The organism is Neisseria chenwenguii, assembly GCF_002216145.1.
Lineage (GTDB): Bacteria > Pseudomonadota > Gammaproteobacteria > Burkholderiales > Neisseriaceae > Neisseria > Neisseria chenwenguii.
Genome location: NZ_CP022278.1, coordinates 1,241,188 through 1,298,858, shown reverse-complemented (window position 1 = coordinate 1,298,858; position 57,671 = coordinate 1,241,188). Strand labels below are relative to the sequence as shown.

Sequence of the window (57,671 nt, the reverse complement as noted above, 5' to 3'; positions counted from 1 at the left end):
TGCACGGTAAATTCCACATCGACCACGCCGCCGCGGGCGTATTTGACGTTGCTGTCGGCAGGGGGATGGGAGGGGAACATTTTTTCGCGCATTTCGATGATTTCGCGCTTGAGGCCGTCTGAATCGCGTTCGGCGGTGAGGATGGCGGTGCGGATGCGGTCGAAGGCCGTCCGAATTTCGGGCTTGCCGCAGACGAAACGGGCGCGGGTCAGGGCTTGGTGTTCCCAAGTCCAGGCTTTTTCGCGCTGGTATTTTTCAAACGCGGCGAGGCTGTATGCCATGAATCCGCTGTCGCCTTCGGGGCGCAGGCGCAGATCGACCTCGTAGAGCGAGCCCGCGCCGGTGGGAGCGGAAAGCCAGTTGGTCAGGCGGCAGGCAAGGCGGGTGTAGGCGTCTTGCGCGTCGGGGTCGGCGTCGTCGTAGAGGTAAACGAGGTCGAGGTCGGAGGTGTAGCCCAATTCTTTGCCGCCGAGTTTGCCGTAGCTGATAACGGCGAACTCGGGCGTGTCGCGGTGTTTTTTCGGCATATCGGCCCACACGCGCGGCAGGACGGCGGCGATGACAGTGTCTGCGAGCAGGGAAAGCTGGTCGGATAGGGCTTCGACCGTCCACAAGCCCGCCAAATCCTGTACGGCGAGACGGAACACTTGCGCGTGTTGGAAGCGGCGCAGGGTATCCATCTGCGCTTCGGTGTCGCCGCCGCAGTTGTCGAGGCCGTCTGAAAGTTCGGCGGCGAGTTTGGACCAGTCAAACGCGGTGTCTAAAAGCTGGGCGCTGATGAGTTCGTCGAGCAGAATCGGGTATTGGGTAAGGTAGCCGGCGACCCACGCGCTCTGGCTCATGATTTGCGCGAGGTGGGCGAGGGTTTGCGGATGCTCGTTGAGAAAGGCGAGATAAGCCGAACGGCGGCTGATGTTTTCCAGAAAATCCAAGAGGCGCAGCAGCGTTTCGGTTGGATTGGACTGCGAGGCGGCGGCTTGGGCAAACAGCGGCACAACGGCGTCGAAGCGCGGCTGCGCGTGGGCGGATAGGTGGCGGTATTTGTTGCCGTTGCGGATGTTTTCCAAACGCGCGGCGACGGTTTCGGCATCAAAACCCGCGTTTTTCAGACGGCCCTGAAGCTCGGTTTCATCCGCACCGCGCTGCCACACCCACGCCCATTCACCCGCCGCGCCGTCGGCCTGCTCTTCGGGTTCGCTCAAAATTTCGTTGAAGAGCGCGTTCACTTTTTCACGATGTGCATTGAGGCCGTCTGAAAACGCCGCGTAATCGGTAAAACCCATACTTTCGGCCAGAAGCTGCTGCTGTTCGGCATTTTCAGGCAGCGTCTGCGTCTGCTGGTCATCCCAATATTGCAGGCGGTGTTCGACGTCGCGCAAAAAGCGGTAGGCCGCAAGCAGCGTTTCCACCGTTTCGGCGGGCAAAACGCCCAGCCCGCCCAATTTCAACAGCGTTTCCTGCGTGCCTTTCAGTTGCAGCGCGCGCATCTGCCCGCCGCGTATCATCTGGAAAATCTGCGCGATAAATTCCACTTCGCGAATGCCGCCCGCGCCGAGTTTCACATTGTTTTCCATGCCTTTTTTGCTGACTTCGCTGCGGATTTGGCGGTGCAGGCTGCGCATCGCCTCGTAAGCGTTGTAGTCCAAATACTTGCGGAACACAAAAGGCCGCACCAAGCCCTTAATATCATTGGGAAAAGGCGTAACCACACGCCCTTTGCACCACGCATAGCGTTCCCACTCGCGCCCCTGCTGGATCAAATACTGCTCGAGCGCCGTCTCGCTCAAAACCAGCGCGCCCGAATCCCCGTCCGGCCGAAGCCGCATATCCACGCGGAACACCCGTCCGTCGGCGGTAATGTCGTTCAACAGCGCAATCAGCTTCTGCCCGACTTTGGTAAAAAATTCCTGATTTTCCCGTTCGCGCCGCCCGTCGGTCACGCCCGACTCGCCATAGACGAAAATCAAATCAATATCGGACGATACGTTCAGCTCATAACCGCCCGCCTTGCCCATCGCTACCACGCTCAAATGCTGCGGCGACTGCGTATAACGCCCCATCGGCGTGCCGTAGAGATCCCGATAATACGCATAAGCAAAATCCAGCGCCGTATTGACCGCAAAATCGGCAAACAGCGTAATCGTGCGGGTAACTTCGTTTAAATCGCTGATACGGTTCAGATCGCGCACAATAATCTGCGACACCACATAACGGCGCAACCTGCGCAACTGTTTCGCCAGTTCCGCCTCGTCTTCATCGGCGCGGATTTTCGCCCAATCCGCAAAAGTCTGAAAATCCTCAAGATTCAAAACCTTGCCCAACATCGGCAGTAAAATCTCATCTTCCAGACGGCCTGAATCCAGATTGCGGGCAAGAAACAGCGAATAAGGGCGTGCGGCGGCGGTGAGGTCGGTAGTCATGGCGGGAATGTTTTGAAGATGGAAAACGGGGTAATCATAGCAAGGGTTCAGGCCGTCTGAAAGCAATCATGCGGTTTCAGACGGCCTCACGCAAAAAAGCCCGGCGTTTCCGTCGGGCTTTTCTTCGCTTTGCCTTACTGCTTTTCAGTTTCCACCAAAACCATTTCCACTTCGGTCAGGTCTTCGGCTTCGGCTTTCGGCACGTCGGCACGGCGCAGGACGGCGGGCTGCTCGGGCTGGAGCTGACCGGCAAACGCGGCTGCGGCGGCGGGGTCGGTTTCAACGAAGGTCAGTCCGCCCAAATCGGTCGGAGCGGCAATGGCGGGCCTGTCTGTTTCGACTGCGGCGGGTGCGGGGATTTCAGACGGCATTCCCTCTGCCACGACTTCGGCGGCGGCTTCGGCCTCTTTGGCGGCGTTCATCGCCAAGAGTTCTTCCTCCATCACTTCCACCGCGTGCACCTCTTCTTCGCCGGGAACGGCGGTCATCGGCAGAAAATCGCGCTCTTCTGTCGCCAACACCGAGGTAACGGCGGCGGAAACGCTGCCGACGGCGGAATCAATCAGCGCGTTGTCGTCGGCGGTGCTTTCTTCCACGCGGATGGTTTCGGGCACGTTTTCGGCGGCGCGGACGGCGTTTTCGGTATATAAAACCGGCTCGCTGACAAACACCGGCGGTGCTTCGGCGGCCTGCGCGGCTTCTTCTACGCCCGGAATCACGATGACCAGCGGTTCGCTGCTTTCGTTTTCAGACGGCAGGTTGCTCAGGGCAACGGTGGCTGCGGGCGCGGCGACGGCGATTTCCAGCGGCGGCTGTTCGACGGTTTCGCCGTAAACGTGGGCAACGGCGAAGCGCACTTTGTCGGCGGCGTCGCCGATATTCAGATACTGCTCGATTTTGGCGGCAGACGGAATATTGCGTTTTTTGCCGTTGCTACGACGGTTGTTGCGGTTACCGTTGCGGTCGCTCCGCTCTTCGCATCCGATGCGCTCGTTGCGGTTACGCTCGTTGCGGCGGTTGCGCGTTTCGCCGCTGTTGCTTTCAGACGGCATCACAGCGCTTTCGCCGGCTTCGGCGCCGGCCAATGCGGCAACGGGCGCGGCGTTTCGGTTATCGCGGTTATCGCGATCCCTACCCCGTCCGCGGTCGCGGCGGTTGCGGTTGTCACGGTTATCGGATTTGCCGTTTTCGCCGTTCGGCGCGTCATCGGCGTTCACTTCGACCACTTCGACGCGGCTGCTGTCGCGTTTGCCGCTGCGGCGCGGGTTTTGGCGGCGGTTACGGTCGCGGTTGCCGCCGCGTTCCGACGGGCTGCGTTTTTCAGCCGTTTCAGACGCGGGTTTGACTTCTTCGGCAGCGTTCGAACCGCCGAAAATCCTGCCCAACCAGGCTTTGAAGTTGTCCCACCACGAAGCCTGTTTGGTTTCGGCAAACGTCGGCGCAGGCTGGGTGTGGCGCACGCCTTTGACCGCGGGCTCGGGGCGGGCGGCTTTGGCTTTTTCGCTGCCGAACGGCTTGCTGCGTTCATCTTCTTCAGGCTCGGCCACGCGTTTGTAGCTCGGCTCGCCGTCTTCTTCCACGTCGTCGATGCGCACGCGGGTGATTTCGTAGTGAGGATTTTCCAGATGGATGTTCGGAATCAGTAAAACGGAAACGTCCAACCGTTCTTCCAAACCGAACAGCTCGGCGCGTTTTTCGTTCAACAGGAAAGTCGCCACATCGACGGGCACTTGCGCGTGCACTTCGCCGGTGTTGTCTTTCATCGCTTCGTCCTGAATCAGGCGCAGAACGTGCAGCGCAGTCGATTCGATGCCGCGGATAACGCCGGTACCGGCGCAGCGCGGACAGGCGACGTGGCTGCTTTCGCCCAAGGCCGGTTTCAGGCGTTGGCGGGAAAGTTCGAGCAGGCCGAAACGGGAAAGTTTGCCCATCTGCACGCGCGCGCGATCTTTTTTCAGCGCGTCGCGCAAGACGTTTTCCACGTCGCGCTGGTGTTTCGGGTTTTCCATGTCGATGAAGTCGATGACGACCAAACCGCCCAAATCGCGCAGGCGCATCTGGCGGGCGACTTCTTCCGCCGCTTCCATATTGGTTTTGAACGCGGTGTCTTCGATATCGGCGCCGCGCGTGGCACGGGCAGAGTTCACGTCAATCGACACCAGCGCTTCGGTGTGGTCGATGACAATCGCGCCGCCCGAGGGCAGGCTGACGCTGCGGGAAAACGCGCTTTCGATTTGGTGCTCGATTTGGAAACGGGAAAACAGCGGCGTATGGTCGGTATAGAGTTTCAGACGGCCTACGTTGCCCGGCATCACATAGCTCATAAATTCCGACACTTGGTCGTAAACCTCTTGGTTATCGACCAGAATTTCGCCGATGTCGTTGCGGAAATAATCACGGATGGCGCGAATCAGCAACGAGCTTTCCATAAACAGCAGATACGGGTCGTGATGCGCCGCGCCCGCTTCTTCAATTGCGCGCCAAAGTTGCAGCAAATAATTGAAATCCCATTGCAATTCTTCAACGCTGCGGCCGATGCCGGCGGTGCGGGCAATCAGGCTCATGCCGCGCGGCACGTCAAGCTGCGCCATCGCTTCTTTCAACTCCTGACGCTCTTCGCCCTCGATACGGCGCGAAACGCCGCCGCCGCGCGGGTTGTTCGGCATCAAAACCAGATAGCGGCCGGCCAGCGAAATAAAGGTGGTCAGCGCCGCGCCTTTGTTGCCGCGCTCGTCTTTTTCCACCTGAACGATGACTTCCATGCCCTCTTTGAGCACGTCTTGGATGCGCACGCGGCCGCCGTCGTAGTCTTGGAAATAACTGCGCGACACTTCTTTAAACGGCAAAAAGCCGTGCCGGTCGGTTCCGTAATCCACGAAACACGCTTCCAGCGACGGCTCGATACGGGTGATCACACCCTTGTAGATATTACCTTTGCGCTGTTCTTTGCCCAGCGTTTCGATGTCCAAATCCAGAAGGTTCTGTCCATCGACAATCGCAACGCGCAGCTCTTCGGCCTGCGTTGCGTTAAACAACATACGTTTCATGATAAATGACCTCGCAGGCATCAGCCCGTTTTTCAGACGGCCGACGCCCTGATTTGGCACCCGCGAGGCTGGAGCGGAAGCTCCGATAACCAGTATTCGAATTTTGGAAACCGCAGTGTTGCATGCCGCCTGAAAACGGCCATGTGCGGCCCGGGAATCTGCATTCCGCATCAAAAGGCCGCGCAAAAGCTGCGCCAAACCGCCCGATGCGGGCAAATCCCGATTCAGATAAAGAAGGTCATTAAAGAACATTCCACCGCTGCGGTTCCCCCGCACCGGCGCCGCCTGCGTGCCATCTTTCCAGCACCGTCAGGCCTAAACAAAATCCGTTTCCTGCAAAACCAATCAGGAAACCGGAACAACAACAGCCGTCATCTTCTTATTATCAGTCTGCCTCGCTTATCGTCGGAATATGCGCCGAGCCGGTGCTCTGATCCGTCTTAGTATTCGGAACGACAGGACAGAAAAATTCAAACTTAGTTAAATGCTCCCGCCCGCGGCCGGCAAGGGAACAACCCTTGGCGGACGGAAGGAAATGCTTTGCGGAGTGCGTTTTTAATATAAAATCTCGCTTTAACAGTAAATCCGTTTCAGACGGCCTTATCAACAAGCCGGCAACACGAAACGGACGCTTCGGATTATAGAGAAAATGCGTGCAATAAGCAAAGATTCGGCGGGCTTCCTCACCATCGGCGAACACGAAGCCGGCCAACGCCTCGACAACTATCTGATCAAAACCCTCAAAGGCGTACCGAAAAGCCATATCCACCGCATTATCCGCGCAGGCGAAGTGCGGCTCGACAAGAGACGCTGCAAGCCCGATACGCGTATCGAAGCCGGCCAAATCCTGCGCATTCCGCCCGTGCGAACCGCCGAAAAACAAAGGCCGTCTGAAAAAAATCCCCCCCCTGCCCGCGAATTCGACATCATCTACGAAGACGACGCCCTGCTCGTCATCAACAAACCTGCCGGCGTCGCCGTACACGGCGGTAGCGGCATCAGCTTCGGCGTCATTGAACAGCTCCGCCAAGCCCGTCCGCAAGCCAAATACCTCGAACTCGTCCACCGCCTCGACAAAGACACCAGCGGCCTCTTGATGATTGCCAAAAAACGCAGCGCACTGGTCAAACTTCACGAAGCCATCCGCAACGACCGCCCGAAAAAAACCTACCTCGCCCTCGGCGTCGGCAAACTGCCCAACGACCGTTTCCACGTCAAACTGCCGCTGTTCAAATACACCGGCGCACAAGGCGAAAAAATGGTGCGCGTCGCCGAAAACGGCCAGTCCGCCCACACGATTTTCCGCGTGCTCAACCGCTTTTCAGACGGCATCTTGCACCAAGTCGGCCTCTCCGCGCTGACCTACGTCGAAGCCACGTTGAAAACCGGCCGCACCCACCAAATCCGCGTGCACCTGCAGGCACAGGGTTGCCCCATCGCGGGTGACGAACGCTACGGAGATTATCAGGCCAACAGGCGTTTGCAGAAACTGGGCTTGAAACGGATGTTCCTACACGCCACCGAGCTGCATCTCAACCATCCGCTCACAGACGAAAAGCTGGTTTTACACGCCCCGCTGCCGCAGGATTTACAGCAGTTTTTACTGATGTTGGAACATCAAAAACCCGCATCACAGGCCGTCTGAAAGCGTTTTTTTCATATGTTAGGATTTACTGAGCAATCTGCTTACTAGTTTTCCGTAAACCTGTATAATACAAAAAACCAATTACAGAATATGGAGTAACTACTTATGACTATCGAAACTTTAAATTAAACGCCAAGAATCCATTGCCAATGGAAACGAACCGCCCTTAGATTTACCCAAACTCGATACTTATACTATTTAGTAATCTTAGAGGAGGAATAGGAAAAACTTCTTTAGCATTCAATCTATCTTTTTTAGCTAATAATGCATTAATCGTCGATACTTGCCCTCAAGGAAATCTTTCTTACTTCTTTAATAAAGATTATCAATTAAGTCCCAGCCTCTCTGTTAACGATATTCTTCGCCCTTACTTTTTACCGGGATTTGGATTTGCAACAAACACTTCCCAGTATATTGCAGAAACAAATAAATTTTTTGAGGGGAAAAATAATTACTTTATCAAATCTTCTAACGAACTTTATATTCTACCATCACAAATGGCTAACGCATTAGTACAAGCCCGTACTATCATGGGTTCGGCACAAGAGGAAATGATAGATAAAATGTTATACTCACTTAAAAGTGAAATTCAAAAAGAAAAACAAATCATTAATGCCGATAAATGCTTAATTGACACATCGCCATTCTTCTCCGGAGCAACACATTTAGCATGGCATGCAACCGATGCCTTAATTATTCCTGTTCGCACAGACCAGCAATCTATAAATTCTTTAAGACTGCTACTTGACATACTGACCAATCCAAATAGTGAGTTTCGCAGAACTCCTACTTCTGATAATCACACTCCAAAAATTCAGATGATTGTTTTGACGCACTGTGGCTGGTCAACAGTTGCGGGGGCACGAAACATCCCAAATCAGCAAACTAAGATGTTTTTAAAAGAAATTTATAATCTTATTGCAAGACAGATTAGCCTATTTACTACATCCAACCCTGCAAACCACATTGTTATGCTTGATGATTTTTTAGGTAGCGGAAGAATGTCAACTGCGCAGTCCAAACCTATTTTGTGTATGAACTCAGGAGAAACCATGTATATCAACAGAGTCAAAACTTCTGTCAATGAGTCTGTATACAAAATTCAAAATGAACTAAAATTCATCCATAACTCAATCTGGTAAGAAAATCGGTACTGCCTTTACCATCTTTTGGCAGTACCGGTTCTTTATTTGAAAATTCACATTAAATCAACTCCATGAAACCCAAACTCATCATCTTCGACTGGGACGGCACGCTCGCCGACACCACCAACCCCATTATCGCCACCTTCCGGCAAAGTTTCCGCGACTGCGGCTTGGAAGCGCCCGACGCCGAAAAAATCCGCTCCCTCATCGGCTACAACCTGCCGACCATCGTCCGCCACCTGATTCCCGACGCGGGCGAACACGTTCAGGAAGAAATCATCGAAGCCTATTCGGCGCACTACCTCAACCCGAACAACCGCAACATGAGACTGTTCGGCGACGCCGTTCCCTGCTTGGAAACCCTGAAATCGCAAGGTTACTGGCTCGCCGTTGCCACCGGAAAAGGCCGCACGGGTTTGGACAATGCTATCACCCAAACCGATACCGCCCGTTTCTGGACTGCCACTGCCTGCGCAAGCGAGCAGCCCTCCAAACCCGCGCCGGATATGGTTTTGAAGCTCTGCGACGAAACCGGCCTGATGCCGTCTGAAACCCTCGTCGTCGGCGACACAACCTATGATTTGGAAATGGCTGCCAATGCCGGTGCCCCCGCCGTCGCCGTGACCACCGGCGCCCACACCGCCGAACGCCTGCAAACCGCCCCGCAACTGGCGGTATTAAACAGCTTGAGCGAACTGCCGGATTTTCTGGCGGGGCTGTGATTAGTTTTTTTTCAGACGGCCTGAACGCTTGCAGACCGTCTGAAAACCCGTCCGCCGTTGCAATCACCCGACAGATAATTACATACGCTGCCGTATGTCCGCCACCCGCTTTGTTTGCACGCCTTAACACGCCGAATCAGCCCGAAAGGCCGTCTGAAAACCGCCCTACGGCAGAAATTTGCGACAAACGCATCTTTTCCTGCCCAAACATCATTTCCTTATCATCACAAAAACCGCCAAACCTTTCTCTTTTCACGCATTTTTACACTCAATCCACCGTTTGTGCCGTCTGAAAAATTGCCCACAATCCCGATAGGCTTTACAATCCGAGTAATTTAAATACAGTTTGCATCAAGCGCATCGCCCATGAACGCCGCCCCCTTTATCGAAATGAAAGACGTCGCCTTTGCCTACGGCGAACGCCCGATTCTGAACAACATCAATTTCAGCATCGCACAAGGCCATTTCGCCGCCGTTATGGGCGGTTCGGGCAGCGGCAAAACCACGCTGATGCGGCTGATTACCGGCCAGTTGCACCCCAACAGCGGCAAAGTCCTCATCGAAGGCCGTGATTTGACCGAATTTTCCGCTGCCGAACTCTACGAACACCGCCGCCGCATGGGCGTTTTGTTCCAACACGGCGCGCTGTTTACCGATTTGTCCGTGTTCGACAACCTCGCCTTCCCGATGCGCGAGCTGACCCGCCTGCCCGAAGCCGTCATCCGCGACTTGGTGCTGCTCAAGCTCAACGCCGTCGGCCTGCGCGGCGTCGAAAACCTGATGCCGTCCGAACTTTCAGGCGGCATGGCACGCCGCGTCGCCTTAGCGCGCACCATCGCGCTCGACCCCGAGCTGATGATTTACGACGAGCCGTTCACCGGCCTCGACCCGATCTCGCTGGGTGTCATCGCCCACCTCATCAGCCGCGTCAACAAAGCCCTGCGCTCGACCAGTATTATGGTGACGCACGACATCGAAAAATCGCTGCAAATCGTTGACCAAGTGATTTTTCTGGCACACGGCGAAATCATGTTCAGCGGCTCGCCCGAAGAAATGCGCCGCCTCGACTCGCCGTGGGTCAAACAGTTTGTACAGGGCGAAGCCGACGGACCCGTGGCGTTCCGCTATCCGTCGGAAACAACGTTGAAACAGGATTTGCTGGGGTAAATGCTGTTGACGGATCCTCATTCAGAGACAGTTTCTTCCATAGAAGAACAGGCCGTCTGAAAAACGGCAGCATAAAGAAAAACTTAAACTTTCAGACGGCCTCCGCCCGCACCGCCTGAAAATGCGGAGACAGGAGAACAATTATGTATGACCGAGGCGTACAACACCGAAGGCATACAAACCTTCAAACCCGTTGTCGGGGTATACGGACGGCGGCAGGCCGATCCGATCGAGCGTTGCTCGCCCTGCTGCTGGATGCGGCGCTTCTCGGAGTCGCCGTCTGGGGATTCCTGGAATAGGGAAAAGACAAAAACACAATATTCGGCATCATCGGCTTATGTATGCCGCCACTGGCTCTGCTCATCCAATGTTTCTTTATCATCAGATACAGACACAGTCGGTCGGCAAAGAAACCGTCGGCATACAGCCTGTCAACATACGCACAGGGCAGCCGGTATCCGCCGTCCGCTATTTTATGCGCATAGGATTGCCGTTCTTGGCCGGCTGGGCTTTCGGCTTCGGTTCCTATCTTTTTTTAAACTGCGTCCTGATACTGGCCGAAAGCAACAACCACCGGACACTGGATGACTTGCTGGCTGGTTCCGTCGTCGTCCGTGTAAAATAACCGTTACCAATATTGGATTTTCAAACGGCCGCAACGGTACAGGAAACCTTTCAAAATACACAGGCCGTCTGAAAACTAGAAAACCTTTTATTTATCGAACCGCATGAACTTTATCCGAACCGTCGGGGCGAACACCCTGAACTTCATCCAAGCCCTCGGCAGCGTGTTTCTGTTTTTATTGCAGATTCTCGCCAAGTCGGGCACGGCGTTCGGGCGTATCCGCCTGAGCATACGCCAAATATATTTTTCCGGCGTGATGTCGGTCTTGATTATCGCCGTATCCGGCCTGTTTGTCGGCATGGTATTGGGTTTGCAGGGTTATACCCAGTTGGCCAAGTTTAAATCGGCGGATATTTTGGGCTATATGGTGGCGGCGTCGCTGCTGCGCGAATTGGGGCCGGTGTTGGCGGCGATTCTGTTTGCCTCCAGCGCGGGCGGGGCGGTGACCAGCGAAATCGGTTTGATGAAAACCACCGAACAGCTTGAGGCGATGAACGTGATGGCGGTCGATCCGGTTGCCCGCGTGGTTGCGCCGCGCTTTTGGGCGGGTGTGTTTTCTATGCCGCTTTTGGCCTCGATTTTCAATGTGGCGGGCATTTACGGCGGCTATCTGGTCGGTGTGCAGTGGCTGGGTTTGGATTCGGGCATTTATTGGTCGCAGATGCAGAACAACATCACTTTAAGCTACGACATCATCAACGGCCTGATTAAATCAGCCTGTTTCGGGGTGGCGGTTACGCTGATTGCGGTGCATCAGGGTTTCCACTGCGTCCCGACTTCCGAGGGAATTTTACGCGCCAGCACGCGCACGGTGGTGTCTTCCGCCCTGACCATTCTGGCAATCGATTTTGTTTTAACCGCATGGATGTTTACCGAGTAAGAATCATGAAAAGAAGCGTTTTGGAACTTTGGGTCGGCCTGTTTGTCTTATTGGGTGCAGTCGCAATCGGCTTTCTGGCCTTCCGCGTAGCGGGCGGCAGCAGCTCGCTGAGTGCCGACAAAACCTACACCGTCTATGCCGATTTCAGCGACATCGGCGGTTTGAAAACCAATGCGCCGGTAAAATCGGCAGGCGTTTTGGTCGGGCGCGTGGCCTCTATCCAGCTTGACCCGAAAAGTTATCAGGCCAAAGTAGCCATCAACCTCGACAGCCGTTACCAGTTCAGCAGCGACGTTTCCGCGCAAATCCTGACTTCCGGCCTGTTGGGCGAACAATACATCGGCCTGATGCAGGGCGGCGATACGGAAAATCTGGCCGCCGGCGACACCATTTCCGTCACCAGCTCTGCAATGGTGCTGGAAAACCTGATCGGCAAATTCATGACCAGTTTTGCCGAGAAAAACGCAGGCAGCAGCAAATCGGAAGACAACCCTGCAGCTGCCTCCGCTACCGAATAATTTCCCTCAACCCCTTGTTTTGATACAGAAAGAAAATAATGAAAAAATCCCCTGTCCTCAGCGCATTGTGCATCGGCCTGCTCAGCATCAACCTGGCAGTTGCTTCGCCTGCGGATGCTGTCAGCCAAATCCGTCAAAACTCCGTCCAAGTATTGAACATCCTGAAAAGCGGTGATGCCGACTCTGCCCGCCGCAAAGCAGAAGCCTACGCGCTGCCTTACTTCGACTTCCAACGCATGACCGCGCTGGCCGTCGGCAATCCGTGGCGCACCGCCTCCGCCGCGCAAAAACAGGCGTTGACCAAAGAATTCCAATCCATGCTGATCCGCACCTACTCCGGCACCATGATGAAATTCCGTAATGCCAAAGTGAATATCAAAGACAACCCCGTGGTCAACCGCGGCGGCAAAGAAATCATCGTCCGCGCCGAAGTGAGCAATTCGGGCGAAAAACCGGTCAACATGGATTTCACCACCTATAAAAGCGGCAACAAATACCGCGTTTACAACGTCGCCGTCGAAGGCGCGAGCCTGGTAACCGTGTACCGCAACCAATTCGGCGAAACCGTCCGGGCCAAAGGCATCGACGGCCTCATCGCCGAGCTGAAAACCAAAAACGGCGGCACCGGCAAATAACATGAATTCAGAAATACGCAACGGCGTACTGCACATCGGCGGCGAGGTAACGGTTAAAACCGTGACCAACGCCGCTTTCGGGCAGTTTGAACAGCAATGCCGTCTGAAAGACATTTCCGCGCTTGATTTCAGCGCTGTCAGCCGCGCCGATTCTGCCTGCGTTTCGCTGCTCTTGAGCGCGCTGCGTCTGAAAAACGCCGCTGTCGAGCTGCGCCATGTGCCTGAATCCGTGCGCGCGCTGGCAGAACTTTACGAAATCAAAGACTGGGTTACGCCATGAAAAAAACCGCCGCTCCCCTGCTCTTCATCATGCTCGCCGCCGCCCACCCCGCATTGGCCGAGCGCAATCCCGCCGACCCGCTTGAAGGCTACAACCGCGCTGCCTTCAAATTCAACGACACTGCCGACCGCTACGTCATGGCGCCCGTCGCCCGCGGTTACCGCAAAATCACGCCCAAACCCGTCCGTACCGGCGTGAGCAATTTTTTCAATAATCTGCGCGACGTCGTCAGCTTCGGCAGCAATGTTTTGCGTCTGGACGCCAAGCGCGCCAGCGAAGATTTGGTGCGCGTCGGCATCAACACCACCTTCGGCCTTGGCGGCCTGATTGACGTTGCCGGCGCCGGCGGCGTGCCTAACAATAAAAACAGCCTCGGTGACACTTTCGCTTCATGGGGTTGGAAAAACAGCAGCTACTTCGTCGTTCCCCTGCTCGGCCCCTCCACCGTCCGCGACTCGCTCGGCAACGCCGTTACCACCGTGTATCCCGTCAAAAGCGCGGTTTTCAAAACACCTGCGGGCCGCTGGAGCACCACCGGACTGAATGCCGTCAACACCCGTGAAGGAATGCTCGACCTGACCGACAGCCTCGACGCTGCCGCCATCGACAAATACAGCTACACCCGCGACCTGTTTATGCGTGTGCGCAGCAAACAAACCGGCGGCAACCTGCCGCAAAGTCCTGACGAAAACATCGACATTGACGAATTGGTCGAAAGCGGCGGCAGCGCAGCCGACAGCCAAACCGCCGCCCCCGCAACAGCGGACACTGCCCGGCCTTACGACACAGGCCGTCCGTCTGATTGGGTTGCAGTTCACTAACCCGTCAGGCCGTCTGAAAACCGGCGTCGGTGAAACAGGTCAAATCCACTGTTTCACCGGCGTGTTTTTTCAGACGGCCTGAGACTTTTGCAAAAAACAAATCAAACCTGAAAATGCGTGGATGTCATTCCCGCGCAGGCGGGAATCCGGAAGACAAAACCAACGCGACTGTTTGTTTTAAAAATATTACCCAACCCCAGCTACTGGATTCCCGCCTGCGCGGGAATGACGTATTTAGTGTTTCAAACGGCCTTCAAGTGCTATTTGGGGTTTTGGCCCCCTCCCTTTTAAGGAACACTGTCATGACCTTAAACGGCCTCCTGCACCGCCGCCGTTCCGTGCGCCATTTCGACGAAAACGCCGGCATCTCTGCCGATACCGTGCGCGAATGTCTGCAACTGGCGCCATCGAGCTCGAATATGCAGCTTTACGAGTTTTACCACATCACCGACACCGCGCTGCTGGCGCGGCTGTCCGAAGCCTGCCTCAGCCAAAATTCCGCCAAAACCGCGCGGCAGATGGTAGTGTTCGTTACCCGTCAGGATTTGCACAAACAGCGTGCCGCCGCGCTGTTGGAATTGGAACGCGAAAACACCCGCCGCAACTCACCGTCGGAAAAACAGGCCAAGTATCTGAAAAACTGGGAAAATTATTACGGCAAACTCCTGCCCTTCCTTTATGCCCGCTACTGCGGTCTGTTCACGCCGCTGCGCAAACTGGTTGCCTACGCGTTGCGGCTGAAACGGCCCATGATGACGTATGTGGGCGAGGGCGATATGCGCGTGGCGGTGCACAAGAGCTGTGCGCTGGCGGCGCAGACGTTTATGCTGGCAATGGCGGAAAAGGGTTACGACACCTGCCCGCTGGAAGGGCTGGATCCCGGCTTGGTGAAAAAAATCCTTAACCTGCCGCGCGGTGCGGAAATTAACATGATTGCGGCCTGCGGCATCCGCCGCGCAGACGGCAAAGGGATTTGGGGCGAACGCGTGCGCCTGCCGTTTGAAAACGTTTACCGCAGACTTTAAAACAGCTTGGAAAAATCAAACGGCCGTCTGAAAATTCAGACGGCCTTTTGATTTTTTACAGATTTCAATCCCTAATCATTTATCAAAAGCGGATACGGATTAACCGCGCCTTTGGGCGTATAAATCCCGTAATGCAGATGCGGCGGCGTGCCTTTGGCGTTGCCGCTGTCGCCGACATAGCCGATGACCTCGCCGCGTTTGACCCATTGGAAACGGCGGACATCGGCGTATTTTTCCAAATGCGCGTAGTAATGCACGACGCGGCCGGCACTCCAGATGCTGACGGTTTTGCCGCCCAACCGGTTTTCGCCGACTTTGAGGACGACGCCCGAAGTGGTGCTGCGCACGGGCGTGCCGCGTTTGGCGAAAATATCCACGCCCTGATGCCTGCGCCCGCCGATGCGCACGCCGTTCCATGTATCGGCAAAACGCTGGCCGGGCACGGGATTGGGCAGGCTGTGCGGCTCAGGCATGGGGTAAAAACAGAAAATGCCCGTGGCGGCGGTAATAAGTGCGGCGAGGGTCAGGAAAATGGTGGGCAGCGGTTTGGGCATAATGGGTTTGTCGAAGCCGTCTGAAAGGGTTTTGGGTTTTCAGACGGCCTGATGCGTTAAAAGAAATGAAGACCGGATGTAAGGCCGTCTGAAATGCTGAATCCGCATTCCGGCAAACCGGCCAAGCAAAAGCGGGCAGGGTGCCCGCTTGGTTTCAAACCGTTTACTGAACGCGCTGCGCTTCTTCCCGCACGGCGTTGACAACATCTGCACCGAAGAGCGCGTTGACGTCGGTTTCGTCGAAAACGTATTTGGCGTGGCAGAAGTCGCAGTCCACGGCGATGCTGCCCTGTTCGGCCACGACGCCGCCGACTTCTTCGCCGCCGAGCATCAGAAGCATATCGCTGACTTTGCCGCGCGAGCAGGTGCAGGCGAATTCGATGGTTTCGGGTTCGAACACGCGCGGCGGGGTTTCGTGGAACAGACGGTAGAGGATGTGTTGGGCGTCAAGGGCGGTCAGCTCGCCGGCGGTAACGGTTTGCGCGAGCGTGCTGACGTGTTCCCATGCGTCGGCGTCCAGCGTTTCTTCGGGCAGTCGCTGCACCAAGAGGCCGCCGCAGGCTTGGTCGTCGGCGGAGAGGACGATGTGGGTATCGAGCTGTTCAGAGCGTTTCATGTAATTTATCAGCATCTGCGCGATGCTGCCGCCTTCCAGCGGAACGACGCCCTGCCACGGGTCGGCGTCTTTGGGCTGGAGGGTGAGCACGAAAACGCTGTTGTCGCCCAAAAGCGCAGCGAGGCTTTCGTCGTCGCCGAGGGCGGCGTCTTCGTTCCAGCGGGCGGTGGCGCGGACGGTCTGTTCGGACGTGGCTTCGACCACGAGCATTTTCAGACGGCCTTGACCTTGCACCTGCACGATTAGGGTGCCGTCGATTTTGAGGTTGCTCGACAGCAATGCACCGGCGGCCAGAAGTTCGCCCAATGCGCGGCGGATGGCGGCGGGGTAGTGTTTTTGGCCGACGATGTGCTGCCAGACGTTTTCCAAACGGACATGCAGCCCGCGCACGGGCATGTTGTCGAAAATAAAACGGGTGCGGCAGTCGGCCGGCGCGACGGCGGGTTGGAGCGGGGTCATATTGTTCTCTGATAGAAATTGGATTGCCTGCTATATGGTTGCGGGGCGGGATATATCAAGGCCGTCTGAAACCCCGCTTCTGCCGTTTATATAACGAATGCCGTCTGAAAATTTTTTCAGACGGCATCCATCCCATCAAACCGGTCATTCTTTAATTTTTATTTTTGCGTTTCTTTTCCAGATAGGCAGCGGTTATCGAAATGATCAGGACAGCGATACCGTCCAAAACATATTGGTTATACGGCAATTTCAATAAAGGATAAACAAACCAGTGCAGAAAACAGAAAATGACACTGGAGATAAAAAACATTTTAAAAAAAATTTTCGTTTCTTCCTTCATCTGTTTCTCCGATACGGGCAGGGCAGGCAGCCCTGCCCGATCTCATTTAAAAATCACCGTTAAAAGAAAACCGGTTCTCCAACGTTGACGGGGATTTTTTAAAATCACTGACCATTTTCGCGTTAGTACTGGTGTAATGGTCAATCACAGCCTGCTTGAAAGGATTATAGAATACATCTGTGATAGCTGCACCGACCATCGTACCTCCTACGAATGTTCCAAAGCCACCGCCACCACTAACCGTTTGCAGTTCTTTTACTGTTAAATTTTTCATAATAATCTCCTGAAATTAGGGTTTCAAAAATAAAAAGAATGCGCTATGAACCGAATCATGATTCTTAGCGATTCTGTCTTTATGACCCCCGTTAAAGTTTGTTTGTTTTGTTTAATATATTAAAACCATTGTCACTATGAATATTCCATAACTCTAAGATATGGAAGCTAAAAGTTAATTTTCTAAGGCCAACACTAGAAGAGGCCGTCTGAAACATTCAGACGGCCTCTTCTTATTTCTTCACCCCGCTGACCATTTTCCGAATCTGCCAATCCAGAAAATCTCCGTACACCTCGGCGCGGCTGATGACGGATTTTGAGGCTTCGTCGGGCGCGGCGGCTTCGGCGGAAAGCGTTTCGGCGTTGGTCCAGCGGTAGAATTTTTTATCGGCCAAACCGTAAAAACCGCCCTCGGTCAGCAGCACTTCGCGGTTGTAACCCCAGCCGCACCACATTCCCTGCGGCTTAGGCTCGGTGAGGTTGCAGCCGTTTTGGTAATACGGTTTGCCGGGCAGACTCAGTCCGTAAAGGGTGGGCAGGATGTCTTTGTGCGAACCGGCGCGCTCGGGGTGGTATTCGGCGCGGGCGTGGTATTCGGGCGGAACGTACAGGTAAAACGGCACGGCATGGCCGAGGGCGTTTTCCTGCGGTTTCGGATAACCGATGGCGCGCATATTGTGGTCGCCCGTGGCGGCGATAATGGTGTGCGGGGCGCGTTGTTTGACATCGCCGACAAAGGCGCCGAGTTGGTCGTTGGCGTAGCGGAAGGTGTTGAAAATCTCGTTCAGCTCCGTGCCCTGCGCCAGCGCGGCAAAACGCTGTTTCTCGGTGGCAGTGAGTTTGAAGTCGCGCGGCTGATGCGGCGGCGGCAGGCGGTAAGGCGGGTGGTTGGTGATCGACATCATCATGACAAACACGGGTTTACCGCTTTTTTCCGCCGCTTCGAGTTTTTCGGCGGCGTAGCGGAACATAAACTCGTCGGGCACGCCCCAAGTGGCGGATTTTGCTTCGGGATAACGCGCTTTCAGGGTGTTTTCATCGGCCACTTCGTGCACGCCCAAATGGCGCAGAAAGCTGTCGAAATCGCGCCAACCGCCGTTGCCCGAAGTGATATAGACGACCTGATAGCCCGCGTCGAGATAGGGGCGGAACATATTGCTCGGGAAGTTTTTGCACTTCGCCGCCGACTGGCTGAGGTTCAAAATCGGGCTGCGCACGAAAAAGCGGTGCAGCGAATCGCTGGTGCCGTCACCTTCGGAAACGAATTTGGTATAGAGCCAGTCTTGGTCGAAATGGGTTTTCAGACGGCCTAACAGATCGCGTTCGGGATTGTCGGACTGCAAAAGATGGCTGCCCATACTTTCCATAACCGCCAGCGCCACATTCGGCCGTTTTGCCGGAACTGCGGCGTTTTCAGACGGCCCGGCGCGGTAAAACTGCGCCAAATCGGCCGATTCGGCTTTTTTGCCCGACAGGCGGCTGATGAGCGCGAGGCCGTCTGAATCGGAAACGGGCGTGAGGCCGCTGCTGTTTTGACGTTCTTTGCGCGCCCAATCCAGCGCCGTCGGCGCATTGGCGACCAAACCGTTTAATTTGGGCGAAGCGGAAATCTGCGCTGCCGACTGGCGCAGCGGGAATTTGCCGACCGAGCCGCGGATGCCGACGGCCAGCGCCAAAACGGCCAATACACCCGCGCACACCGCCTGTTTGCGCGACGGTGTTTCGGGCAGGCAAAGCGTTCTCAGCCATGCAAACAGCCGCGCAAAAATCCAAGCCGACACCAGCACCGCCGCAACGCCGCGCAACACGGGATAATCGTGCCACATCGTTGCCAACACCGCCCTTGTGTCTTCTTCCGCCAAGCCGAACACGAAAACGTCAAACTGCCGTTCATATGTTTTGAAATAGTAAACATTGCCCAACGTCAGCGCCGCGAGCACAGCCGCAAGCGCAGCCAGCAATCCCGCATGAATGCGGTCGAACAGCCGCGCGCTCCGCTCCGAAACCAAGCTCGACAGCCCGAGCAAAACGGGCAGCGCGGTCAATATCGACGCGGTTTTCGCGTCAAACTGCAAGCCTTTCAGAAACAGCGCGGCGACATCTTGGCGGTAAGACTGCTTGACCGTTTCGTCCACAAACCAAGCATACAGCGCCAGCCGCCCCGCCGACTGAACGGCAACTGCCAGCAGCCAAAACCCCGGCCACTGCCGCAGCCAGCCGTTAAACCGTTTTGTTTTCATCGTTTTCCGCCGTTTTCCGTCGTTTGGGAAGGTTATTAAAGACGGAAATTATACGCAGAATGACGGTGCGGAGAAAGGCAGAGGCCGTCTGAAAAGCGCGCCAAGCGCCGTGAACACGGGGTTTGTGCAAAACGTTCATGTTGAAAGGCCGTCTGAAAAATTTGTTTTCAGACGGCCTTTCAACCCATCAAACGGAATCAGTCGTGTCCCATATCGACGTTTCTGTCTTGATGGCGGGTATTCGGCGACAACACGATTTTGTTGTCCACTTTGCCGATGGCGCTCCGGTCTTTATCCGGATAATCCAGGCTGTGCAGGAAGTGGCGGATACAGTTGAGGCGGGCGCGTTTTTTGTCGTCGGAACGGATAATCGTCCAAGGCGCGTCGCCGGTGTGGGTGTGGAAGAACATCGCGTCTTTGGCTTCGGTGTAGTCGTCCCAGCGGTCGAGCGATTGGATATCGACGGGCGAGAGTTTCCAGTGTTTCAGCGGATCGTCGCGGCGGGAAATAAAGCGGCGCAGCTGTTCTTCGCGGCTGACGGAAAACCAGAATTTAAAAAGGTGTGTGCCGTCGGCCACCAGCATCCGTTCAAACTCGGGGGTTTGGCGCATGAAAAGCATATATTCGTTGGGTTCGCAGAAGCCCATCACGTGCTCGACGCCGGCGCGGTTGTACCATGAGCGGTCGAAAAAGACGATTTCGCCGGCGGTCGGCAGGTTTTGGATGTAGCGTTGGAAATACCATTGGCCGCGCTCGGTTGAGGTGGGTTTTTCCAGCGCGACGACGCGGGCACCGCGCGGGTTGAGGTGTTCCATATAACGCTTGATGGTGCCGCCCTTACCTGCGGCGTCACGGCCTTCAAACAGGCAGACGATGCGCTGGCCGGTTTCTTTCACCCAGCTTTGTACTTTCAATAATTCGATTTGCAGCTTTTTCTTTTCGCTTTCATACACACCGCGGCGCATACGGTTTTTGTAGGGGTAGCTTTCCGGCAGCGGGGCGGAATTGGAATCTTCGGGTGTGCCTTTGCCTTCGTGTTCCAATACGGCTTTTTCAAACACTTCCAGCTTGCTGGCGCCGGTTTCGATTTGTTCGAACGGTTGCAGTTGGCGGTCGGTCATGTTTGCTCCTTATGAATGAAGTGGATTGGAAAAACGGATAAAATCTGCTTCTGCCCTTATTCTACTCCCGTTTCGGCAGATAGGACTACGCAAAATTACACGCCCTGCTGCCGTCTGAAAACTTTTGTAAACACCCGACCGCCATGCCATTTTTCGCCCTGTTTGACGATGCCGTTTCCAACCGCGCCGTGCTCTATTCCCGCCACATTTCCGCCCGTTTCCTGCGCGCCGACCAACTCGACTCGCTCGACGCGCTGCTTGCCGAAGGCTGGCGGCAGGGGCAGCACGCCGTGATTTTTGCCGATTACGAGTTCGGCCTGCCGCTGGTCAAACTGCCGTCTGAAAACAGCGGCCTGCTGGCGCTGCATTGGTTTGCCGAATGCGAAAATGTTAACGCGCCAAGCTGGCTTGCCGAACATTCAGACAGCCTTCCCGCCGGCGTTTCCACGCCCGAAAGCGACGTTTCCGAACGCAATTATTCAAACGCAATCAACGGGATACACAACGCCATCCGACGCGGCGACACTTATCAAATCAACTACACCACCCGCCTGCATTTCCAAGCCTACGGCAGCCCGGTTACGCTCTACCGCCGCCTGCGCCAGCCTGTTCCCTACGGCGTACTCGCCTGTCTGCCCGATTCAGACGGCCTCGAAACGTGGACACTCTGCCATTCGCCCGAACTGTTTCTCAACATTTCTTCAGACGGCCTCATCACCACCGAACCGATGAAAGGCACCGCACCCTGCCTCGACGACGGACACGACGCCGAACGTGCCGCCGCGCTGAAAAACGACCCGAAAAACCGTGCCGAAAACGTGATGATTGTGGACTTACTGCGCAACGATTTGGGCAAAATCGCGCAAACGGGCAAAGTCGCCGTTCCCGCGCCGTTTGAAGTTTCCCGCTTCGGCAGCGTCTGGCAGATGACCAGCCGCATCGAAGCGCAGGCCGTGCCGAATCTGCGCGCCGCCGACATTTTCCGCGCCGCCTTCCCCTGCGGCTCGATTACCGGCGCGCCCAAACGCAAAAGCATGGAAATCATCAACCGCCTCGAAACCGCACCGCGCGGGCTTTATACGGGCAGCATCGGGTTTCTCAAACCGAACCGGCCGCAGAGCGAAGTCGAAGCGCTTGCCCTGAGCGGCGATAAAAATTCAGACGGCCTCAACCCGCCCAAAGCCCGCGCCGAATCAGGCTTAGGCTTTGAAGGCGTGTTCAACGTCGCCATCCGCACGCTTACGCTTAAATCTGTTTCAGACAGCCTCTATCAAGGCGTTTACGGCGTCGGTTCGGGCATCGTTATCGACAGCGATCCGCAAAGCGAATACCAAGAATGCGGCTGGAAAGCCCGCTTCCTGACCTCGCTCGCCCCCGAATTTGCCGTGTTTGAAACCATTCGCGTCGAGCAAAACCAATGCGCGCTCTTTGACGCACACACAGGCCGTCTGAAAAACGCCGCCCGCGCCCTCAACCTCGCCTTGCCCACTGATTTCAAACAACAAATCCTCAGCCATATCCGCCAAATGCCCGCCGTCCCATGCCGTCTGAAAACCACCCTCTCTTCAGACGGCCTCAGCTTCGCCCACGCCGAAATCCGCGCGCTGCAAGGTGTTCAGCGTATTATTCTGTCTCCCGCCGCCCTGCCCCGCCGCGACTACCTGCGCCGCTTCAAAACCACCCGCCGCGCCGCGTTTGACGCCGCATGGCAGACCGCCGAACGGCAGGGAGCGTTTGACGCCCTACTTTTCAATTCAGACGGCCTGCTGCTCGAAGGCGGCCGCAGCAACGTGTTCATTAAAATCAACAGCATCTGGCACACGCCCGCAACGGATTTGGACATCCTCAACGGCGTCATGCGCCAAGCCGTGCTGGCCGACCCGCAGAAATATTTGGGTGCGGATCAGGTGTTGGAAAGTGAAATCACGCGCGAGATGCTTGAAAAAGCAGAGAAAATTTGTTTGAGTAATGCGTTGAGAGGGGTGTTTGAGGTGGTATTGGACAGGGTGGGTTAGGATTTTTCAGACGGACTGACTATTTGAGACCGTCTGAAAATTCAGCCGCGATTTGACCGCAGGTTGGAATTTAAACGCTGGAAATTTCGGCAAACGGTTTTTTGTTTTTCAGGCAAGCGGTGGGTAGGGATACCCACCCTGCGGCGATTGCCTGCTAAGCAGTGAATCCAGCCCCCTCTCCCTAATCCTCCCCCGCCCCGCAGAAGAGGGAACGCATTTGCGATGCCATAAATATTTCAGGCGGCCTGAGACCGTTAGTTTTAGACCTTTGCAAAAATCAAAAACATCCGCCTAAAGGCCGTCTGAAACAGTTAACCTCTCAACCGCCGTCATTCCCGCGCAGTCGGGAATGATCCGTGAAAATTTCAGACAGCATTTTTGATTTTTACAACGATCTCGGCTTGCGGATTATTCCCTGACGATAACCGGACTTTCGTCTGCCGGCAGGAATGGTTTACCTGATGTCGAAATGCCGTCTGAAATAGTTGTTTCAGACGGCATTTTACTTTTTGGAGAGATTTCTAACGCCCAACCCTCTAGGTTCGATAAATACAAAAGGCAAACCCGAAACGGATTTGCCTTTTTTTGAATGAAGCCTTAGTGGACGTCTTTCCAGAATTCTTTTTTCAGGAAGTAGGCCAGCGGCAGCATCACGGCCAGCAGAAAGATCATCACCAGATAACCGATGCGGTGGCGTTGCTGTTGTGCGGGTTCGCCCATGTACACCAAGTAATTAACCAAGTCGCGGACATAGGCGTCGTACTCTTTGGTAATGACTTTGCCGTCTTTCAGGCGGCGGGTTTGCAGGCCGGTTGATTCCCAGTAGAGCTTGGGCTCTTTTACGCCGTGTTCGTTGGTAACCCAAACCGGCTGGCCTTTGGCATCCAGCTCGACGGTACGGATACCTTGCTGCTGGGCCAGCGGGTGCGGCATACCGACTTTGTCGAAGGCGGTGTTGTTCCAACCGTTCGGACGGGTCGGATCTTTATAGAAGCCGCGCATATAGGCATACAGGTAATCTGCGCCGCGCGAACGGGCAATCAGGGTCAAATCGGGCGGTGCGGCACCAAACCATTTTTGCGCGTCTTTCGGATTCATGGCCGCAACCATCACGTCGCCGACGTTGTCGGTGGTAAACATCAGGTTTTTCTTGATTTCGTCTTCAGTCAAACCGATGTCTTGCAGACGGTTGAAGCGCATACCCGCAGCCGAGTGGCAGGACAGGCAGTAGTTGGTAAAAATCTGCGCACCGCGTTGCAGGCTGACCTGATCGCGCAGGTCGATATCGACTTTTTCATATTCCGCATGACCGCCGGCGGCGACTGCTGCGCTCATGGGTGCTGCCAACAGCAGGGCAGCAAACCAGTTTTTCAGAGTTTGTTTCATTTTCGCTGCCCTCGTCAGATTAAGGTTGCAAACAGGTAGGCACCGACGGCGGTCATGCCGACATACACGAAGAACATGATTTTCTGTTTCGTGGTGCTCATGGTGACACGTTCAGGTACCGGCAGGTTTTTGTCCAGCTTGGTATAGAACGGCATACCCAAGAAGAATGCAAAGTAAACGACAGACAGAATGCGCGCGACAATCGTGCGGGCATCGGTGGCAACGAGTGCGCCCAAAATACCCAGTCCGATGAAGGAAATGATAAACAAAACAACGGCGGTTTTGAAAATCGGGCCGCGATAGCGGATGGATTTCACTTCGCCTTTATCGAGCCACGGCAACAGCGCAATCAGTACAACCGCCGCGCCCATGCCGATGACGCCCCAAACCTGTGTACCCAGGAATGACGGAATCGCACGCAAAATGGCGTAGAACGGGGTAAAGTACCATACCGGCGCGATGTGCGCGGGGGTTTTCAGCGGGTTGGCCGCATCGAAGTTCGGCGCTTCCAAGAAATAGCCGCCGCCTTCGGGCGCGAAGAACATCACGGCGCAGAAGACAATCAGGAATACCACGACGCCCAAAATGTCTTTCACGGTGTAATAGGGGTGGAACGGAATGCCGTCAAGCGGGATGCCGTTTTCGTCTTTGAGCTTTTTGATTTCCACGCCGTCGGGGTTGTTTGAGCCGACTTCGTGCAGGGCGATGATGTGCGCCACGACCAAACCGATCAACACCAGCGGCACGGCGATAACGTGCAACGCGAAGAAGCGGTTTAAGGTAACGTCGGAAACGTTGAAGTCGCCGCGGATCCAAGTCGATAAATCAGGGCCGATGACGGGAATTGCGGAGAACAGGTTGATAATCACCTGCGCGCCCCAGAACGACATCTGACCCCACGGCAGCAGGTAGCCCATAAAGGCTTCCGCCATCAGCGCGAGGAAAATCAGCGAGCCGAATACCCACACCAATTCGCGCGGTTTTTTGTACGAGCCGTACACCAAGCCGCGGAACATATGCAGATAGACGACGATAAAGAAGAATGATGCGCCGGTCGAGTGCATATAGCGGATAATCCAACCGCCCGACACGTCGCGCATGATATATTCCACCGCAGTAAAGGCCGCAGGCAGATGGTAGGCATTGAGATTGCCGTCGGGTTTGTAGTTCATTGTCAGGAAGATGCCGCTGACAATCTGAATCACCAGCACCAAAAGCGCCAGCGAGCCGAAGTAATACCAGAAGTTGAAGTTTTTCGGCGCGTAGTACTCGCTTAAGTGCTCTTTCCACATTTTAGTCAGGGGGAAACGGGCGTCCACCCAGCCTAACAATGCCTTTGCTTTGTCATTGGTTTGGTTTGCCATAGTTCTAGTTCCTTATTTTTTAGTCTTCGCCAACCAAAACAGTCGTATCGCTCAGATATTTGTAGGGCGGAACAACCAGATTGGTCGGGGCAGGAACACCTTTGTACACACGGCCGGCGAGGTCGAATTTCGAGCCGTGGCAGGGGCAGAAGAAGCCGCCTTTCCAATCTGCACCCAAATCTGCGGGCGCGATGTCGGGGCGGTAGGTCGGGGAACAGCCCAAGTGGGTACAGATACCGATGCCCACAAAAATGTTCGGTTTAATCGAACGGGTTGCATTTTTCGCATATTCTGGCTGCTGCTCGACTTCCGATTTCGGGTCTGCCAAAGAGCCATCCAGCGATTTCATGTCTTTGAGCTGCTGCTCTGTGCGGTTGATAATCCAAATAGGCTTGCCCTGCCATTCGGCAGTCAGCATTTGGCCTGCTTCGATTTTGCTGACGTCGACTTCGACGGCAGCGCCTGCGGCTTTGGCTTTTTCCGACGGAAAGAAGCTCGCCACAAACGGCGTTGCCACGCCTAAAGCCGCCACACCGCCCGCGCCGCAGGTAGCAAGCGTCAGGAAACGGCGGCGGCCGTTGTTGATTTCTTGATTATCCATCATTCAGTCGTCCTAAAATTTTGGGAATACCGAGCCATTAAACACTGTAATTCTACCTAGTTTGCACGGATACTCAAAGTATTATTTAAATTAAGGTAAAGTTTTTGTGATATTTTTTGGTTTCAAACCGGATTTGGTTCGTCAAAATAACACTCTGTTACACCAAAATGCTTAGACACGGCTTCTCCCAAAGCCTGAATCCCGTAGCGTTCTGTAGCATGATGCCCTGCCCCGATAAATGCCGTTGCCGTTTCGTTTGCCAGATGATATTGCGACTCGGAAATCTCGCCGGTTACATACGCATCAACACCGGCATCGATTGCCGTCTGAAAAAATCCCTGCGCACCGCCGCTGCACCAGGCAATGCGTTTAATTTCCTTATTTTCTCTTCCGATAACATCCGGCTCACGCTGCAATACTTCTGCGATTTTCCTGCCCAACTGCGCCAGCGTCAGCGGCGTTTTCAGACGGCCTACACTGATTAAATCCTGCTCGCCGCACAAATACTCCAACTCCCAGTCCAGCAGTTTCGCCAATTGCGCGTTATTGCCCAACTGCGCATGTCCGTCCAAGGGCAGATGGTAACCGGCCATATTGATTTGGTGTTGTAACAGCGTTGCAATGCGCTCCTTCTTCCAGCCGGTAATCGTCAGCGGTTCACTCTTCCAAAACATACCGTGATGCACCAGCAGCATGTCCGCCCCCTCTTTCACGGCAAAATCAATTGCCGCCTTACTTGCCGTTACCGAGGTAACAATTTTATTGATTTCTTCTTTACCTTCAACCTGCAAACCGTTCGGCGCGTAATCTTTATAAAGATGCGGTTGCAGCGTCTGGGCGCACCAATCCAAAACTTCCTGACGTGTTGCCATCTGTACCCTTCCTCAATCCATTACAAAACGGCTATTGTAATCTGAAAACCGTGCAACATGGCACGATACAGATGTTTCGGCCGAATATCACGATAAAACGGTATGACTGCAGCCCTACTAAAAAATGCCGTCTGAAAATTTTCAGACGGCATCCCTTTATCAGCTCTGCAACCGCGCAAACAAAAATTCTGCCAACACATTAATCTTCATCATCTGCCGATTATTCGGCGTGTACACCAAATAAATCCCATCACTTTCTGCCGTGTCAGACGGCGCGATGTGCCAATCAGCAAAAATTTCTACCAATCTGCCCGACTGCAAATGCCTTGCCACCAACCAATCGGGCAAATGCGTGATGCCCAGTCCGTCCAAACACGCTTGCAGCAGCATTTCGGCGTTGTTGCCCGACAAATTGCCTTTTGCCCAAATATTTTGCGTACGATTGCCTTGTTTAAAATACCATTTTGCCGCCAAACCGCGAAAAGTAAACGGCAAACAATTATGCGCGGCTAAATCTTGCGGCTGGCGCGGCGTGCCGTGTTGCGCCAAATAAGCAGGACTTGCCACCAACAATCGCCGTTGCGGTGCGATTTTTTTGGCAATCAAACGCTCATCGCTGACTTGTCCCAAACGAATCGCCAAATCAATCGGCTGGCTGAATAAATCCACAAAATCATCACTACTGATAAGTTCCAATTCAATTTTGGGATATTGTCGGGCGAAATCGGCAAGCAAAGGCGCAAGTTTGCTGATGCCGTAAGTGCTGGGAAACGTCAGGCGCAATTTTCCTTTCGGCTCTAATACATCATCTTTAATTTGTTGATTTACTTGTAATAAATCGTCCAGAATCGGCTTGGTTTGTTTTTGATAACGAATGCCTGCGCCTGTGAGCGACAATTTGCGGGTGGAACGGTTGAACAAGGCAATGCCAAGCGATTGTTCTAAATTGTCCATTTGGCGCGTTACCGATGACACGGCAACGCCTAATTGTTTGGCGGTGGCGGTGAAATTACCCGTTTCGCACACGGAATGAAAAACGTGTAAGGCGGAAAAATAGTCCATGATTACCCTTGCGTTTTACGCAAAACTGATTTGATTTTTTGCCATATTATCATTTTTACGCAAAACTGTATAATGTCCACATCGCAATTCATTCAAAGAAAGAAATTTAAAAATGTCTAAAAAATCCAATTTAATCAAACAGGTGCGCCTGATGTTTTGCAAATCGTGGACGTAACCGTTTCTGCGCCCAAAGCCAATGAAGTACAAATTCAAATGCAAGCCTTGGGCTTAAACCGCGCAGAAATGATGTACCGTGAAGGGGCGTATGTGATTGAGCCTGTATTCCCTGCGACAATGGGTTACGAAGGGGCTGGCGTGGTTACGGCGGTGGGCGAAAATGTGCGTGAGTTCAAGGCTGGCGATAAAGTGAGCGTGATTCCGTCATTTATGTTCACCGAATACGGCACTTACGGCGAAATCGTGAATATGCCTGTTCACGCCGTGGTCAAACACCCTGAAAATCTGACGATGGAACAAGCGACGGCAAGCTGGATGATGTTTGTAACCGCATACGGCGGCTTGATTGAGTTCGGAAACGTGCAGGCAGGCGATTTTGTAGTGCTGAATGCGGCGACCAGCTCGGTGGGCTTGGCGGCAATTCAAATCGCCAAAATGCAAGGCGCGACCGTGATTGCGCTTTCTCGCACGCACGCCAAAGGCGATGTGTTGCTGGAAAAAGGCGCGGATTTTGTGGTGACAACGCAAGAAGATGATATTACAGCGAAATTATTGGAAATTTCAGGCGGAAAAGGCGTGAATTTGGTGTTCGACCCTGTGGGCGGCAAAGAAGCGGCGAAAATCATCAATGCAATGGCGCAAGACGGGCGTTACATCATTTACGGTGCATTAAGCTACGATGACATCGCCGTGCCAGTGTTCCCGATTTTGGGCAAACACTTAGCCGTGCGCGGCTACGAACTATTTGAAATCACCACCGTGCCTGAAAAATTGGCACAAGCGAAACAATTTGTGTTTGATGGCTTGGCAAGTGGTCAGTTAAAACCTGAAATCGACAAAATTTTTGCCTTTGATGAAATGGTGCAAGCGCATGAATATATGGCGAGCAATGCACAAATGGGGAAAATTTTAGTGAAAATTTAATAAGATATAAGAAAAACACCGTTTTTTTAGCAAAACGGTGTTTTTCTGTTTTCAGGCAGCCTGAACATCAGCTACATCAATCATTTCACGCCAAATGGTTGATAACTGCGCCACAGGCAAAGGTAAATCGCGCTCAAAATAATAGCGCACCGAAGTCAGCGCGAGTGTGGCGTACAATTCGGCTTGGTAACCCGCATTATCTGATTGATATTGCGGATTTTTTTGTTGCATTTGCTGCCAAAATCCCTGTTTTATCAAGGCGAACATATCAGCATACAGATGATGGCGTTTGCTCTCAATTTTCCATAATGCCAACAATAGCTTACGTTGTGAAAACAACTCGGGCGCGAGTTGCAGCAGCGTACTCAAATCGGCATGACCGCTAAACCGTTGGCGCACCAAATCGGCGTATTGGCGTTTGAAATCGGCAATCATCGCGCCCGCCAACGCGCTTTTGCCCGAATAATATTTGTAAAACGTATTGCGGTTAATCAGGGCGCGGTTAAGAATTTCTTGTACTGTGATGTTTTCATAGGGTTTTTCGTGTAATAAATCCACCAAAGCGGCGCGAATATCACGATGACTTTTGATAATGCGGCGGTCGGTTGTTTTTTCAGGCAGCATAATGTTTTCCTTTTAATCAGCCTAGTAATCATACAAATTTTAAAATTTATCCTATTATTAGGCAAGTTTTAGATATTTTAACCGTTTCAGGCTGTCTGAAAATTTTATAGACTACACGCATTGATGAAACAGGAGATTATTGATGTATTTCGGACATTTTGCGGTGGCGGCGGCGTTGAAAGCGCATAAACCTGATGTACCTGCGCTGCCTTTGTTTATCGGCGCGGGCGTGATTGATATTGTGAACGGGCTGATGATTGTCGGCGGCGCGGACACGGTGCGTGGCAATGTGAATACGCTGCCGTATTTGTATTTTGATTTGGTGTTTATTGATTGGGATCATTCGCTGCTGATGGCGGCGGTGTGGTCGGGTTTGTTTGCGTGGCTGTGTTATTTTTTCTATCAAAACAATAAGGTAGCATGGTTTGCGTTTTTATGTTCCATGTTGCATTGGTGCGCTGATGTGCCTGTGCATAATCAGGATTTGGCGTTGTATCCGTATTCGGACATTAAATTTGGCTGGGGCTGGTGGGCGAAATATGGCGAATGGTCGTGGCTGATCGAAGTGGGATTTATGGCAGTGCTGTTGGCGTATGCGTGGATAAAATCAAAAGCACAACACCTTGATTTAAAATGGCAAGTGGTGTTTTTGTCGCTGACGGCAGTCAATATGTCGCCGTGGTTGTCGCCGATGAAGCATGTGGCGCAATTATCCGAACCTGCGGCGCATTTGTTGCATGGTTTTTTGGTAACGATTGGTTATGTGATTCCGCCGTTGATTTTGGTGTGGTTTTATGCGCGAAATCGCAAAGATGTGAAGTGGTGGCAGGCGTAAATTTCAGGTAGCCTGAAATTTACAATTTATTGTCAAAAATGGTAAACTAATTTCTTTTTTATACGAGATGCTTACCATGAAACCAGACGAAGCCGTTACCTAAATCACACTCAATATTTTCCGCTTAAACGGCGTTTTGCACGAATGGGGCAACCAATTCACCCAACCTTTGGGTTTGAATACCGCCCGTTGGCAAGTGTTGGGTGCGATTGCGCTAGCAGAGACTGCGCCGAATATTCCGCAAATTGCCGAAAAAATGGGCATTACCCGACAAGGTGCGTTAAAACAAGTCAATGTTCTGATTGAAGAAAAACTGATTACCACGCTGCCCAATCCTGCGCACAAACGCTCACCCTTGTACGCCTTAACCGAACGCGGACAAGCCGAATTTACCCATATTCAAACACAATGGCAGCAACACGCACAAAAAGTCGCCGCCCAATTTCACCCCGATGATTTGGCTGCAACGGTGCGCGTTTTGTCTCAACTTAATTTACATTACAAAACAAATGGTTGATTTTTTGGTACGTGTTCATTTTGAAAACTTATTTTCTTTTTATTAACAACCAGTTTACTAATAAAGTAAAATGGTTTCATATTTTACAGGCACGGAGTATTGAAAGATGAACCGCACCACTTTACGCAAAATCCACGCTATCGCCGCCGTAATGGCGTTTTGCTGTATCGCTTTGTTTTGGAGCAGCACCTTAATCAGCGAATTATTTTTGTCGCTGGCTGCTGTCGTCAAAGTGAAGCAACTAATTGTTTATACAATGATTTTATTTATTCCCAGCATGGCAATTATGGGCGCGACAGGCATGAAAATGGGTGGCAAAAGCACGTTTGCGCCGATTGCCGCCAAACGCAAACGTATGCCTGTTATCGCCATGAACGGTTTACTGATTTTGTTGCCGGCCGCGTTTTTCTTGAACAGCAAGGCGCAGGCAGAGGCGTTTGACAGTGTATTTTATACTGTGCAAGTAATTGAATTATTGGCAGGTTTGGTTAATTTATCGCTGATGGGTTTGAGTATGCGTGATGGTTTTGCGATTCGGCGCGGCAAAAAGCGTGATGATTTAATTTAATGCTTAGAAATCGTTGCATTTTTACGATTTCACCGGCGAAAGTGTGGACTATGCCGGCTAAACTCACAGTCAGGATAGTGAACACCGATTCTTACCATCAGCCCGATTCATACCGCTTGATAAACTTCATGAACCATTTTACTATCCGCACATGACCAACCTTTTGGAATGCCGTCTGAAAAATGGATTCGATTATCGAACTGCGCCACCTCAAAACCCTGCTGGCGCTGGAAGAAACCGGCAGCGTCTCCCTCGCCGCCAAACGCGTTTTCCTCACCCAATCCGCCCTCTCCCACCAAATCCGCGCCCTCGAAAACTACTACGAAACCCCGCTGTTTGAGCGCAAATCCAACCCCCTGCGCTTCACCCCCACCGGCGAACGCCTCCTCCAGCTTGCCCGCGACCTCCTCCCCCAAGTCGCCACCGCCGAACGCGACCTCGCCCAGATCATCGAAGGCGAAGCCGGCGAACTGCGCCTCGCCGTCGAATGCCACACCTGTTTCGACTGGCTCATGCCCGCCATGGGCGAATTCCGCCCGCTCTGGCCGCAAGTCGAACTCGACATCGTCTCCGGCTTCCACGCCGACCCCGTCGGCCTCCTGCTGCAACACCGCGCCGACATCGCCATCGTCTCCGAAGCCGAAGCCCAAGCCGGCATCAGCTACTTTCCCCTGTTTTCCTACGAAATGGTCGGCATCTGCGCCAAAGACCACCTTCTCGCCGCCAAACCCGTCTGGCAGGCCGAAGACTTCACCGACGAAACCCTCATCACCTACCCCGTTCCCGACGATATGCTCGACCTGATTAAAAAAGTCCTGCGACCGCGCGGCATCAATCCCCCGCGCCGCCACAGCGAGCTGACCATCGCCATCATCCAGCTCGTCGCCAGCCGCCGCGGTATCGCCGCCCTGCCCTACTGGACAGTCATGCCCTACCTCGAAAAAGACTACGTCATCTCCCGCCCGATTACTTCAGACGGCCTGCGCAGCGAACTCTACGCCGCCATGCGCAGCGAAGACCAAAACAAAAGCTACCTCGACAACTTCTGCCAAATCGTGCGCGACCGCAGTTTCGCCGACTTGAAAGGCTTGAGCGTTTTAGAGATGAAACAGGCCGTCTGAAAACCGGATACTGAGCGTAGCCGAAATTTTCAGACGGCCTTTCCCCTCCCTCATCCAAAGTTAACAATCGCAAACCGCCGCGTTTCGGAGTAGAATACGCCCGTTTGCAACCCGACGCCTGTTTCAGGCCGAACATCATGGAACTTCCCAGTTCGATAATCAGAACAATCCGCCAAATCCACACCACCCGATAATCCCGCCGAAATGCGCCGCCGCATCGTGCGGGCGGAGCATTTATGAGCACTCCTGACAAAAATCTTCCCGAAAATCAGGCCGACGAAGTGCGCGTCGAAGGCGTTGGAAACGCCGGACACGACGACACCGAAAATATTTTGGAAAGCGTCGCCGCCGATTTCAGCCGCATCCATTCCCTCTGCGAAATTCTCGAACCCGCATTCCCGCAAATCGAAGCCGGTTCGCCGATTGAAGACGAAAGCCTGCGCATCAAGCTGACCGAGCTTTCAGCGCTGCTGGCCGAACTGCACCCCGCCGACGTGGCTGCGGTGCTCGAGTCGCTGCCGCAACGCGAGCGTAATATCGTCTGGCTGCTGGTCGCACCGGAAGACGACGGCGAGGTGTTGCTGGAAGTATCCGACTCGGTGCGCGAAACGCTGATCGAGTCGATGGACAAAGACGAGCTCTTGGCAGCAGTCGATGATTTGGACGCGGACGAGTTGGCGGCGCTGGCCGACGATCTGCCGCACCAAGTCGTTTACGAGGCGCTGCAAACCCGCGATGAGGAAGAGCGGGCGCAGGTTCAGGCGGCGATGTCGTATGAAGACCATCAGGTCGGCGCGATTATGGATTTCGAACTCGTCAGCATCCGCGCCGACGTGGCCTGCGAGGTGGTGTTGCGCTATCTGCGCCGTTTCGAAAGCCTGCCCGACCATACCGACAAGATTTTCGTGGTCGATGAAAACGACGTGTTGAAAGGCGTTTTGCCGATCCGCAAATTATTGGTGGCCGACCCGGAAGAACTGGTGGAAAACGTGATGTCCACCGACGTCGTGCGCTTCCGTCCCGACGACGACGCGGAAGAGGCAGCGCAGGCGTTCGAACGCTACGACTTGGTAACCGCGCCGGTGGTCGATGAAAACAAAAAACTTATCGGCAGGCTGACCGTCGATGAAATCGTGGACGTGATCCGCGAAGAATCGGAAGCGGATATGTTGAATATGGCCGGTTTGCAGGAAGAAGAAGACCTGTTTGCGCCGATTTGGGATTCGGTGAAAAACCGCTGGATGTGGCTCGCCATCAACCTCTGCACCGCTTTTCTCGCCAGCCGCGTCATCGGCGCGTTTGAAGGCAGCATCGAAAAAATCGTCGCGCTCGCCGCGCTCATGCCGATTGTGGCCGGCATCGGCGGCAACTCGGGCAACCAAACCATCACCATGATCGTGCGCGCCATGGCTTCCGGCCAGATTACCGACGCGCAGGCGTGGCGGCTGCTCAAAAAAGAAGTCGGCGTCGCCATGGTCAACGGCCTGATTTGGGGCAGCGTGATGGGTGTCGTCGCGTGGCTGCTCTACGGCAGCTTCGGTATCGGCCTCGTCATGATTGCCGCCATGACCCTCAACCTGCTGCTCGCCGCCGTCATGGGCGTGATGATCCCCACCGTAATGGAAAAATCAGGCCGCGACCCCGCGCTCGGCAGCTCGGTATTGATTACCGCCGTGACCGATTCGGGCGGATTTTTGATTTTCTTGGGGCTGGCAACGGTATTTTTGCTGTAACACGGCGTGAGGCCGTCTGAAATATTTATAAAAACACCCGCAGGTGAAGCTTTGGATTTAAAGCTGCGCCTGCGGGTGTTTTGAGGAAGAATATAGTGAATAAAATAAGAAAGATACAAGATGGCAAGGCGCAGACAGTACGGGCAGTACGGGACAGATGAACTTGGCGCTTCGGTGCCTTAGTGAATCGTCCTCTTTGAACTCAGCCACGGCCAACTAAGTAGATTTTTTATTTTATTTCACAATAAATATGAAACGGACGATGCCGTATGAATTCAGGGTAGGCAGCCGTTTTCAGACGGCATCCTTACTCATTCGCGGCTGCCCTGAGGTCTGCGGGAATCAGGTGTAAACTTATGGGCGTTCTATTTATGTTTAGGCGGCTTCCGTCGGTTTGTGCTGCGCCGGGGCTGCCGGCAAGTTCCGTAAAACGGAGAGGAAGGAGTTGCGGCTGATGTCTGACATGATAAAGTTCCTTTTAAAGTTTACGTTTGAATCTTGACGGATACTGCATCGGAAGGAGTTTCCGTGTTCCGATGACTGCATTTTACGCAGGAAGAATTTGCTCAGAATCAGGGCTTTTTAAAGTTTTTGTAACGGGTATCAACGATGGACAAAAGCATTTTGCCATGGCGGGAATTTGCGGCGGTCAGCTTGGCAGTGTTGCTGTTTTGGCGCTGCATCTGACGGCGGTTTTGTTTGCCGCGCTGACGGCCTACGCTTTGATTTCAGCGCTGTATGTTTTCATCAGCGGCCGTCTGAAAACGAGGGCGGCGGCACGGCTGTTGGCGGTGGCAGCGGCGGCGTGCTGCGTCGGGCTGCCGCTGTATTTTATCGGCAACTGGGCAGGCGACCGCGCGGTATCGGGCGGCATGGGCGCGGGTTTGCTCAAACAGGCGGCGTCGGTGTTGGAACAGCTTCATACGCTGCTGCCCCAAAATGCTGAGCAATACCTGCCCGAATCGGCCGAACATCTGCGCGCAATGGCGGCGGAAGCGTTACACCTCCACGCCGCACAGATTCAGGCCGGCGGAATGGACGCGCTGCGGCTGTTCGGCCACATCATTGCGGGTTTGGTCATCGGCGCGATTGCCGCCGTACAGGCGCCGCCCGAACGCGCCGTTTCCGACAAACCGTTGGTGCGCGCGGCTTCGCAGGGTTTCGGGCGGCTGTATCACAGTTTTATACAGGTTTTCGGCGCACAACTAAAAATTTCGGCGCTCAACACTGCGCTGACCGCCGTTTACCTCTTAGGCATTCTGCCGCTGATCGGCAAACCGCTGCCGTTGACGGGCGCGCTGCTGGCGCTGACGTTTGCCGCAGGGCTGCTGCCCGTGGTCGGTAATCTGATTTCCAACACCTTTATCGTGCTGCTCAGCCTGAGCCACGGCCTGACGTTGACGCTGCTGTCGCTTTCGTGGCTGGTCGGCATCCACAAGCTCGAGTATTTTTTCAACGCCCATATCATCGGCCACAAAATCAAAGCCGCCGCATGGGAACTGCTGACCGTCATGATCGCGATGGAAGCCGCGTCCGGCCTGCCCGGCCTGATTTGCGCACCCGTGATGTACGCCCAGCTTAAAAGCATCTGGGCGGAACGGGCGTGGGTATAACACGAACTTCCTACCAACCTTCCGGAGCCGGATTTTCACGCTAAAATCTTTTAATTCCCGCCCAAAACTACCGTTTATCGCGTTCAGACGGCATTGCTCCTTTTTTTCGCACAGTCATGACAAAACCGTTTTATGATGCGCCCGAAACCAATAACAACCTTGAGGGACATCATGATTCAGAACTTACAACGCCGCGCTGCGCCGTTTTTATACGTTTTGGTATTTTTCGCCGGTTTTTTTGCCGCCTGCCTGTGGTTCAACCCGCAAGCCTATCTGCAAAACCTTGCGCCGACGCTGGCCGCCGTCGCTCTGACTGCGGCGGCATGGGTGGTTTATCTGGCCGTTTCCGCCAAAGTCAGCGCCCGCAACGAATGGCTGCGCCGCGAAAAAACCGTTCAGCGCGAAAAAGTCCATCCGGTTTTACACGCTTCGCTGCACGCCTCAAAAAACCGCGAAATGCTGGTATTGTCAGTGCAGAACCACGGCAAAGGCATGGCCAAACACATCCGCCTGAGCGTTCTGCCGCTGCCGGGCAATGCCGCCAGCGAGGCCGTTGTCGATGCAATGGCCAAGCTGCCTGCTTTTTCAGGCGGCATCGATATGCTGGCTTCGGGAGAGGAATTCAAAGGCATGTTTGCCGATTTGAACGATCTGATCCTGCATATTCCCCATCAGGAATTCAGCGGCATTGTCCGTCTGAAAACCGACTGTGAAAACGCATTCGGCGAGCTTTGCTCATCCGAAACGGTATTGGAACTGAGTTTGTTAAATCGTTGAATACGGTAAAAAATACAGGCCGTCTGAATATTCAGACGGCCTTTTTAAATTTGTTTTTTTGGTTTTTCTGAAAAATATTCAGGTCGATACCTTTGCAAAAATAAGAAACGCCCGCCTAAAAGCCGTCTGAAAACCCCAATCGGTTTTTTCAGACGGCCTGTTTTCATTTTGCAGCGCAATCAATACGGGTTGATGTTGCTGCGGAAGTTGTACTGGTTATTCGGCGTATCGTGCTGCTCCTGCGGCTCGTTGCGGACGTGCTCTTTGTCTTCCTGCATATTGTCCAAATCACGGCCGGGCTCGGAAGCGGTGTCGCCGATGCTGACGCTGTTGAGGCTTTCCAGAATGATGGCGGAAGCCAGATGCTCGTTGGTGCGGTACACCATCGCCAGGCCGACTTCTTCGGCGGGGATGGAAACGTATTTGTACACGCTGCGGTTGCGGCCGGCTTTCGGATCTTTTTCCAACTCGACTTTGGTTTGGCGGCTGCGTTTGTAGAGACTCACGACTGTGCCTTTGTCCAAGCCGTCGGCTTCGCCTTTGTTGAGCGTGATGGTTTGGAACTGTCCGGCTTCGCTGATGCCGTCTGAAATGGAAACGACTTTGGCCTGAACCGGCTCGGCGGGCGCGTGCGGCATCATTTGGAAGGCGTCGCCTTCGTCGGTCATTTTGTAGAGGAAATCACCTTTGCGGATTTCGGAAACGGCTTCTTCAACCACCATCGGCTGCGCGGTTTCGGTCGGTACTTTCACGAGCGGATGCAGGCGGGTGTAGTATTGGCCTTCGCGCAGGTTTTTCGCGTCGTCTTCGCTGCGGGCTTCGAGCGCGCTGTTTTTATAGGGCAGGGTGCTGACGATGCCGCTGAATACGACTTCCTGACCGAGGAATTTTTTGGTATCGGGGTCGGTGATGTCTTTGGTGGCGCGGTAAACCAGATAACGGCCGGGCTCTTTAATGCCGTAGGCGTACACGCGGTCGCCTTTGGTGTAGAGTATACGGCTGTCGGGTCCTTCAATCAGGCGCGGCGCATCTTGGGTCTGCATCGGCGGGATAAACTGCGGATGCTGCATAAACAGACGGTAGAAGTTGACGTTTACGGTCGGAATGCCGTAGCCGGAAGTTTCGCGCATACGCGGGTGCAGTCTGACGGTCGGGATGCCGTCTGAGGCGCGGCTGCCGCCTTCAAAGCCAAGGCGCGGCTGGCCGTTGACGTAGCGCAACACCAATACCTGCCCCGGATAAATCATGTGCGGATTGCGGATTTCGCTGCGGTTTGAGCCCCAAAGGCGGTTCCACTGCCACGGGCTGTAAAGATATTTGCCCGAAATGCCCCACAAAGTGTCGCCCTGTTTGACTACATAGCGCTGCGGCGCGTTCGGGCGCACTTTCAGCGCGGCGGATTGCGCTTGGGCAGAAATTGCCATACCTGCGATACAAAGCAGGGTTATAATACGTTTTTGCATGACCGTTCCCCTAATATATTGAATTCGGTTTGTCTTGGATTTAAAAATGAGGCCGAAACAGTCGGCCGAGTGATAAATTCGGAAAAACGCATTTTATCATTGAACCTTGCCGTCATCATAGGAATTGTGTCGGCAGACGGGCATTCTGTATGAAATACACACACTAAATTTGAAAACGAGACGATTATGGCCTTATTAAACATCCTCCAATTCCCCGACGAGCGCCTGCATACGGTCGCCAAACCCGTTGAAAACGTGGACGAACGCATCCAAACGCTGGTTGCCGATATGTTTGAAACCATGTACGAAGCCCGCGGCATCGGGCTGGCAGCCACACAGGTCGATGTGCACGAACGCGTCGTCGTGATGGATCTCACCGAAGACAAAAGCGAACCGCGCGTGTTTATCAATCCCGTCATCGTCGAAAAAGACGGCGAAACCACTTACGAAGAAGGCTGCCTGTCCGTCCCCGGCATTTACGACACCGTCACCCGCGCCGAGCGCGTCAAAGTCGAAGCCCTCAACGAAAAAGGCGAAAAATTCACGCTCGAAGCCGACGGCCTGCTGGCGATTTGCGTCCAACACGAATTAGACCATCTGGCCGGCATCGTTTTCGTCGAACGGCTGTCGCAGCTCAAACAGACCCGCATCAAGACCAAACTGAAAAAACGCCAAAAGCAGAATATGTAAATCCTTGCGCCGCAATGAAAGGTAAAAGTGCTAAAAGCTGCTTGGTTTGAATCATTTTGTAGTCTTCATTGTCATTGAATTACAGCTTTTGTGCGCAGACATAGTTTTAAATCAAATATCTGTGCTTGTCATATAAAAAGTGTGGTTTTTTAGAGTAATCATGCTATTGAGATGAAAAAAGGCCGTCTGAAAACTTCATCGGGTTTTCAGACGGCCTTTGTTTTGCAGAATTACGGCTTTTTGCCGGGGGCGGGGTCTGCCGCTTTGGGCTGTTTCGCTTCTGCTGCGGCTTCGGCATCGGCTTTTTTGTCGTTTTCCCAATCCTGTTTGAAGAGGTGGTCGAAACGGATAGTGTAGCGCAATTCGCCGCCGGAGGAGCGGGTGCCGACGCGGGCGATGGCTTGGATGGCGCGGGTGAGCTGGTAGAGCAGTTTGACCGATTGGTCGGTGCTGCCGATGCCGTATTCGTAGCCGAGGTAGAGCTCGTTGGTGAGCTGTTTGCCGACGGTGAGGACTTGTTCGGCAGGGTTGAGCTCGCCGGTTTGGGCGTTGCGGCTGCGTTTGCTGGTGAAGCCGATGTCGTCCACGAGGCCGATGCGGTCGTTGATTTGGCCGGCAAGGAGCGCGCCTGCGGCGGCGGAGAGGGTGGCGTTGTCGCTGTCGCTTCCGGAACTGGCGCGGTTGAGAATGAGCCAGGAGAGTTTGTCTTTTTCGCTCATGGCTTCGTCGGCAACAAGCGTAACGCGCGGGTTGCTGAGACTGCCTAAGACTTCGACGCCGGCGCCGACGGGAGAGAGGCGGCGCTCGGCGCGGATGTTGAGGTTGGGGTTGGACAGGGGGCCGACGAAGGAAATGGCGCCTTTGGTGATATCGAGGTCTTGTCCGTAGGCTTTGTAGCGGCCTCTGACGACTTTTACGGTGCCGATGCCTTGTACGGTTTCGCCGGGGCGGGCGGTGAGTTTGAGGGTGCCGCCGAGAGTGACGTTGAGGCCTTGTGCGATGAAGCGGACGTTGTCGTTCAGGTCTAAATCCAAATCCATATAAATCGGGGTGGCAGCGGCGGCTTCTTTTTTGGTTTCACCTTCGATAACGACGTCATCGTCCAGCACCGGCATGGACGATTGCTGTGTCCCGAAGAGGCCGAAGTCGGCTTTTAGGCCGCCGACGAGGGAGACGCCGCGCTGCGGGTTATAGAGCACTTGGGCTTTGCCGCTGAGGGCGAGGCGGCGGTTGGGGCGGGAGAGGGTGCGGTATTTATCGAATACGATATCGACGTTGACGTCGGGCTCGGCGTCGTTGAGGGAGACGCTGCCCTTGAGTTCGACGCTGCCGCTGCGGTGGAATTTGAGGCTGTCGATAATCCAACGCTGCCCTTGCAGGTGTGAGCGTAAAACGCCGTTGTCGAGAATCAGCCCTTGCGCCTGATTGCGGTAGTAGAGGTTGTCGCCGTTGACGGTGCCGCCGAGTTGGGGGTCGTCCACGCGGCCTGCGAGGGTGACGGCGGCGTTCAGGCGGCCTTTGACGGTTTGGCCGACGGGGATGAAGTTGCGGAACACTTCGAGGTCGGCAATATTGGCGTTGATGCGGCCGCTTAAAGGCGCGGCGGCGAAACTGCTGCCTTGGCCGATATTGACGTTGCCGTCGAGGCGGCCGTAGTTGGTGTTGCCGTTGAGAACGGCGGCGACGGTGGGCGCGCCGGCACGGCCGCCGATGTCGGCGGAGACGTTGAAGTTGCCGCTCAAGCCTTGTGCGGTGGCGGGCATGAAGACGCGCAGGGTGGCCAAATCGGGCAGAGAGAGGTTGATTTTTCCGCGCACGGGGGCGTTGGCGATGTTGCTGCCGAACTGCTGGCCGATGTTGACGTTGCCGTTGACGCGGCCATAGCGGGTGTTACCGTCAAGCACGGCGTCAATGCGGCCGTTTTGGAAACGGGTGCGCAGCGCGAGCGCGGTCAGGCCGAGCGGCTGGTTTTTCTGCGGCAGAACGATGTCGCCGCCCTGACGGCTGATGTTGAGGTAGCCGCGGGCGTTTTGGCTGTACGACAGATCCCAGTCGCCGCCGAGGACGAGGTTATGCTCGACGGCGGGTTTGTAGAAATTGTGCAACTCGCTCATGTGCAGGTTTTGCGCGCTGCCTTTGCTGGTGATGCCGGCTTTTTTGTCCCATACGAAATTTTGCAGGTTGAGGCTGCCGCCCATCGCCGACCAGCGCGCAGTGCTCATGGCGACGCGGTTGGCGCCCGCTTCCAGATTCATTCGGTTTTGCAGCTTGAGGTTGAATGCGCCGCTGATGTCGAGCACGCCGACCGAGCCCTTCCATTGGTCGAGGGTTTTGTTCAAACCGCCGGTTGCGTCGATTTCGAGCTTGTAGCGTTTGTCGGCCAGCGCCATGCTGCCGCCGCCGCGGATATGGTGGTTGGCGCCCGTGCCGCTGACGAAGAGATTCACCGCGTCGATGTTGGTCGGCGATTTGCCGGCGATGACGATTTTTTCGCCGCGCAGTTCCGCGTTGACGGGTTTGGTGATATCGGGGGTGCCTTTGAGTTTGAAATCCAGCGTTTGGATGCCGGCCAGATTGGCCATACGGAACGCGCGCGCCTGGCCGTTTACATCCGCTTCCAGCGATTTGAGGCCGTCTGAAAGGTCGCCGCCGATGTGGCCTTTGGCGGTTACGAGGCCGCTTAGGCCGAAGCCGAAGCGCGACAGATCGGGCGCGTTGATGTCGAGATTGAGGCGGTCGCCGCGTTTGCCGAAGCTGCCGCTGGTTTTTAACACATTGCTGCCCAAGCGGATGTCGGTGAGCGCGCGCGCCAAGTGTTTGTTTTCATACAAAACATCGGCTTTGCCGCTCAAAACCGCGCCGTTGAGCGTACTCGGGGCAAACTGCATTTTGCCGCCGAATTTCTGTTTGCCCAATTCGCCGTCGAGCGCAATCGTGCCGTTGACGCTGCCGTTGGGCAGTTGCGGATCGATTTTAGCGGGGTTGAAAGCTTTGCTGGCAACGTCGAGTTTCAACACGCGGTCTTTAAATAATTCCAGCGTACCCGCCGCAGTCAGCACGCCGCCGTTTTGCGGCAGGATTTTTACTTGGTCGAGCTTGAGCGTGCGCTGGCCGAGTTTGCGGTCGGTCGCCACCGCCAGAATCCCCGAGGCTTTCGCGTTGCCGCTGTCGAGATTCCACGCAAGCGTCGGCGACGCGGTTGCGCCTTTCACTGCAATCCCGCCGTTCAGACGGCCTGCAAACGTGCGGTTGACCGCATCGGCGGCGGTCAGGTTTTGGATGCCCAGCGTCAGGTTCAGCAGGCTGTTTGCCGTATCAACCGTGCCGCCGACACTGACGCGCCCCTGCTGCAACAGCGCGATTTCCGCGTCTTTAATGCGCACCAAGCCCGTTTCGTCAACCGTAAATCCGCCCAACACGCTTTTCACCGGAATCGCGCCCGCATCGGCGAAACCCGCTTTTCCGTTCGCCAAATCGACCGAACCGTCAAGCGCGATGCCGTCTGAAAACGAAGGTACGACCGTCGCATCAAAAGTCAGATCCGCCTGCGGCAGCGTTTCCAAAAACGCGCGCGGATTGATGTTGAAACCCTTAATCTGCACCTCGCCCACCGCCTCATTGAGCTTGGGCGCAAACGGATGCAGCGTCGAAGCCGCGGTCAGATGCACGGTATCGCCGTCGAGCAGCAGCTCGCTTTTCATGTCTTTCAGCGAACCCCACAGCCTTGCCGTACCATGGATGGTTTCACCGTCCAATTCGCCTTTGGTGTAAACCGCGGTATTGAGCGCAAACGGCTTTTTCAGGCCGATTTCCACCGCACCCGCCGATTCGCTCCACGGCGATTTCAGCGCCTTGATGTCGAGGCGGTGCTGCTTGCGGTCGTAGCGGTAGGCCGTCTGAATTTTTTCCAGATAAACCGTCTGCTTGGCAAAACTCTTGCCCACGCTGATTTTGCCCGTTTCCAAACGGTCGATGAACACCGTCGCCGGCAGGTCGATGCTGTCTGGCAGCCCTTTGGACGGCTTCTTCTCTTTAGGCGGCGTCGGCTTGGTCACGACGGCAATGTCGCCCGCCGACAATTCGGTAATGTGCAGGCTCGGATCGAACAGCTCTTTCGGTTTCCACGCAAATTTCAGACGGCTGATTTTCACATCCGCGCCTGCCGTTTCCACCAACCATTCGTCGCCGTCGAAACCGTCGATCAACGTACCGCGCAGCGTTTCCGATTTGATGTTCACACCAAACCACGACGGAATCTGATACAGCCCGAACCGCAGCCCCGATTCCGTCGCCGCAATCCAGCCGGCGGCGCCGCAGACAAACGCCGCAAAAAACAGCAGCGCAAACAGCAAAACCTGCAACCAAGAACGCTTGTGTTTGGGCGGGGTCGGACGGTTTTCAGACGGCATCGCGTCGGGGGTTTGGGTCGGAAGGACGGCGGTTTGGTCGGTCATGGTCGGGTATTCGGTTTTTTTCGGGCGGGGCGGGCATTTTATCCGCAAATATCCGGGCTTCTGAACCCTGCTCCCTCTCCCGCGGGAGAGGGTTGGGCGGTGGCCGTCTGAAAATGCTTGGGCGGCATTTCGGACGTTTTGCCCTCCCTAGCCCCCCCCGCGGGGAAGGGGACAGGTTTGTGGAATGTCAAAGTTTTTCAGACGGCATCAGGCGTCTGGTGTTTCCGGTGGTTTGGAAAGTGTGAGGCCGTCTGGAACGGTTAATCTTTCAACCGACGTCATTCCCGCGCAGGCGGGAATCCACGTTTGATTTTCTGAAACTGTGTTAAAACAAAACATTGTCTGTTTTTAACCGTGGATTCCCGTCTGCGCGGGAATGACGTCCGTGAAAGAATTGCATAGGCTGGGCTTCGGCCCAGCTTGTCAGCCTGCTTTGCTGGGCTGAAGTCCAGCCTACACAGTTCGGTTTATCTAACCGTTTTGCGCCCGCCCCGGTTTTCGCAGGAACGGGGAAGGGTTATCACCTTTTTCAGACGGCCTCAAGTATTTTTCGGTAATCTCGGTCAGGCCGTCTGAAAACCTTAAAACCGCGTTCCCAAACTGATATGCCAGCGCAGTTTTTTGTCGGAATGCCCGTAGGCCACGTCGAAGGAGAACGGGGCGACGGGGCTGAACCAGCGCAGACCGAGGCCGGTGCCGTGTTTCATGGTCATGTGCTGGAAGGTACGGGCGGCGTCGCCGACGTCGTGGAAGACGGCGGCGGAGAAGTTTTTGCTGAACGGGTATTGGTATTCCAAGCTGCCGACCAGAAGGGCGCGGTCGGGGAGGACGGAGTCGTTCGGCCCCTGTATGCCGATGCTGTCGAGTTCGTAACCGCGGATACTGGATGCACCGCCGGTGCGGAACAGCAGGCTGGAAGGAACGTTTTGGTTTTCTTTGGCGTAAACGTAACCGGCCTGCCCGCGGGCGATGAAGGTGCCGATTTTTTTGTTTTCGGGCGTGAAGTAATAGCCGGTGCGGACGTTGGCACGCGCCATCATGGTGGAGGAAAGCACTTTGCCTACTGTGGCACCGACTTTCCCGTCGAGGTAGTAGCCGTTTTCGGGGCGCAGGGTGGTGTCGATGTTTTGGCGTTTCCAAGCGGCGGTAAGCATGGTGGCATGGCTGCGGCCTAAGTCGAGGTTGGAACCGGGAACTTTCTGGTCTTCAATAATGAATTCGAGGCCGAGGCGGGCGTCGATGTTGTTGCGGTCGCGGACGTACCAAACCCCGCTGGTGAGGGCGCGTTTTTCAAGGTTTTGGGTGGTGGAACGGTTGTAGCCGACGTTGGTCGTCCAGTATTTGCCTTGATTGTTGCGCGGCTGGCTGACGCCGAGGGCAAACGAGGTTTCGTATTTGTCCATGTCCCAAACGACGGAGCCGATGTAGCCTTTGTTGAAGAGATTGTAGTAGTCGTAGCCGATGCGGCCGCCCAAGCCGTATTCGGAGTCGTAGCGGATACCGGTTTCGAATTTATGGCGTTTGGTTTCGGTAACGTTGACTTTGACAGGTACGCGGTCGCCTTGCAGATTGTCGAAATCAGCCTGAACCGAGGCGCCGGCGTAATGGCCGTTTTGCTCCAGCGCCTGCTGGAGGTCGAGCAGCATGTCCAAATCATAGGGCGAACCGGGTTTGAAACGCGCCAAGCCTTCGACGACGCTTTGCGGATAACGGCGGGTACCGGTGATTTGGAAGTCGCCGAAGTAGATCGGGCGGTCGCTCTCGACGATGACATTGAGGTCAGCGGTGTGTTTGTCGGGATTGATGGTGGCCTGTGTGCTGCTGAGTTTGGCCAGCGGGTATTTTTTACGGGTAACGGCGGAGAGGACGGATGTTTTACTGTTGCTCCAGCCGCTTTGGTCGAAGTTTTCGCCGACGGGCTGCTGCCAGTCGAGCATGGCGTTTTTATAGTATTCGGCTAGGTTGTCGTCGGAGAGGACGTCGCCGACGAGGGCGACGCTGACATTGTCGATTTTGGTGCGCGGGCCGGGAATGGCGCTGACGGTATAGCTTGTGCCGTTGTCTTTGAGATAGACGGTGCTGTTGAAATAGCCTTTGGTGCGCAGGATGGTTTTGACGTTGTCGGGCGTTTCCTCGGCCAGAAAGCCGACCTGCTCTTTATCCAAAACTTCTTCCTGCTGCTGGGTAATCAGCGGCAGGCTCTCTTCGAGCAGTTTTTTGAGTTCGTCGTCTTTCACGTCGATTTTGACGGGAAACTTCGGCTCGAGTTTGACCGATTCGGTGGAATCCAAACGCGGCGGTGCGGCGCGCTTCGCAGCGGGAATCGGCTCGTAATCCTCCGCGCGCGGCACAAACTGATCGGCCGCCGCCGCGTGTGCGCAGGCCAGCGAGAGCGTAGTCAGGAGAAACGGCTTAATCGGCTTGTTCATCATGGGCATACGGCGCTTCGGCGGAAATGGAATCGGACTGCCGATTCTAACATTATTTCCCCTCTCTTTTAAAACCCGCCCGACGCGGGGCGTTTTATCGGCGTGAACGGTTTGGCGTTGGAAACAGTATAGAAACAGTATAAAGAAAACACGGCTTGCGGCACAGTTTGGATTTTCAGACGGCCTAACAAGGAAAACGGGGTTGTAGGCCGTCTGAAATATTTTATTTCACTATAACGCCCGGCAAACGCGGTTTGCCCGCCCTATCCAAACTTCCCCCTGCGCGGTTTTTTACTTTAGAATGCAGTCCGTTCTTAACATTAAAAAAGAAGATTCTTATGGCTGGCAGCAATTCGGTGTTTGGCACACTCAACCGCATCGATTTGGTTACCCAAATCGTTATCGGCTTGGTTTTGGGCATTTTACTCGGCTGGCTCGCGCCGGATGCGGGCATGGGCGCGGGACTTTTCGGCAGCCTGTTTGTCGGCGCGCTCAAAGCCGTGGCGCCGGTTTTGGTGTTTATTTTGGTGATGTCGGCCATCGCGCGGCACCAAAAAGGCAATGAAGCCTATATCAGGCCGATCATTGTTTTGTATATGTTGGGCACGTTTGCCGCCGCAGTGGTGGCGGTGGCGGCCAGCTTTATGTTCCCGACGTCTATTGTGCTGGCCAACGCCGGCGATGTTTCGACCACGCCGCCGTCGGGGATTGCAGAAGTTTTGAAAAACGTCTTGATGAACTTGGTTGCCAACCCGATTAACGCCGTCGCCAATGCCAACTACATCGGCATTCTCGCTTGGGCGCTGATTTTGGGCGCGGCCTTGCGCAACCACGGTTCGGACACCACCCGCCAAGTGGTCGCCGATTTGGCCGAAGCGGTTTCAACCGTCGTGAAATGGGTGATTAAGTTTGCCCCTCTGGGTATTTTCGGTTTGGTGGCCTCCACGGTAGCCGAAACGGGTTTTGACGCGCTTTTGAGCTATGCGAAACTGCTGGGCGTATTGCTGGGCAGCATGATTTTCATCGCACTGGTCGTCAACCCGTTGATTGTATGGTGGAAAATCCGCCGCAACCCCTACCCGCTTGTGTTGACCTGCCTGCGCGAAAGCGGTGTGTACGCCTTTTTCACCCGCTCGTCCGCCGCCAATATTCCGGTCAACATGGCGCTGGCGAAAAAACTCGGCCTGCACGAAGACACTTATTCCATTTCCATTCCGTTGGGCGCCACCATCAATATGGCCGGCGCGGCGATTACCATTACCGTGTTGTCGATGGCTGCCGCGCATACGCTGGGCATTCAGGTTGACTTCTGGACAGCCGTCCTCTTGAGTCTGGTCGCCACCGTCGGCGCCTGCGGTGCATCCGGCGTGGCGGGCGGATCGCTGCTGCTGATCCCGATGGCGTGCAGCCTGTTCGGCATTTCCAACGACATTTCCATGCAGGTCGTCGCCGTCGGCTTCATCATCGGCGTGATTCAGGATTCCGCCGAAACCGCGCTCAATTCCTCTACCGACGTGCTGTTTACCGCTGCCGCGGATATGGGGCGCAACCGCAATTAAGCGGGGTTTTGAAGATAGATATGGCAAAGGCCGTCTGAAATTTTCAGACGGCCTTTCTCTTCAAACCCAAAACCTTACCAAATATCCGATTTAATCTTACGTTTCAAACCCGGGTGTTCGGAAAGTTTAAACTCAGGATCCTTGCCCATTTTCAGCTTGGCGGTGTAATCCTTCAGCAGCAGGAAGACCAGCGGCGAGAGCAGCAGAATGGCAATCAGGTTGATCCACGCCATCGTGCCCATTGCCATATCGGCCATGTCCCACACCAGCGGCACTTCGTTCACCGCGCCGAAATACACCATACCCAACACGCCCATGCGGAAGAGCGAGAGAATCTGCCAGTTGCTCTTGATAAACTGCACATTCGATTCCGCATAAGCGTAGTTGCCGATGATGGTGGAAAACGCGAATAAAAACAGAATCACCGCCAGAAAATCCGCGCCCCAGTTGCCCACATGGCTGACAATCGCCGCCTGCGTCAGTTGCGCGCCGCTTAAACCGTGATCCGCCGGCAGGTCGGAAACCAAAATGATAAACGCGGTACACGAACACACAATCATGGTATCGACAAACACGCCCAGCATCTGAATCATGCCTTGCGACACAGGGTGTTTCACCTCCGCCGCCGCCGCCGCATTCGGCGCCGAACCCTGACCCGCCTCGTTGGAATACAGGCCGCGTTTGATGCCCATCATCATCGTTTGCGAAATCAAACCGCCGAGCAGGCCGCCGCCCGCCGCGTCGGATTTAAACGCATTGCCGATGATCATCTCAAACACGTTCGGAATCATCGCGACATTTGTGCCGACGATATACAGCGCCATCAAAAGATACAGAACCGCCATCACCGGCACAACCAGCTCCGCCCACCGCGCGACGCGGCGGATGCCGCCGAAAATAATCGGCGCGGTCATGATGACCAAAGCCACGCCGACGGCGTGTTCGTCCCAGCCCCAAGCCACTTTGGCGGCCACCGCCACCGTATTCGACTGCACCGCCTCATACACCAGTCCGAAACAGAAAATCAGACTCAGCGCAAACAGAATCCCCATCCAGCGCTGCCCCAGGCCGCGCGTGATGTAATAGGCCGGACCGCCGCGGAAATGGTGGTTGTCGTAATCGCGGATTTTAAAAAGCTGCGCCAACGACGACTCGGCAAACGCCGAACTCATGCCGATAAAGGCCACCAGCCACATCCAAAACACCGCACCGGGGCCGCCGACGGAAATCGCAATCGCCACGCCCGCAATATTGCCCACGCCCACGCGGCTGGCCAAACCGGTCACAAACGCCTGAAACGGCGTAATGCCGTGCGGATCGTCGCCCTGCCTGCGCCCGCCGAGCATCGCGCGCACGCTTTGGGCAAACAGGCGGATTTGGACAAAACCCGTCGTCAGCGTGAAAAACAGCCCCGTGCCGAGCAAAACAAAAATCAGCCAATCCCACATCGGGCCGTTCACAGCCTTCACCAGATTGTGCAAGGATTCAGTCATATCATTCCTCCAAAAAACAGTTTTCAGACGGCCCCAACCGCTTTCCCAAGCATCAGGCCGTCTGAAAAAGATGGGCGGATTCTAGCAGTTTGTTGACAATGCGGGTAGGGATTTTTGTACTAGAGGAAACGGAATTTAAAGCAGTTTCAAAGTGTTAGCAAAAATCCCACACACAGAAACAGCTCAAAACAGCCGGATTCCGCCCGTTTTCCAAAATCTGCCTAAAGGCCGTCTGACACTTCGACTACGCTCAGTGGCAAGTACTTTCGACTTCGCTCAGCAGCCGAGCTTTCACGGACGCCATTCCCGCCTGCGCGGGAATGGCGTCCGTTGAGGAATTAACCGTTTCAGACGGCCTTTAAGCGGATGTTTCTGATTTTTGCAACGGCTTGAAGCTGTCGGTTTCAGACGGCCTCAGGCATTCCGCTACAAATTCCGCCCGTTTCCGTTTAAGATACGCACCTGTTTTCTTTCCGAAAAATCCCCAATGACCTCTCCCGCCGAACGCGCCCGCATCGCCGAACGCTGGCTCAACTCCTACGAACGCTACCGTTACAGCCGCCTGATCCACGCTATCAGGCTCGGATTGGCCGTTTTGTTCGCCACCCTTCTGGCGCGCGTCGCCGGCTTGGAGCACGGCGAATGGATCGGCATGACCGTGTTTGTCGTGCTCGGTATGCTTCAGTTTCAAGGCGCGATTTACTCCAAAGCCGTCGAACGCATGCTCGGCACCGTCATCGGCCTTGCCGCCGGCTTGGGCATTCTATGGCTCAACCAACACTATTTCCACGGCAACATCCTGTTTTACCTCATCGTCGGCATCCTCAGCGCCGTATCCGGCTGGTCGGCCGTCGGCAAAAACGGCTACATCCCCATGCTCGCCGGCCTGACCATGTGTATGCTCATCGGCGACAACCGCCACGACTGGCTCGACAGCGGCCTCACCCGCGCCATGAACGTCTTATTCGGCGCCCTCATCGCCATCGTCGCCGCCAAACTCCTGCCGCTGCGTTCCACCCTGATGTGGCGCTTCATGCTTGCCGACAACCTCACCGAATGCAGCCGCATCATCGCCGAAGTCGGCGACGGCAAAACCATGACCCGCGAGCGTTTCAACCAAAACATGGCCAAAATGAAGCAGATCAACGCCCGCCTCGTCAAAAGCCGCAGCCACCTTGCCGCCGTATCGGGCGAAAGCCACATCTCCAAACCCATGATGGAAGCCATGCAGCACGCCCACCGAAAAATCGTCAATTCCACCGAGCTGCTGCTTACCACCGCCGGCCGCCTGCCCAAACCCGTCATCAGCGAAGACGAAATGCGCCTGCTCGACCGCCATTTTTCCCGGTTCCAACGCGAACTGCGTCTGACCGTGCGCCTGATTAAAGGCCACTACGCCCGCCGCATCCGCTTTCTGCCCGGCATGACGCCCGAACTCGAGCGCCTCTCCCGCCGGCTGCCGTTCGAATGGCAGGGCTTTTTATGGCTGAGCATCAACACCCGCAGCGAAGTCGCTTCGCTGGTCATCCTCCTCCAGCGCACCCGCCGCAAATGGCTGGATACTTACGAACGCCAACGCCTGCGCGAACATCTGCTGGGCAACAAAGCCGACGCGCGGGAAGAGGAGCAGACGGAGGCCGTCTGAAAATACCGGTTCGAACCAAACAAGCCTCCCCTGTCCTCCTCCCGCGGGAACGGGCACTGATTTTCGGAACGCCCGGAATCCGCGTTTCCAAACCGGCCGGATGTTCAGACGGCATTCAAACGCTTAAAAGGCCGTCTGAAACCCTGTCCCTGTTTTCAGACGGCCTTTCCATGTACTAAAATTCAATCATCTCACCCCACGAAAGCACCGCCATGAAACCGCACAAAATCCTTCCTGCGCTTCTCGCCGCCGTGGCCGCGCCTGCGTTTGCCGCGTCCGCCGAACAATGTACCGCGCTGAAAAACGCCAAAATCGCCGACACCCAAATCACCAAAGCAGAATGGTCGGCCGACGGCTCGGTCGGGGCAGACAGAATGTCTGCGCTGACGGGCGGTGCGGCGCAGGCGCAGAAAGCAGGCGCGCATTGCGTGGTCGAGGGCGAAATCGGCGCGCGCACCGGCGTTGACGGCAAACATTACGGCACGAAATTCCAGCTCCGCCTGCCCGCACAATGGAACGGCAGATTCCTGTTTCAAGGCGGCGGCGGCGTGGACGGCTTTGTCGCGCCCGCCGTCGGCAGCGTTCCCGTACGCAGTTCCACCGCCACACCCGCGCTGATGCGCGGCTATGCCGTGGTCAGCATGGACGGCGGCCACCCGACGCCGACGCCCGATTTCGGCGCCGATCCGGACGCGCGTTTGGATTTTGCCTACCGCTCAATCGGCAAAACCACGGCGGCGGCCAAAGAGCTGCTTTACCGGATGTACCGCGCCGCACCGAAACACAGCTATTTTATGGGCTGTTCTAACGGCGGACGCGAAGCGATGATCGCTGCGCAGCGCTACCCGCAGGAATTTGACGGCGTGATTGCCGCCAATCCGGGCTTCCGCCTCTCCCGCGCCGCCGTGGCCGAAGTGTGGGACACGCACCAATTCATGAAAATCGCGCCGAAAAATTCAGCCGGCCAAAAAATCCTCGCCAACGCCCTGACACAAAAGGATTTGGACAAAGTCAGCCGGGCCGTCTTAAAACGCTGCGATGCCAAAGACGGCCTGAAAGACGGCGTGATCAATGCTTGGGAAAGCTGTGATTTCAAACCCGAATCCGCCGGTTTGGGCCGCGCTAAAACCGCTGTGCTCAAAGCCGTGTTCGGCGGCGCGAAAAACAGCAAAGGGCAGCAGATTTACAGCGGCTGGTTTTACGATACAGGCATCAGCGCCGAAGGCTGGCGCAGCTGGAAACTCGGCAACTCGCAAACCGCCAAGCCCGACGCCCGCAACATCACGCTGGGCGAAGGCTCGCTCAAATGGTATTTCATGACCCCCGCCGTGCCCGATTTTGATGTCGCGAAGTTCGACTTCGACCGCGACACGCCGAAAACCTACGCCACCGGCAAAATCAACGACGCCACGGCCACCGATATGTCCGGCTTCAAAGTGCGAGGCGGCCGGTTCATCATCGCCACCGGCATCTCCGACCCGGTATTTTCCGCCAAAGACCAGCGCGACTGGTTCCGCCAAATGCAGCGCGACACCGCCGGCGCAGAGGAATTCAGCCGCATGTTTATGGTCCCCGGCATGACCCATTGCGGCGGCGGACAGGCGTTTGACGACTTCGACCCGCTCACCGCGCTGGAAAACTGGCACGACAAAGGCCAAGCCCCCGAACGCCTCACCGCCAAGGGTAAAGCCTTCCCCGGCCGCAGTATGCCGCTTTGCGCCTACCCGAAAACCGCCGTTTACACGGGCGGGGATAAAAATAAAGCGGAAAGTTTTACCTGCCGCTGAGGTTTGGGAAAGCAGAGGCCGTCTGAAACTTCGGCTACGCTCAGTAACCGAATTTCAGACGGCCTCATCATCTGTATGCTTACAGAAACACCGGCGGCTTAGCGCAGTCAAAGTCCTGCCAGACATTTCCGCGATGCAAACAGGCTTCGGCTATCTACGCTCAGCCACCGGTTGCCGCGGGGTTTCGCAGATACAATTAGCCGTAGGGTGGGTGTAAACCCACCGCTTGCCTGAAAGGCAAGACTGCCTAAAAAATTTTCAACATCTGGATTTTGGCCTGCGGTCAAACGGTGGGTTTACCCACCCTACGGCTGCTGAAAAGCTCGTCATTTTTCAGACGGCCTCATCATTAGCATACTTACAGAAACACCGGTGGCTGACGCTCGAAGGCCATCGGACAAACAAAAGGCCGTCTGATACTTCGGCTACGCTCAATAACCGAATTTCAGACGGCCTTTGCTGTTTACAAACAATCTTATAAACCCAACTGCTGTTCCAGTTTTTCAACCAGCGCATCGTCGAGCTCCAGCGCTTCGGAAAGCTGCGCGAGAAAAACGATTTCTTTGCGCGACAAATCGGCGCAGACGGCTCGGGCGGCGAGATAAACTTCCGCTGCCAGTGCCTGATTGCCGCCGACTTCGCGGGCAAGATCGGCAACGGTGGCAGGGTTGGCGTATTCGGCCATCAGCCAGCGCGAGGTTTCGGCGTCGCCGCCTCCTTCTTGGGCGATTAACTGTTTTTCCGCGTCGTCAATCAGGCCGTCTGAAGCGGCGGCGGCAATCATGGCGCGCAATACGGTACGGCTGTGGTCTTCGGCAATCTGCCCGGTCGGTTGGAACGCGCTTTGCTCGGGCGCGGGTTGGGCGGGGTTGCTCTCTTGGCGGCTTTGGTAGGCTTTGTAGGCCAATACGCCCAATGCGGCGAGCGAACCGACTTTGAGCAGGGAGCCTGCGTTTTTCTTTTTAAACAGCATGGAGGCGACGCCTGCGGCCAGCGCGCTGCCGCCGAGTGTGCCGAGCAGGTTGTTGTCGGACGCGGTTTTGGCGGCTTTTCCGCCGCTTTTCTGTACGGTGTTTAACACTTGGTTGAGCAGGCTGTTCAGATTCATGGGCTTGTTCCTAAAGATGGGGAAAACTTGAATATGGTGTGCTTATACCGAAATGCCAAGCGGGGATAAGTTAAGGATTTGCAAAAAGAATCGGGCGCGGGTTTACATTTTTCAGACGGCCTGGGGAAAAGGAAAAACCGCCTGCTTTTGAGGGCAGGCGGAAACGTAAGGTTTTTTGTTTTTTTACTGCCCCGTTATTGACTTAGCAACAGCACAAGCATTAAGATTATCTCAATGACTGTACTGAGTTTCAGTCTGAAGCAGCCTTTGCGAGTGGTCTGTTTCATTATGAAACCGTTGGTTTCAAACAAAAAGCCCCACTGCGAATGGGGCTTTTTGCTTACCAGCCCCGCGGGCATTATAAATACCCGCATAGGATAAAACAAGCCGTCTGAAATTCGGTTACTGAGCGTAGTCGAAGTGTCAGACGGCCTTATTTGCATTCGGGGCACACTGGTCGGACGGTAAGCCGGGTTCTGTCGTCGGACAGTCATTCCTCTAGGCGCACCATTGCTGATGCGCTCCAGCAACCTACCCGAACGCTCGGCGAGCAGCGTCGTTGCGTTCTGTTTGGTCTTGCTCCGAATGGGGTTTGGCCTGCTGCGCCTTGTTGCCAAGTGCACGGTGCGCTCTTACCGCACCATTTCACCCTTACCTGTGTTCCCGCCGCAGCCTTTTGCGCCCTACTTGTAATGACGCAAAAGGCTGCGGCGGAGAACCATCGGCGGTTATGCTTTCTGTTCCACTTTCCGTCGCGTTACCGCGCCCGGCCGTTAGCCGGCATTCTGCTCTTCGGAGCCCGGACTTTCCTCCCCGCAGCCTGCGCCGCGCGGCGACTGTCTGTCCGGCCTGTATGCGCGGCGGATTATAGCACGGTTGGCGCGGCTTTTTAAAAATCATAGGACTGTCGGGAGGCCGTCTGAAAACCGAATTTCTTTCCCGGCGTAGGCTGGGCTTTAGCCCAGCAGGTTCGTTTGAGATTACATCGAATAAGTTTCAGGCAATAGGGAAGCATGCTGGGCTGATGGTTCGACAGGCTCACCAACCGAGCCCAGCCTACGGCATTTCAGACGGCATGAAACGCTAAAAGGCCGTCTGAATATTTTCAGACGGCCTTCAGTCTTGTTAATCCCCAAAATCAACCCAACCAGCCAAACTTCCCGGCGTTGAAATCTTCAAACGCCTTGACCAGCTCTTCGCGCGTGTTCATCACAAACGGGCCGTGGGCGGCGACGGGTTCGTTAATGGGCACACCGCTTAAGAGCAGCAGCTCGGCGCCGTTTTCGTCAACGCGCAGAACAACTTCGCCGGCGTCGGTTTCAAAGGTCACGAGCTGGGTGGCGCCGACGGTGCGTTCGCCGTTGAAGGTTACGTTGCCACGGCGCACGGCGAAGGCGAGGTTGTGGTCGGACGGCAGCGTCAGCGTAGTTTTGCCGTTTGGGTTGAGTTTCACGTCCCAAACATTCATTTCGGTGAAGGTTTCGGCCGCACCTTTCACGCCGTCGAGTTCGCCCGCGATGATGCGCAGGCTGCCGGCGCTGTTGTCCAGTGCGACGACGGGGATGGTTTCGGCGGCGAGGTGCTGGTAGCGCGGCGGCGTTTCTTTGTGCGCACGCGGCAGGTTGACCCAGAGCTGCGCCATTTCAAACAGCCCGCCGCGTTTGCTGAAGGCTTCGGAGTGAAACTCGTCGTGCACAATCCCCGCGCCCGCAGTCATCCATTGCACGTCGCCTTCTTTAATGACGCCGCCACCGCCGCTGCTGTCGCGGTGCTGCACTTCGCCGTGGTAGGCGATGGTCACGGTTTCAAAACCTTTGTGCGGGTGCGCTCCCACGCCGCGCGGGAGGCCTTCGTTGGGTGCAAATTCTTCGGGAATGGCGTAGTCGAACATCAAAAACGGATTGGTCTGCTTGTCTTCGGCCATGTGGGAAAACAGCGGGGAAACGTGGAAACCGTTGCCGACCCAATAGCGGCGCGGCGCGTCGTAAATGCAGCGGATTTTTCTCATGAGGCGGTTCCTTTTTTGTTTGAATTCAAATGTTTGTTTTTCAGACGGCCATCCCTTCGGCCTGCGCCTTGCGCAAAGCGGCGGGCGTCACATCGTTGCCTTCGCTGTCGATGACTGTGGTCACGGAGAGGATGTTTTTCAACTGCCCCGTAACGGCGTTTACATAAGCCTGACGCAGCGCGGCGCGTTCGGCGGTTTCTTCCGCGCTCAGCACGCGGGTTTTGGCGAGCGCGGCCAATTCGTTGATGCGGTTGAGTTCGGGGATACGCATTTTCTATTTCCTTTCGCTATTATTTTTTGAATACGGATAGATTGTACAAATAGGCCGTCCGAAAGAAAATACGCACAAAAATGATACTGTGGCACAATGGTTTCGCGCCGTTTTCAGACGGCCTGAACACATCATGCCGTCTGAAAAGCCAAACCGCCGCGTCCGTTCCCCAAAAAACTTTAGAAACCGTAGGTCGGATTCTTGAATCCGATATGACCTGAATGTGCCGCCAACCGTCGGATTCAAGAATCCGACCTACGGCCTGTGCAAATATGGTTTTGCTCCCTTTCCAAACTTCGGCCGCCCTCATCATGAAAACCCTGCCCGAACACACCTGTATGCCCGTCAACGCCACGCTGTCCGTCATCGGCGCGGTAAGTGGAAGCCGCTGATTGTCTATCGCCTCAACGCCGCGCCGCAGCGTTTCAACCGGCTCCAACGCCTGATGCCCGAAGCCACGCGGCGGATGCTGACTTTGCGGTTGCGCGAGTTGGAAGAGGCGGGAATTGTGCATCGGGAAGTGTTCGACGAAATGCCGCCGAAAGTCGTGTATTCGCTGACCGGACTCGGGCGGACGCTGATGCCGGCGGTGGAGGCGATGTACCAATGGGGCGTGATGTATGCGCTGCGCAGTAAGACCGTCTGAAACAGCAATGCCGTCTGAAAATATTTTCAGACGGCATTTTTGCTTACCGTAAGCGCCGGACTCAATTCTTCCGCGCGGTCACAAATTCCGCGAGCTGCCGCAGGTGTGCGGCTTTTTCGCCGAAAGGTTCGATCTGCGCAACGGCGTCGGCGACCAACGTTTCGGCATAGGCGCGGGCTTCGGCCAACCCCATCAGCTTGACATAAGTCGGCTTGTCGTTGTCGGCGTCTTTACCGGCGGTTTTACCCAGCGTGGCGGTGTCGGCTTCGCAGTCGAGCACGTCGTCGATGACTTGGAACGCCAAGCCTAATTTTTGAGCGTAACCGTCTAGGCGGGCTAAATCGGTTTCGCCCAAATCGGGGCAGGCAAGCGCGCCGAGGGCGACGGCGGCGCGGATGAGCGCGCCGGTCTTGAGGCTGTGCATCTGTTCGAGCGCGGCTTGGGTCATGGCTTTGCCGACATTGTCCAAATCAACCGCCTGCCCGCCCGCCATGCCGAGGCTGCCGCTGGCACGGGCGAGGGTGGCGGCCATTTGCAGCTGACGCGCGGCGGGCAGTGCGGTGGGACGGCAGATGACGTCGAACGCCTGGGTTTGCAGCGCGTCGCCGACCAAAAGTGCAGTGGCTTCGCCGTACTTCACATGGCAGGTCGGTTTGCCGCGGCGCAGGCTGTCGTTGTCCATCGCGGGCATGTCATCGTGCACCAGCGAATAGACGTGCAACATCTCAATCGCGGCCATTGCCTGACCGACGGCGTCTTGGTCGGCCTCGCCCAGTTCGGACGCAGCCAGCACCAACAGCGGGCGCAGGCGTTTGCCACCGCCGAGTGTGACGTAACGCATGGCTTCGTGCAGTTTTTCCGGCACGTCGTTTTCAGACGGCATCAGGTGCGCGAGCAGGATTTCGGTCTGCGCCTGCGCTTTCTGCTGCCAGCTTTTCAAATCATTCGCTTGGATCAAGATTGAGCTCCTTCAGGCCGTCTGAATCGAGCACTTGCAGTTTCTGCTCGACTTCGGCCAGTTTTTCCTGACAGTATTTCACCAGCTCGTTGCCTTCCTGATACGCGGCCAGCGCGTCTTCCAGCGGCATATCGCTGCTCTGCATCGCCTGCGTGAGGGCTTCCAGACGCTTGATGGCGTCTTCAAAGGATTTTGGGGCGGGGGCTTTTTTCATGGGATTTTTCAGGGTTAGCGGAGGCGGTATTGTAGCATTTTTGGTGGGGAAAGGCCGCCTGAAAGGCAGGGAGCGGAAATTTGGGCGGCGGTTTTTTGCGGCTAAAATCACGGAAAGCCTGCCGTTTCAGACGGCCTTTTCGATTTTCGCGAAAGTTTCAGGCCGTCTGAAAACCGTTTTTCCACACCGATACCGTAAATTCCCATGCTAAAACTCTGAACAGT

At 55.2% G+C, this 57,671-nt stretch carries 48 protein-coding genes and 1 other RNA gene (1 of these 49 running past the window's edge); 26 read left to right on the top strand and 23 right to left on the bottom strand.

The features are described from left to right. Nucleotides 1-2,420, bottom strand: the 5' portion of a protein-coding gene (gene glnE, locus BG910_RS06385) for a bifunctional [glutamate--ammonia ligase]-adenylyl-L-tyrosine phosphorylase/[glutamate--ammonia-ligase] adenylyltransferase (RefSeq protein WP_089036125.1). It extends 271 nt beyond the left edge of the window; 2,420 of the gene's 2,691 nt are visible here — the first part of the coding sequence; it begins with the start codon at nucleotides 2,418-2,420; the stop codon falls past the left edge of the window. A gap of 134 nt (nucleotides 2,421-2,554) precedes the next feature. After that, nucleotides 2,555-5,467, bottom strand: coding sequence for an Rne/Rng family ribonuclease (locus BG910_RS06380; RefSeq protein ID WP_089036124.1), 2,913 nt, complete (start codon nucleotides 5,465-5,467; stop codon nucleotides 2,555-2,557). Between the two features lie 649 nt (nucleotides 5,468-6,116). On the opposite strand from BG910_RS06380, the gene BG910_RS06375 reads away from it, so the two are divergent. From BG910_RS06375 to BG910_RS06325, 11 genes are all read left to right on the top strand, one after another. Next, on the top strand, nucleotides 6,117-7,112 hold the full coding sequence (locus BG910_RS06375; RefSeq protein WP_089036123.1) for an RluA family pseudouridine synthase: 996 nt from the start codon (nucleotides 6,117-6,119) through the stop codon (nucleotides 7,110-7,112). 170 nt (nucleotides 7,113-7,282) lie between these two features. Then, nucleotides 7,283-8,254, top strand: a complete 972-nt coding sequence (locus tag BG910_RS06370) for a ParA family protein (protein ID WP_198344844.1) — start codon at nucleotides 7,283-7,285, stop codon at nucleotides 8,252-8,254. 74 nt (nucleotides 8,255-8,328) lie between these two features. Next, a complete protein-coding gene (locus BG910_RS06365; RefSeq protein WP_089036122.1) occupies nucleotides 8,329-8,979 on the top strand; it encodes an HAD-IA family hydrolase in 651 nt (216 codons plus the stop codon). A gap of 366 nt (nucleotides 8,980-9,345) precedes the next feature. Continuing rightward, on the top strand, nucleotides 9,346-10,146 hold the full coding sequence (locus BG910_RS06360; RefSeq protein WP_089036121.1) for an ABC transporter ATP-binding protein: 801 nt from the start codon (nucleotides 9,346-9,348) through the stop codon (nucleotides 10,144-10,146). Between the two features lie 337 nt (nucleotides 10,147-10,483). Then, nucleotides 10,484-10,771 carry an RDD family protein gene (locus BG910_RS06355; protein WP_089036120.1) on the top strand — a complete coding sequence of 96 codons (288 nt, stop codon included), beginning with the start codon at nucleotides 10,484-10,486 and terminating at the stop codon, nucleotides 10,769-10,771. A 103-nt stretch (nucleotides 10,772-10,874) separates the two neighbouring features. Next, complete coding sequence (gene mlaE / locus BG910_RS06350) at nucleotides 10,875-11,651, top strand: lipid asymmetry maintenance ABC transporter permease subunit MlaE (RefSeq protein ID WP_089036119.1); 777 nt, start codon at nucleotides 10,875-10,877, stop codon at nucleotides 11,649-11,651. A 5-nt stretch (nucleotides 11,652-11,656) separates the two neighbouring features. Continuing rightward, nucleotides 11,657-12,169: an outer membrane lipid asymmetry maintenance protein MlaD gene (mlaD, locus tag BG910_RS06345; protein ID WP_089036118.1), complete on the top strand. Its 513-nt coding sequence runs from the start codon at nucleotides 11,657-11,659 to the stop codon at nucleotides 12,167-12,169. Nucleotides 12,170-12,207: 38 nt separating this feature from the next. Further along, nucleotides 12,208-12,804: an MlaC/ttg2D family ABC transporter substrate-binding protein gene (locus BG910_RS06340; RefSeq protein WP_089036117.1), complete on the top strand. Its 597-nt coding sequence runs from the start codon at nucleotides 12,208-12,210 to the stop codon at nucleotides 12,802-12,804. A gap of 1 nt (nucleotide 12,805) precedes the next feature. Then, entirely contained in the window at nucleotides 12,806-13,084 is a 279-nt protein-coding gene (locus BG910_RS06335; RefSeq protein WP_089036116.1) for an STAS domain-containing protein, read from the top strand. Further along, nucleotides 13,081-13,905 carry an MlaA family lipoprotein gene (locus BG910_RS06330; RefSeq protein ID WP_089036115.1) on the top strand — a complete coding sequence of 275 codons (825 nt, stop codon included), beginning with the start codon at nucleotides 13,081-13,083 and terminating at the stop codon, nucleotides 13,903-13,905. The genes BG910_RS06335 and BG910_RS06330 overlap by 4 nt, the downstream gene beginning before the upstream one ends. 302 nt (nucleotides 13,906-14,207) lie before the next feature. Continuing rightward, nucleotides 14,208-14,930, top strand: coding sequence for a nitroreductase family protein (locus BG910_RS06325; RefSeq protein ID WP_089036114.1), 723 nt, complete (start codon nucleotides 14,208-14,210; stop codon nucleotides 14,928-14,930). Nucleotides 14,931-15,001: 71 nt separating this feature from the next. On the opposite strand, the gene BG910_RS06320 is transcribed toward BG910_RS06325, so the two are convergent. The 5 genes from BG910_RS06320 to ppk2 form a co-directional block, all read right to left on the bottom strand. After that, entirely contained in the window at nucleotides 15,002-15,484 is a 483-nt protein-coding gene (locus BG910_RS06320; protein ID WP_089036113.1) for a M23 family metallopeptidase, read from the bottom strand. Nucleotides 15,485-15,647: 163 nt separating this feature from the next. Next, nucleotides 15,648-16,559, bottom strand: a complete 912-nt coding sequence (hslO, locus tag BG910_RS06315) for an Hsp33 family molecular chaperone HslO (RefSeq protein ID WP_089036112.1) — start codon at nucleotides 16,557-16,559, stop codon at nucleotides 15,648-15,650. Between the two features lie 386 nt (nucleotides 16,560-16,945). Further along, nucleotides 16,946-17,173 (bottom strand): bacteriocin, encoded by a 228-nt coding sequence (locus tag BG910_RS06305; RefSeq protein ID WP_089036110.1) that lies wholly within the window; start codon nucleotides 17,171-17,173, stop codon nucleotides 16,946-16,948. Between the two features lie 232 nt (nucleotides 17,174-17,405). Further along, on the bottom strand, nucleotides 17,406-19,412 hold the full coding sequence (locus tag BG910_RS06300) for an LTA synthase family protein (RefSeq protein WP_089036109.1): 2,007 nt from the start codon (nucleotides 19,410-19,412) through the stop codon (nucleotides 17,406-17,408). Between the two features lie 197 nt (nucleotides 19,413-19,609). Beyond that, nucleotides 19,610-20,533 (bottom strand): polyphosphate kinase 2, encoded by a 924-nt coding sequence (gene ppk2 / locus BG910_RS06295; protein ID WP_089036108.1) that lies wholly within the window; start codon nucleotides 20,531-20,533, stop codon nucleotides 19,610-19,612. Between the two features lie 143 nt (nucleotides 20,534-20,676). On the opposite strand from ppk2, the gene BG910_RS06290 reads away from it, so the two are divergent. Continuing rightward, nucleotides 20,677-22,548 (top strand): bifunctional chorismate-binding protein/class IV aminotransferase, encoded by a 1,872-nt coding sequence (locus tag BG910_RS06290; protein WP_089036107.1) that lies wholly within the window; start codon nucleotides 20,677-20,679, stop codon nucleotides 22,546-22,548. A 597-nt stretch (nucleotides 22,549-23,145) separates the two neighbouring features. Here the strand turns inward: BG910_RS06290 and BG910_RS06285 are convergent. The 5 genes from BG910_RS06285 to BG910_RS06265 form a co-directional block, all read right to left on the bottom strand. After that, nucleotides 23,146-23,934: a cytochrome c1 gene (locus tag BG910_RS06285; protein WP_089036106.1), complete on the bottom strand. Its 789-nt coding sequence runs from the start codon at nucleotides 23,932-23,934 to the stop codon at nucleotides 23,146-23,148. A gap of 14 nt (nucleotides 23,935-23,948) precedes the next feature. Continuing rightward, nucleotides 23,949-25,298, bottom strand: a complete 1,350-nt coding sequence (locus BG910_RS06280; RefSeq protein ID WP_089036105.1) for a cytochrome b — start codon at nucleotides 25,296-25,298, stop codon at nucleotides 23,949-23,951. A 19-nt stretch (nucleotides 25,299-25,317) separates the two neighbouring features. Continuing rightward, nucleotides 25,318-25,899 (bottom strand): ubiquinol-cytochrome c reductase iron-sulfur subunit, encoded by a 582-nt coding sequence (gene petA, locus BG910_RS06275; protein WP_089036104.1) that lies wholly within the window; start codon nucleotides 25,897-25,899, stop codon nucleotides 25,318-25,320. A 122-nt stretch (nucleotides 25,900-26,021) separates the two neighbouring features. Continuing rightward, the gene (locus BG910_RS06270; RefSeq protein ID WP_089036103.1) at nucleotides 26,022-26,771 is read right to left on the bottom strand and encodes a Nif3-like dinuclear metal center hexameric protein; all 750 of its coding nucleotides are present in this window, start codon (nucleotides 26,769-26,771) and stop codon (nucleotides 26,022-26,024) included. Between the two features lie 159 nt (nucleotides 26,772-26,930). Beyond that, nucleotides 26,931-27,833, bottom strand: a complete 903-nt coding sequence (locus BG910_RS06265; protein ID WP_089036102.1) for a LysR family transcriptional regulator — start codon at nucleotides 27,831-27,833, stop codon at nucleotides 26,931-26,933. A 165-nt stretch (nucleotides 27,834-27,998) separates the two neighbouring features. On the opposite strand from BG910_RS06265, the gene BG910_RS06260 reads away from it, so the two are divergent. Further along, the gene (locus tag BG910_RS06260) at nucleotides 27,999-28,934 is read left to right on the top strand and encodes a zinc-dependent alcohol dehydrogenase family protein (protein WP_232462263.1); all 936 of its coding nucleotides are present in this window, start codon (nucleotides 27,999-28,001) and stop codon (nucleotides 28,932-28,934) included. 51 nt (nucleotides 28,935-28,985) lie between these two features. Here BG910_RS06260 and BG910_RS06255 read toward each other — a convergent pair whose 3' ends face one another. Continuing rightward, nucleotides 28,986-29,558, bottom strand: a complete 573-nt coding sequence (locus BG910_RS06255; protein ID WP_089036100.1) for a TetR family transcriptional regulator — start codon at nucleotides 29,556-29,558, stop codon at nucleotides 28,986-28,988. Between the two features lie 142 nt (nucleotides 29,559-29,700). Between BG910_RS06255 and BG910_RS06250 the strand changes: the two genes are divergently transcribed. The 7 genes from BG910_RS06250 to BG910_RS06220 all read left to right on the top strand — a co-directional run bounded on the left by BG910_RS06250 (nucleotide 29,701) and on the right by BG910_RS06220 (nucleotide 36,722). Continuing rightward, nucleotides 29,701-30,393, top strand: a complete 693-nt coding sequence (locus BG910_RS06250) for a hypothetical protein (RefSeq protein WP_089036099.1) — start codon at nucleotides 29,701-29,703, stop codon at nucleotides 30,391-30,393. A 136-nt stretch (nucleotides 30,394-30,529) separates the two neighbouring features. After that, entirely contained in the window at nucleotides 30,530-30,910 is a 381-nt protein-coding gene (locus BG910_RS06245) for a MarR family winged helix-turn-helix transcriptional regulator (RefSeq protein WP_198344760.1), read from the top strand. A 106-nt stretch (nucleotides 30,911-31,016) separates the two neighbouring features. Continuing rightward, nucleotides 31,017-31,478: a hypothetical protein gene (locus BG910_RS06240; RefSeq protein ID WP_089036098.1), complete on the top strand. Its 462-nt coding sequence runs from the start codon at nucleotides 31,017-31,019 to the stop codon at nucleotides 31,476-31,478. 182 nt (nucleotides 31,479-31,660) lie between these two features. Continuing rightward, nucleotides 31,661-32,599: a LysR family transcriptional regulator gene (locus BG910_RS06235; RefSeq protein ID WP_089036097.1), complete on the top strand. Its 939-nt coding sequence runs from the start codon at nucleotides 31,661-31,663 to the stop codon at nucleotides 32,597-32,599. A gap of 236 nt (nucleotides 32,600-32,835) precedes the next feature. Further along, complete coding sequence (gene mgtE, locus BG910_RS06230; RefSeq protein WP_089036096.1) at nucleotides 32,836-34,332, top strand: magnesium transporter; 1,497 nt, start codon at nucleotides 32,836-32,838, stop codon at nucleotides 34,330-34,332. A 629-nt stretch (nucleotides 34,333-34,961) separates the two neighbouring features. After that, nucleotides 34,962-35,945: a hypothetical protein gene (locus BG910_RS06225; RefSeq protein WP_123805257.1), complete on the top strand. Its 984-nt coding sequence runs from the start codon at nucleotides 34,962-34,964 to the stop codon at nucleotides 35,943-35,945. Nucleotides 35,946-36,116: 171 nt separating this feature from the next. After that, entirely contained in the window at nucleotides 36,117-36,722 is a 606-nt protein-coding gene (locus tag BG910_RS06220; RefSeq protein ID WP_089037171.1) for a hypothetical protein, read from the top strand. Between the two features lie 179 nt (nucleotides 36,723-36,901). On the opposite strand, the gene BG910_RS06215 is transcribed toward BG910_RS06220, so the two are convergent. Next, nucleotides 36,902-38,185 (bottom strand): LysM peptidoglycan-binding domain-containing protein, encoded by a 1,284-nt coding sequence (locus BG910_RS06215; protein ID WP_089036094.1) that lies wholly within the window; start codon nucleotides 38,183-38,185, stop codon nucleotides 36,902-36,904. Nucleotides 38,186-38,371: 186 nt separating this feature from the next. Between BG910_RS06215 and def the strand changes: the two genes are divergently transcribed. Beyond that, nucleotides 38,372-38,875, top strand: a complete 504-nt coding sequence (def, locus tag BG910_RS06210) for a peptide deformylase (RefSeq protein ID WP_089036093.1) — start codon at nucleotides 38,372-38,374, stop codon at nucleotides 38,873-38,875. A gap of 230 nt (nucleotides 38,876-39,105) precedes the next feature. Here def and BG910_RS06205 read toward each other — a convergent pair whose 3' ends face one another. Together BG910_RS06205 and BG910_RS06200 are read right to left on the bottom strand one after the other, a co-directional pair. Beyond that, a complete protein-coding gene (locus tag BG910_RS06205; RefSeq protein WP_232462163.1) occupies nucleotides 39,106-43,329 on the bottom strand; it encodes a translocation/assembly module TamB domain-containing protein in 4,224 nt (1,407 codons plus the stop codon). Nucleotides 43,330-43,910: 581 nt separating this feature from the next. Beyond that, complete coding sequence (locus BG910_RS06200; RefSeq protein WP_089037169.1) at nucleotides 43,911-45,758, bottom strand: autotransporter assembly complex protein TamA; 1,848 nt, start codon at nucleotides 45,756-45,758, stop codon at nucleotides 43,911-43,913. 338 nt (nucleotides 45,759-46,096) lie between these two features. On the opposite strand from BG910_RS06200, the gene sstT reads away from it, so the two are divergent. Next, nucleotides 46,097-47,317 carry a serine/threonine transporter SstT gene (sstT, locus tag BG910_RS06195; RefSeq protein ID WP_089036092.1) on the top strand — a complete coding sequence of 407 codons (1,221 nt, stop codon included), beginning with the start codon at nucleotides 46,097-46,099 and terminating at the stop codon, nucleotides 47,315-47,317. Between the two features lie 74 nt (nucleotides 47,318-47,391). Here sstT and BG910_RS06190 read toward each other — a convergent pair whose 3' ends face one another. Further along, on the bottom strand, nucleotides 47,392-48,810 hold the full coding sequence (locus BG910_RS06190; protein ID WP_089036091.1) for an alanine/glycine:cation symporter family protein: 1,419 nt from the start codon (nucleotides 48,808-48,810) through the stop codon (nucleotides 47,392-47,394). A gap of 487 nt (nucleotides 48,811-49,297) precedes the next feature. Between BG910_RS06190 and BG910_RS06185 the strand changes: the two genes are divergently transcribed. Both BG910_RS06185 and BG910_RS06180 read left to right on the top strand, forming a co-directional pair. Continuing rightward, a complete protein-coding gene (locus BG910_RS06185; RefSeq protein ID WP_089036090.1) occupies nucleotides 49,298-50,455 on the top strand; it encodes an FUSC family protein in 1,158 nt (385 codons plus the stop codon). A 212-nt stretch (nucleotides 50,456-50,667) separates the two neighbouring features. Beyond that, entirely contained in the window at nucleotides 50,668-52,242 is a 1,575-nt protein-coding gene (locus tag BG910_RS06180) for a tannase/feruloyl esterase family alpha/beta hydrolase (protein ID WP_089036089.1), read from the top strand. A gap of 475 nt (nucleotides 52,243-52,717) precedes the next feature. On the opposite strand, the gene BG910_RS06175 is transcribed toward BG910_RS06180, so the two are convergent. The 4 genes from BG910_RS06175 to BG910_RS06155 form a co-directional block, all read right to left on the bottom strand. After that, nucleotides 52,718-53,350, bottom strand: a complete 633-nt coding sequence (locus BG910_RS06175; protein ID WP_089036088.1) for a tellurite resistance TerB family protein — start codon at nucleotides 53,348-53,350, stop codon at nucleotides 52,718-52,720. 449 nt (nucleotides 53,351-53,799) lie between these two features. Beyond that, an RNA gene (gene rnpB, locus BG910_RS06165) (RNase P RNA component class A) lies at nucleotides 53,800-54,202 on the bottom strand. 286 nt (nucleotides 54,203-54,488) lie between these two features. Further along, complete coding sequence (locus BG910_RS06160; protein WP_089036086.1) at nucleotides 54,489-55,358, bottom strand: pirin family protein; 870 nt, start codon at nucleotides 55,356-55,358, stop codon at nucleotides 54,489-54,491. Nucleotides 55,359-55,398: 40 nt separating this feature from the next. After that, nucleotides 55,399-55,629, bottom strand: a complete 231-nt coding sequence (locus tag BG910_RS06155; RefSeq protein WP_089036085.1) for a DUF896 domain-containing protein — start codon at nucleotides 55,627-55,629, stop codon at nucleotides 55,399-55,401. Nucleotides 55,630-55,709: 80 nt separating this feature from the next. On the opposite strand from BG910_RS06155, the gene BG910_RS12265 reads away from it, so the two are divergent. Both BG910_RS12265 and BG910_RS06150 read left to right on the top strand, forming a co-directional pair. Continuing rightward, complete coding sequence (locus tag BG910_RS12265) at nucleotides 55,710-55,850, top strand: hypothetical protein (RefSeq protein WP_157694041.1); 141 nt, start codon at nucleotides 55,710-55,712, stop codon at nucleotides 55,848-55,850. Between the two features lie 167 nt (nucleotides 55,851-56,017). Beyond that, a complete protein-coding gene (locus BG910_RS06150; protein WP_332457772.1) occupies nucleotides 56,018-56,275 on the top strand; it encodes a winged helix-turn-helix transcriptional regulator in 258 nt (85 codons plus the stop codon). Nucleotides 56,276-56,336: 61 nt separating this feature from the next. Here the strand turns inward: BG910_RS06150 and BG910_RS06145 are convergent, their stop codons facing one another. Both BG910_RS06145 and BG910_RS06140 read right to left on the bottom strand, forming a co-directional pair. After that, nucleotides 56,337-57,233 (bottom strand): polyprenyl synthetase family protein, encoded by an 897-nt coding sequence (locus BG910_RS06145; protein ID WP_089036084.1) that lies wholly within the window; start codon nucleotides 57,231-57,233, stop codon nucleotides 56,337-56,339. Next, on the bottom strand, nucleotides 57,217-57,447 hold the full coding sequence (locus tag BG910_RS06140; RefSeq protein ID WP_089036083.1) for an exodeoxyribonuclease VII small subunit: 231 nt from the start codon (nucleotides 57,445-57,447) through the stop codon (nucleotides 57,217-57,219). Before BG910_RS06140 ends, BG910_RS06145 begins: the two co-directional genes overlap by 17 nt. Nucleotides 57,448-57,671: the final 224 nt, after the last annotated feature.

Bases quoted from the DNA above. Each gene is read 5' to 3' on its own strand.
- BG910_RS06380 (WP_089036124.1), bottom strand. From the start codon at position 5,467: ATGAAACGTATGTTGTTTAACGCAACGCAGGCCGAAGAGCTGCGCGTT.
- BG910_RS06375 (WP_089036123.1), top strand. From the start codon at position 6,117: ATGCGTGCAATAAGCAAAGATTCGGCGGGCTTCCTCACCATCGGCGAA.
- BG910_RS06365 (WP_089036122.1), top strand. From the start codon at position 8,329: ATGAAACCCAAACTCATCATCTTCGACTGGGACGGCACGCTCGCCGAC.
- BG910_RS06360 (WP_089036121.1), top strand. From the start codon at position 9,346: ATGAACGCCGCCCCCTTTATCGAAATGAAAGACGTCGCCTTTGCCTAC.
- BG910_RS06355 (WP_089036120.1), top strand. From the start codon at position 10,484: ATGTATGCCGCCACTGGCTCTGCTCATCCAATGTTTCTTTATCATCAG.
- mlaE (WP_089036119.1), top strand. From the start codon at position 10,875: ATGAACTTTATCCGAACCGTCGGGGCGAACACCCTGAACTTCATCCAA.
- mlaD (WP_089036118.1), top strand. From the start codon at position 11,657: ATGAAAAGAAGCGTTTTGGAACTTTGGGTCGGCCTGTTTGTCTTATTG.
- BG910_RS06340 (WP_089036117.1), top strand. From the start codon at position 12,208: ATGAAAAAATCCCCTGTCCTCAGCGCATTGTGCATCGGCCTGCTCAGC.
- BG910_RS06335 (WP_089036116.1), top strand. From the start codon at position 12,806: ATGAATTCAGAAATACGCAACGGCGTACTGCACATCGGCGGCGAGGTA.
- BG910_RS06330 (WP_089036115.1), top strand. From the start codon at position 13,081: ATGAAAAAAACCGCCGCTCCCCTGCTCTTCATCATGCTCGCCGCCGCC.
- BG910_RS06325 (WP_089036114.1), top strand. From the start codon at position 14,208: ATGACCTTAAACGGCCTCCTGCACCGCCGCCGTTCCGTGCGCCATTTC.
- BG910_RS06320 (WP_089036113.1), bottom strand. From the start codon at position 15,484: ATGCCCAAACCGCTGCCCACCATTTTCCTGACCCTCGCCGCACTTATT.
- hslO (WP_089036112.1), bottom strand. From the start codon at position 16,559: ATGACCCCGCTCCAACCCGCCGTCGCGCCGGCCGACTGCCGCACCCGT.
- BG910_RS06305 (WP_089036110.1), bottom strand. From the start codon at position 17,173: ATGAAAAATTTAACAGTAAAAGAACTGCAAACGGTTAGTGGTGGCGGT.
- BG910_RS06300 (WP_089036109.1), bottom strand. From the start codon at position 19,412: ATGAAAACAAAACGGTTTAACGGCTGGCTGCGGCAGTGGCCGGGGTTT.
- ppk2 (WP_089036108.1), bottom strand. From the start codon at position 20,533: ATGACCGACCGCCAACTGCAACCGTTCGAACAAATCGAAACCGGCGCC.
- BG910_RS06290 (WP_089036107.1), top strand. From the start codon at position 20,677: ATGCCATTTTTCGCCCTGTTTGACGATGCCGTTTCCAACCGCGCCGTG.
- BG910_RS06285 (WP_089036106.1), bottom strand. From the start codon at position 23,934: ATGAAACAAACTCTGAAAAACTGGTTTGCTGCCCTGCTGTTGGCAGCA.
- BG910_RS06280 (WP_089036105.1), bottom strand. From the start codon at position 25,298: ATGGCAAACCAAACCAATGACAAAGCAAAGGCATTGTTAGGCTGGGTG.
- petA (WP_089036104.1), bottom strand. From the start codon at position 25,899: ATGGATAATCAAGAAATCAACAACGGCCGCCGCCGTTTCCTGACGCTT.
- BG910_RS06270 (WP_089036103.1), bottom strand. From the start codon at position 26,771: ATGGCAACACGTCAGGAAGTTTTGGATTGGTGCGCCCAGACGCTGCAA.
- BG910_RS06265 (WP_089036102.1), bottom strand. From the start codon at position 27,833: ATGGACTATTTTTCCGCCTTACACGTTTTTCATTCCGTGTGCGAAACG.
- BG910_RS06255 (WP_089036100.1), bottom strand. From the start codon at position 29,558: ATGCTGCCTGAAAAAACAACCGACCGCCGCATTATCAAAAGTCATCGT.
- BG910_RS06250 (WP_089036099.1), top strand. From the start codon at position 29,701: ATGTATTTCGGACATTTTGCGGTGGCGGCGGCGTTGAAAGCGCATAAA.
- BG910_RS06240 (WP_089036098.1), top strand. From the start codon at position 31,017: ATGAACCGCACCACTTTACGCAAAATCCACGCTATCGCCGCCGTAATG.
- BG910_RS06235 (WP_089036097.1), top strand. From the start codon at position 31,661: ATGGATTCGATTATCGAACTGCGCCACCTCAAAACCCTGCTGGCGCTG.
- mgtE (WP_089036096.1), top strand. From the start codon at position 32,836: ATGAGCACTCCTGACAAAAATCTTCCCGAAAATCAGGCCGACGAAGTG.
- BG910_RS06225 (WP_123805257.1), top strand. From the start codon at position 34,962: ATGGCGGGAATTTGCGGCGGTCAGCTTGGCAGTGTTGCTGTTTTGGCG.
- BG910_RS06220 (WP_089037171.1), top strand. From the start codon at position 36,117: ATGATTCAGAACTTACAACGCCGCGCTGCGCCGTTTTTATACGTTTTG.
- BG910_RS06215 (WP_089036094.1), bottom strand. From the start codon at position 38,185: ATGCAAAAACGTATTATAACCCTGCTTTGTATCGCAGGTATGGCAATT.
- def (WP_089036093.1), top strand. From the start codon at position 38,372: ATGGCCTTATTAAACATCCTCCAATTCCCCGACGAGCGCCTGCATACG.
- BG910_RS06205 (WP_232462163.1), bottom strand. From the start codon at position 43,329: ATGACCGACCAAACCGCCGTCCTTCCGACCCAAACCCCCGACGCGATG.
- BG910_RS06200 (WP_089037169.1), bottom strand. From the start codon at position 45,758: ATGAACAAGCCGATTAAGCCGTTTCTCCTGACTACGCTCTCGCTGGCC.
- sstT (WP_089036092.1), top strand. From the start codon at position 46,097: ATGGCTGGCAGCAATTCGGTGTTTGGCACACTCAACCGCATCGATTTG.
- BG910_RS06190 (WP_089036091.1), bottom strand. From the start codon at position 48,810: ATGACTGAATCCTTGCACAATCTGGTGAAGGCTGTGAACGGCCCGATG.
- BG910_RS06185 (WP_089036090.1), top strand. From the start codon at position 49,298: ATGACCTCTCCCGCCGAACGCGCCCGCATCGCCGAACGCTGGCTCAAC.
- BG910_RS06180 (WP_089036089.1), top strand. From the start codon at position 50,668: ATGAAACCGCACAAAATCCTTCCTGCGCTTCTCGCCGCCGTGGCCGCG.
- BG910_RS06175 (WP_089036088.1), bottom strand. From the start codon at position 53,350: ATGAATCTGAACAGCCTGCTCAACCAAGTGTTAAACACCGTACAGAAA.
- BG910_RS06160 (WP_089036086.1), bottom strand. From the start codon at position 55,358: ATGAGAAAAATCCGCTGCATTTACGACGCGCCGCGCCGCTATTGGGTC.
- BG910_RS06155 (WP_089036085.1), bottom strand. From the start codon at position 55,629: ATGCGTATCCCCGAACTCAACCGCATCAACGAATTGGCCGCGCTCGCC.
- BG910_RS12265 (WP_157694041.1), top strand. From the start codon at position 55,710: ATGATACTGTGGCACAATGGTTTCGCGCCGTTTTCAGACGGCCTGAAC.
- BG910_RS06140 (WP_089036083.1), bottom strand. From the start codon at position 57,447: ATGAAAAAAGCCCCCGCCCCAAAATCCTTTGAAGACGCCATCAAGCGT.